This is a genomic window from Kitasatospora sp. NPDC008050 (assembly GCF_042957465.1).
GTDB lineage: Bacteria > Actinomycetota > Actinomycetes > Streptomycetales > Streptomycetaceae > Kitasatospora.
The window spans coordinates 57,672-115,342 of sequence record NZ_JBIBIJ010000014.1; the positions used below are offsets into that span (position 1 = coordinate 57,672).

The following is a 57,671-nucleotide window of genomic DNA, read 5'->3' on the forward strand; positions in this document are numbered from 1 at the left end:
CAGTCGGCGCGGACGGAGCGGACGGGTCACACGGGTCACACGGGTCGGACACGCTCCGCGCCCCGTCGCCCAGCGTGCGCGCCGCGATCTCCACGAAGTCGAGCACCCGGCGCTCGCGCCGGTCCGCCACCGCCACCACGCAGATCTCGGCGGGCAGCGCATCCGCCACCGTGCGGAAGACCAGGTCGGGGCGGAGATAGGACTCCGCCACACTGCGGGGCACCAGGGCGATGCCGTGCCCGGCGGCGATCAGCTCGAACTTCTCCTCGACCGAGGAGGTCCGCCGCGCGTGCGCGTCCAGGACCGCCTCGCCGTCGAGATCCGCGAGCGTCAGCGACCGCCGCCGGGCCAGCGGGTGGGTCACGGGCAGGCAGGCGACCCTCGGCTCGCTGCCGAGAGACACGGTGTGCAGCCCCGTCTCGTCGAACGGACGCCGCAGGCAGCCGACATCGGCTCGGCCGTCCCGCAGCGGCGCCTCCTGCTCCCACCAGTGCAGACGGTGCAGCTCGATCTCGACCTCGGGATGGATCGCGGTGAACGCGCGCACCGCCTCCGAGACACGCAGCCCCGCAGCGAAGGCAACCACGAGCCGCTGCACACCCCGGTCGGCCTCGTGCACCCGCCGCACGGCGGCGTCCACGGTGGCGAACACCCCGCGCGCCTCCTCGTAGAGCTGCTCGCCCGCGGGCGTGAGCTCCACGCTGCGGGTCGTCCGCACCAGCAGCGCGCACCCCAACTCCTGTTCCAGCGCGCGGATCTGCCGGCTGAGGACGGGCTGCGCGATGTAGAGCCGCTCGGCGGCCCGGCCGAAGTGCCGCTGCTCCGCGACCGCGGCGAAGTAGCGCAGCTTACGCAGGTCGAGATCCATGCCCCGAGGGTATCAATCATCGCCGAGAGGTATTGGACGCTCACCCTGAGCCGCCCCCAGCATGGACACATGATCGTCATCACCACGCCCACGGGCGACATCGGCAGCCAGGTCCTCGACACCCTCCTCAAGAACACCTCCGGCGACGGCGAGCACCTGCGCGTCATCGTGCGCGATCCCGCCAAGCTCCCCGACCCGGTCCGCGAACGCGTCGACGTCGTCGCGGGCTCGCACGGCGAGGCGGACGTCGTCGACCGTGCGTTCACCGGCGCGGACGCCGTCTTCTGGCTCGCCCCGCCGAACCCGCGGGCCGCGAGCCTCGAACAGGCCTACGCCGGCTTCACCCGGGCGGCCGCGCGGGCGTTCACGGCGCACGGCGTCCGGCACGTGGTCGGCGTCTCGGCGCTCGGCCGGGGCACCGCCCCCGCCGCCCGGGCCGGGCACGTCACCGCCTCCCTCGCCATGGACGACCTCATCGCGAGCACCGGCGTGGCCTACCGGGCGCTGGCAGCCCCCTCGTTCATGGACAACATGCTGCGCCAGGTGCGCTCGATCCGCGACGAGGGCGTGTTCACCGGCACCGACACCGCCGACCGCAAGGCCCCGACGGCCGCGACCCGCGACATCGCGGCGGCGGCCGCCGGACTGCTCCTCGACCGGTCGTGGACGGGGACCGGGAGCGCGGCGGTGCTCGGCCCCGAGGACCTCGGCCCGGACGACCTGGCCCGCATCATGGCGCAGGTGCTCGGCCTGCCGGTGCGCTACCAGCGGCAGTCCTTCGACGACCTGCGGGCGACGGTCCTCGGCCACGGGGCGAGCGAGGCGATCGCCGACGGCATGGTCGACATGATGCGCGCGAAGGAGGCGGGCCTGGACGACGGCGTGCGGCGCACCCCGCAGACCACGAGCCCCACCACCTTCCGGCAGTGGTGCGAGGAGGTGCTCCGGCCCGCCGTCCTCGCCTGAGCGGCCAGGGCAGGCTCCGGGGGCGGGTTACTGCTCGGCGGCCGGGACCAGCTTGCGCAGCGCGGGGCCGTACTCCGGGTGCGCGAGGCCGAAGGCGAGCTGGGCGCTGATGTAGGCGAGCGGGTTGCCGGTGTCGTACCAGGTCCCGTCGATCACCTGGCCGTACACCGCCCGGCCCGCCGCGTAGCGGTTGATCGCGTCGGTCAGGTAGATCTCGCCCACCGGGTTCTCGTGCCACCGCCGGGTGGCCTCGCGCAGCTCGTCCACGATGCCCGGGGTGATCACATACCCGCCGATCGCGGCGTAGTTCGACGGCGCCTGGTCCGGCTTCGGCTTCTCGACCAGGCCGGTGATGCGCAGCGAGCCCTCGCCGAGGTCCTCCTTCACCACGGGCACGCCGTAGCGGTGGGAGTCGACGGGGTCCATCGGCATCAGCGCCAGCACGGGCGCGTTCGTCTTCTCGTAGGCCGTGATGAGCTGCTGGGCGCGCGGGATGCCGGAGACGAAGACGTCGTCGGGCCAGATCACCAGGGCGGCCTCGTCGAGATGGCGGTAGGCGTTGAGCACCGGGGTGCCGTTGCCGTACGGGCCGTGCTGGTCGAGATAGGTGATGTGCCCGAGCCGGGACAGCTCGCCGATCTCGCGCACCGCGTCCGCGTACCCGTCCTTGCCGTCCGCCCGGAGCTGGGCGACCAGCGCCGGGTTGGGCCGGAAGTGCTCCTGGATCATGCTCTTGCCACCGGAGATGACGATGGTGATGTCCGTGATGCCGGACTCGATCACCTCGCGCACGGTGTGCTCGATCACCGGCCGGTCACCGACGATCAGCATCTCCTTGGGCACGGCCTTGGTGGCCGGCAGGAGCCGGGAGCCGAGGCCGGCGGCGGGGATGATGGCGCGACGGATGGTGCTGGGCATGGGCTGCTCGCTTTCGTCTCACTCCGCGTCTCACGCGCTGGTGCGAGCCCAGGGTGACACGGCGGGCCGCAAAGCCCCCAATGACTGACTTCTCGTCATCAACGGTCCATGTCAGGGCAGTCGGGTGTTGGGACACACCCGCGCGCCCCGAGGGTGATGCTGCTCACACGCACCAGGATGGCGCAGGATGTCACACCTGCGCCAGCTCCCCTGTCCCCCTGGGTGAGGACGGTCCGCGGTGGAGCGCCCCGCGATGGAAGGAACCGACAGCGATGACCACGATTCTGGTGACCGGCGGCACCGGAACGCTCGGGCGGCTCGTCACCGAACGACTGCGGGCGAGCGGGCACGAGGTCCGCGTGCTCAGCCGGCACACCGAGCCCTACGCCGTCGACCTGCGCGAGGGCGGTCCCGGCCTGGAGGCGGCGGTCGCGGGTACGCAGGTGGTCGTCCACTGCGCCTCCACCCCGCGGGGCGGGGACGAGAAGGCCGCCGCGAACCTGATCGCGGCGGCCCGCCGGGCGGGAGTCGCCCATCTGGTCTACATCTCGATCGTCGGCGTCGACCGGGTGCCGTTCGGCTACTACCGGGCGAAGCTCGCGGTCGAGAAGCTGGTGGAGGCCTCGGGGCTGGGCTGGACCGTGCTGCGCACCACCCAGTTCCACGACCTGGTGCTCCAGGTGCTGCAGACCCTGGCGAAGCCGCCGGTGATGCTGCTGCCGGCGGGCATCAGCGACCAGCCCATCGAGGTGGCGGAGGTCGCCGACCAGCTGGCCGAACTGGCGTCGGGCGCCCCCGCCGGACGGGTCGCGGACCTGGGCGGCCCCGAGGTCCGCACCCTGGTGGAGCTGGTGCGCGCCTACCAGCGGGCGAGCGGGCGGCGCCGTCCGCTGCTCAACGTCCCGCTGGCGGGCAAGGCCTACCGCGGGTTCCGGTCCGGCGGACATCTGACGCCGCAACGGGCGGTGGGCACGGGCACCTTCGAGCAGTTCCTCGCGGAACGCTTCCCGGCCCGCGGCTGACCACGCCAGGGGCCGGGGGGCCGAGCGGCCGGCCGGCCCGATGGCTGCGCCGGTCCCGCGACTCGCGAGACCGGCGCACCCGTTGCTCTGCTGACCGTCCTACTGCTGGACGAAGACCGCCACCGTCCGCGCCGGCACGGTGAAGGTGCCCGTGGCGGCGTCGAAGGCCGAGGTCTTCACCACCGGGTCCGCACCCCCGGCCTGGGCCGGGTGCAGCTGCTGGGCCGTGCCCGCCAGGGTGGGCAGGGTCTGGCGCTGGGCGGTCGGGGTGGCGTTGAAGACCACGGTGACGGAGCGGTAGGTGTGCAGCCCGGTGCCGTCGAGGTGGAGGGTGAGCACGCCCGGGGTCTCCCCGGAGGTGCCGGAGAGCGGGTAGCTCAGCCGCTGCTGGACGTCGGCTGCCGTGGGCAGCGAGAAGAGCGGGGTGGACTGCTTGATCCGCAGGAACTGCTGGTACTGCTGCGAGGCCGCGTTCTCGGCCGAACAGCCGGGCACCAGCGCGGGGTTGGCGAGCAGCGGCTGGGCGTAGGGCCAGAAGGGCCCGTTGCCGGCGGCCGGTGGCAGGCCGCGGCCGAAGCCGTTGCCCTGCGCGCAGTTCCACTGGATCGCGTTGAACCAGTCGCCGCTGTCGTAGGAGTTGGCGTCCAGCGACTTGGAGCGCAGCTGGTCGCTGCCCGCGACCGCGAAGCCGGGGCCCTGGGAGAGCGCGGTGGTGGCCAGGGCCAGGGACTGCATCCGGGCCCGGTCGGCCGCCGAGGTGCCGGTGGGCAGTTTGTAGGCGAGCGCGTCGTAGAGGGTGAGGTTGTCGTGCGCGTCCACGTAGGTGACCGCCTCACCGGGGTTCGCCGTGTAGCCGGCCGGGGAGCCGTTGTAGTCGACTTCCGAGCCGGTGACGGCCTTTCCGGCGCTGTCGGTGAAGGAGTAGGCGGCCAGGTTGCCGGTCAGGCCCACCTCGAGCTGGTCCATCGCGTGCAGCAGGGCGGCCTTCTGCTGGTCCGGACTTCCGTTGGCCGCATCGCCGTTGGGGTCGGTGTAGAGCCCGGAGGCAAAGCCCTGCAGGCGCGGGTCGGTGTCGAACGGGCCGCCGCCGCGCACGGCATCGCGCTGGCGGTCGTTGAAGGTGGCGATGCCGGTGCCGGCCATGTTGGCCTGGGTGGCCTGGGTGAAGCGGGCGTTGTCGGCGACCACGCCGAAGTTCCAGCCCTCGCCGTAGAGGAACTCGCTGCGGCCGGTCTGCTGGAGGGAGGACCGCACGTCGAGCATGGTCTGCTTGGGGTCCAGGCCCATCAGGTCGAACCGGAAGCCGTCCACGTGGTACTGGGTGGCCCAGGTCCGGGTGGAGTCCACCACGAGCTTGTTCATCATGGTGTGCTCGGGCGCGGTGTCGGCGCAGCAGCTGTCGGTGGTGACCGCGCCGGTGGCGGAGAGCCGTTGGTAGTAGCCGGGCACGATCCGGTCAAGGACCGAGTGCGGGTCCTGGCCGGAGGCGGCGGTGTGGTTGTAGACCACGTCCATCACCACCCGCAGGCCCACCTTGTGCAGGGCGGCGACCATCTGGCGGAACTGCTCGGTGCGGGCGGTGCCGTCCGGGTCGGTCGCGTAGGAGCCCTCGGGGACGGTGTAGTGGTAGGGGTCGTAGCCCCAGTTGTAGGCGTCGGTGGCGGCCGTCTTGGCCACGCAGGCCTGCTGCTGCGAGGAGTCGGCCGGGTAGGAGGCCAGGTCGCAGGGCGGGGTGGACTGCTCGGACTTCGCCTCGGGGACGGAACTGAAGTCGAAGGTGGGCAGCAGGTGGACGGTGGTGACGCCTGCCTTGGCGAGGGCCGTCAGGTGTTTCATGCCGTCGGAGTTCAGGTCGGTGAAGGCCAGGTAGCTGCCGCGGTCGGCGGCGGGCACGGTGGTGTCGGCGACCGAGAAGTCGCGGACGTGGAGTTCCTGGACCTCCTGCCGGCCCGCGGTGATGGCCGGCGGCGACTTCTCGCTCCCCCAGCCGGCGGGCGCGGTGGCGGGGTCGTCGAGGTCGACGATCTCGCTGCGCTCGGAGTCGGTGGACAGCGCCAGTGAGTAGGGGTCGGTGACGTGGTTGGTGACGACCTGCTGCACCGACGGCGCCCAGACGGTGACCCGGTAGAGGTAGTACTTGCCCTTCCAGGAGCCGTTGCCGCTCGCCGACCAGACGCCGGTGGCGTCGTCGCGCTTCATCGCGACCAGGTGCGGGGTGGTGGCGGTGGAGCTGTCATAGAGCTCCAGGCTGACGCCGGCGGCGGTCGGGGCCCAGACGGACAGGCGCACCGAGTTGCCGCCGGCCACCGGGCCGAGCTGGGCCTTGCTCGCCTTCGCTCCGTAGACCGCGTCGAGTACGCCGGGGGTCTGCACGCCGGTGGCGGCGAGCAGCGCACCGTTCGCCTCGCGTTGCGTCATGATCAGCTGGCCGCGCAGCGCGGTGGCCGTCCGCTGGGTGTCCCGGGGGTCGACGGTGAAGGCGGTCCAGCCCTTCAGCTCGGGGTGGGCGGCGAGTTGGGCCGACGTCAGGCCGCCCGCCCGGGGCAGCAGGCGCAGCCAGTAGCCGGGGTCGGTGAGGTCGCCGTCCTTGACGGTCAGCGCGCCGGTGGGCGAGTAGACGAGTTCGGCCGAGGCGCCGGCGGCCAGGTTCTGGCCGAAGCCCCAGCCGGCCGGGACGGCGACCGTGGTGGCGTCGATCCACTGGGCCTTGGCCTGGGTGAGGTCGAGGTCGGCGGCGGAGGCGGTGGGCTGCGGCAGGATGTAGCCGGGTGTGCCGTCGGTGATCCAGACCTCGCGGCCGTTGACGGCGAAGTTCAGCTCCTGGTTGTCCGGCAGGTCCTTGGTGTCACCGTTGTGCAGGATGTAGTCGAGCACGGTGGCCCCGGGCGCGAGCGGCACGGTGAAGACGTCCCCGAACGCGTCGGTGCCCGAGGGCGGCAGCGGGCTGGTCCAGCTGGTGGGGCCGGCCGCGCCGGTCCAGTCGTGCAGGCCCCAGCCGGCGTAGTTCCCGTCGGCGCGGTGGTAGTGCAGGATCGCGGTGTTCGCCGGGAGGGGCGGCGTGCTGCCGGGGTTGCTGGTGTAGGTGGTCGGGTCACCGGAGTTCACCCAGACCTCGCCGGTGGCGGACAGGTCGATGGACCGGTCCGCGGCGCCGTCCTTGGTGCCGTTGTTCTCCACGATGAAGCCGACGTTGGACGCGCCGGGCTTGACCTTCACATAGGCGAAGGCGCCGTAGGCGTCGCGGCCGATGAAGGGGTGGCCGGCCGGCCAGCTGGTGCTCTGGCCGTCGGCGAGGTCGCCCCAGGCGTAGAGGTTCCAGTTGGTGTAGTCGCCGTCGGCGCGGTGGTAGTGGACGACCGCGTAACTGCGGTTCGCGGCGCTGGGCTTGGTGACCGGCGCGGGCGTTCCGACGGTGCTGCTCGCGGTGGCGTCGGCCGGCCGGCCGGCGCTGTCCTGGACAACCGCCTTGTAGCGCACGGTCGTTCCTGGGGCCACGCCCGCGAGGTTCTGGGTCACCTGGTAGGGCGCGTGGTCAGCGGTGCCCAGGGTCTGCCACGGGCCGTTTCCGACGGCGGCGGCGAAAGTGACCCGGTCGAAGCCGCCGCCGGGGACGGTCGCGGCCACGGTGGCGGTGCCGGTGGCGCCGGTGGCGGGTGCGGTGAGGGTCAGGGCGGGGCCTGCCGCGGGCTTGGCGAGCTTGCCGGCCGCCTTGTAGACGACGGCGGACTGCGCGGGAACGGTGACCGCGAGCTTGCTGTCCGCGCCCGTGGTGACGGCCCCGGCCGGGGCGCCGTAGAGGGGGTCGAACCTCATGCCCGCCGAGTAGGTGGGGACGCTGACGCTCTGCGCGCTCGTCGCGTTGTTCACCGCGACCAGGTACTCGACCTGCTGCTTCTCGTCGATCCGGGAGAAGGCGTACACCCCGGGTCCGCCTGCCGCGTAGCGCTCGATCTGCGCGCCGTCCGCAAGGGAGGGGTTGGCCTTGCGCAGCTGGGCGAGGGCGGCGATGGTCGTGTAGAGCGGGGTGTCGGTGCCGTAGCGGTCGGCGGAGCCGGTGGCGCCGCCGATGACGGTGTCGGTGTTGTACTCGCCCACCTGCGAGGCGAACATGTCCTGCCGCGCCGACTTGTCGCCGCCGGTGCCGGTGAAGCCCTGCTCGTCGCCGTAGTAGACCACCGGCTGGCCACGGGTCAGGAACTGGAGCTGCTGGGCGAGTTGGTCCTTCTTCAGCAGCTCGGCGCTGCTCTCGCCCGGGTTGGCGGACTGCAGGAAGTAGCCGATCCGGCCCATGTCGTGGTTGCCGAGGAAGGTCGGCAGCTCATAGGCGTTGGTGTCGGCACTGGTGTACTTGTAGTCGTTGGCGTACAGGGAGGACAGCGCCTGGGCGGAGCCGCCGTTCGCGACGTAGCTCTGCGCCGCCGACTGGAACGGGAAGTCCAGCGTGGCCTGCAGCTTGCCCTGGGTGACGTAGGAGGAGGTGGTGGAGGTGTCGCTGTCGTACACCTCGCCGAACATGAAGAAGTTGCGGTTGCCGTGGTCGGCCGCGAACTTCTTGAGTGCCGGCGCCCACTGCTGCCAGAAGGCCATGTCGACGTTCTTCACGGTGTCGATCCGGAAGCCGTCGACGCCGGTGTTCCTGACCCAGTCCTCGTAGACCTTCTCGAACCCCTGGACGACACGCGGATCCTGGGTGTCCAGGTCGTCCAGGCCGGAGAAGTCCCCCTCGGTGCCGGACTCACCGGTGAAGGTGGAGTTGCCCCGGTTGTGGTAGAGCGTCGGGTCGTTGAGCCAGGAAGGGCTCTTCGCGGTGGCGTCGCCCGGCTTGTCGAAGACCGGTGTGTAGGGGAAGGAACTCGTGTTCAGCTTCGGGTAGTTCGACGTTCCGTTGGCCGCGTTGGCATTGGCTGTGGCAGTGGTGTCGACCGGCCGCCCGTCGGCGTCCAGGGTCGGATACGCGCCGGTGGAGCGGTAGTCCTCGCTCCCCTGCGCGTAGTCGATGACGTCGGCGGTGTGGTTGGTGATGACGTCGAAGAAGACCTTCATGCCCATCGTGTGGGCCTTGTCGATCAGCTGCTTGAGCTCGGCGTTGGTGCCGAAGTGCGGGTCGACCTGGGTGAAGTCGGTGATCCAGTACCCGTGGTAGCCCGCTGACGCGGCGTCTCCGGTGCCCTGCACCGGCTTGTTCTTGAAGATCGGCGCCATCCAGATCGCGGTGGTGCCGAGCTTCTTGATGTAGTCCAGCTTGCCGATCAGGCCCTTCAGGTCCCCACCGTGGTAGAAGCCCTTGTCGGTGGGGTCGAAGCCGTTGTCCATCCGGCCGCCGGTGATCCCGCCGGTGTCGTTGCCGGTGTCGCCGTTGGCGAAGCGGTCCGGCAGCACGAAGTAGTACTGCTCGCGGGTCAGATCGTGCCGGTCCGGGGTGGCCGCGAGCGCCCGGTCGGACGGCGCGGCGGGCAGCGCGGCCGCGGCGGCCGGCGTCACCGCGGCGAGGGCCGAGGCCGGCGCGGCCACCGGCGCGAGGAGCGCGGCCGAGACGATCAGGCTGCGGAATCTGGCTCTTCTGACCACGCGGGCTCTCCCTTGAGACGGCGTCAGCGATGCGGAAAGTCAGGGAGAACGTACTGTTCGCAAGATATTTCAGCAAGATGCGGAAAGAGTTTCCATCAGATGACCCCCGGCACGCGGAGGCATGCCGGGGGCCATGGAAGCCGCCGCCAGCGGCCGCCGGTTCAGACCGGTCTGTTCAGGCCGGTCCGTTCAGGCCGGTCGGTTCGGACCGGTCGGTCTCAGCTGACGCACTGCTCCCAGTCGAGGTGGTAGATGGTGGTGAGGCTGCCGTCGGTGGAGTCCATCGTCACGAAGCTGGTGGTGCTCGGATCCGACGAGCCGGCGCTCACCCGCAGTTGGGTGTTGATGTTCAGATCCCGGGTCGCCCCACAGGGCGCCCAGATGAGCGAGGCGATGGTGGTGGTGTCGGTGGCCTGCCAGTTGCCGTCCATCGGCCCGGTGAAGTTGTGGGTCGCCGTGGCGGTCTGCGACTGCCCCTGGAAGTAGTAGTTCGCCCCCTCCTGCGCGCCGGCCCCGCCGGCCAGGTAGGCGTAGCCGCGGTAGTCCGCCTCGGCGACGGCGTAGGTGAAGCCCTGCGGGGCGTTCACCTGGACGGTCAGCTGACAGTTCTTCCGGAAGTCGATGGGGCCGGCGCCCGCGCCGACCTGGGCGAGGTAGTTGCTGTAGGTCACCGTGAAGGCCGTGTCGTCGGGCGAGGTGGCGACCGCCGCGGTCCCGGCCGGGCAGCCGGAGCCGTTGACGCTGACGAGCCCGATGGTGAATCCCGGTGGTGTGACATCGACGGACCGGGCATGCGCGGCGGTGCCGCACAGCAGGGACGTGGCAAGCAGCGTGACGGCCGTGCCGCCCGTCGCGAGTGCTCGAAGCATGGGGCGATTCCCTTCGATCGATCCCGTGGTTCGGACTGCGGCGAACATTACGTGTCCACGACAGGAAACTCCATGGGCCGGACGACACAATGTCACCGGGCGATCACGATGAGGTACGTCCGGCCACCCGGCGAGCGAGGGTCGGCGGACACCACACGCGCGGCCCGCGAGCGGAGGTTCGACACCGCACCCGCTGCGCACCTGCCGCCGCCCATCCCCTTCGTGCGCTGGTCAGACTGTCGGGTCGTAAGATACGCGTCGATCAGCGCGGGCCACCGGGCCCCGGCTCACGAGGGGGATCGTGTTCGGAATCATCAGGCCCTGCCGCCACCATCTGTCCGAGCGGCTACGGACCTCCTGGATGGCCCACCTGTGCGGCCTGTGCCTCGCCCTGCGCGACGACCACGGACAACTGGCACGCACCGCCACCAACTACGACGGCCTGATCATCTCGGTGCTGGTCGAGGCACAGCGGTCCGGCGCCGACCCGTCGGGGCGCCGGACCGCCGGACCGTGCCCGCTGCGCGGGATGCGCACGGCCGAGGTGGCGCAGGGCGAGGGCGCCCGGCTCGCGGCCTCGGTGTCACTGGCACTCGCCTCGGTGAAGATGCGCGACCACGTCGCGGACCGCGACGGCCTGTTCGCCCGTCAGCCGGTGGCACTCGGCGCCCGCGCGGTGGCGCGCCGCTGGGACAGGCAGAGCGCGGGCAGCGGCTCGACCCTCGGCTTCGACACCGGCGTCCTGCTCACCGCCGCCGCCCGCCAGGTCGAACTGGAGCGCGACGCGGCGCCGGGCAGCCCCGTCCTGCTCGTCACCGAGCCGACCGAGAGCGCGACGTCGGCCGCCTTCGCGCACACCGCCGTGCTGGCCGGACGCCCGCACAACGCGGACGCCCTCGCCGAGGCCGGCCGCCTGTTCGGCCGGCTGGCCCACCTGCTGGACGCCGCCGAGGACCAGACGGAGGACGCCGCCACCGGCGCCTGGAACCCGCTCACCGCGACCGGCACCGACCGTGCCGAGGCCGAGCGCCTCTGCCGGGACGCGGTGCACGGCATCCGACTGGCCCTGCGCGAGGTCGAGTTCACGGACCGCGCGCTGGTCCACGTGCTGCTGGCACACGAGACCGGGCGCGCGGTGGACCGGGTCTTCCGCGCACCCGCACTGCAGACGCCGTACGGCCCGGGCCCCTACCAGGACCAGCCGCCGTACCCGCAGTACCCGAACGTGCCGCAGCAGCCGAACCCGTACCAGCAGAACCCGAACCCGTACCAGCAGAACCCCTACCAGGGGCAGCCGCCCGGCTACGGCGTCCAGCCGCCCTACGGCCCGGGCGGTCCGGGCGGTCCGGGCGGTCCGGGCGGGTTCGGCGGAGCCGGCGGTCCGGGCGGTCCGGGTGGCCTGCCGTTCGGCCCGGGCGACGGCGGTGGCGGCAAGCGCCCGCCGCGGCGTTCCACCCTGGCCGGCTGCGCGATGTGGACCCTGATGGCCTGCACCTGCCAGCTGATCTGCTGCGACCACAACGACCCGTGGAGCCGCGAGCGCACCAAGGGCTGGTGCGAGCGCCACCCGGGCTGCGGCGACGGCTGCGAGGGCGGGCTCGAGTGCTGCAACGGCTGCTGCCAGGGCATCGAATGCTGCGACTGCTGCTGCAGTTGCGGCGACTGCAACTGACAGCCGCCGACCGCACCGCCCCGAGACCCGGCCCTGTAGCCGCGGCCGGCCCCCTCAGGGCAGCATCTTCAGCAGCTCCGCCGCCGCCGGGGCCGCCGAGGCGGGGTTCTGACCGGTGACCAGGTTGCGGTCGACGACCACGTGCGGCGCCCAGGGCTCGCCCTCCTGGAAGTCGGCGCCGAGCTGCACGAGGCGGTCCTGCAACAGCCACTTCGCCCGGTCGGCGAAGCCCACCTGCGCCTCCTCGACGTTGGTGAAGCCGGTCAGCCGGTAGCCCGCGAACGGCGAGTCGCCGCCGTCCCCGGTCGCCAGCAGCGCGGCCGGGGCGTGGCAGACCACGCCGAGCGGCTTGCCCGACCGCAGCGTGAGGGTGAGCAGCGCGCCGGAGTCACTGTCGACGGCCAGGTCCTCCATCGGACCGTGGCCGCCGGGGTAGAAGACGGCGTCGTACCCGCCCGGCACCACGTCCTCCAGCTTGATCGGATGCTGGAGCTCGGTCATCGACGCGAGGGCGGCGGCGACCTTCGCCGCGCCCTCCTCGCCACCGTTGAACTCGGGCGCGAGACTGCCCTGGTCCAGCGGCGGCTGCACACCGTCCGGTGTGGCGACGACGATCTCGTGACCGGCCGCTCTGAACGCCCGGTAGGGCGCGACAGCCTCCTCCGCCCAGAAGCCGGTGGGGTGCTTGGTACCGTCCGCCAGTGTCCAGTGGTCGGCACCGGTCAGCACGAAAAGGATCCTTGCCATGGTCTGATTCACTCCGAGGGTGGTGGCCATGTGGTCCGCCCCCTGGTGCTCCGCACTCGCAGGCCAGGGGGCTGCTGCCCTCGACGGTAGACCTGACCCGGCGTCAGCAACCAATGCAAACGCCGATACCGGGCGTCGGCATCCGGGTGTCGACATTTTGGCACCTCGGTCGATCACCCCTCGGCCGCCTCCTGGGCAATCCGGTCGAACTGCGCGCCCATCGCCTCGGCCAGCGCCATGGCGGCGGACAGCGGGCGGACCATGACGGTGAACTCGTCGATCTTCCCGTCCTCGTCGAAGTGCAGGATGTCGCACCCCTGGACCTGCTTGCCGGACACCGTCGCGGCGAACACGAGGACGTGGTCGCGGCCGTCCAGGTCGGCGATCTCACGCACGTAGTGGAAGTCCTCGAAGACGCGCAGCACACCGCGCAGGATCGCCGCGGTGATCGCCTTGCCGGGGTAGGGCTTGAAGGCGACGGGGCTGGTGAAGACGACGTCCTCGGCCAGCAGCGCCGCCACGGCGTCCTCGTCGCGGTCCTCGACGGCCTTGCGGAAGGGGTGCATCGGCGATCCCTCATATCCAACTAAGTTCATAGGTGTGTTGGTGATTATGAGGGCCACCGGGCCTCCGGTCCAGGGCTGCTAGGTTGGCGCGATGGCATTGCGCAACGCGGTGATGGCCGCCCTGCTGGAGGGCGAGGCATCCGGATACGACCTCGCCAAGGGCTTCGACGCCTCGGTCGCCAACTTCTGGATGGCCACACCTCAGCAGCTCTACCGCGAACTGGAGCGGATGGAGGGCGAAGGGCTCATCACCGCCCGCGTCGTCGAGCAGGAGAAGCGACCCAACAAGCGGGTCTTCTCCCTCACCGAGGCCGGCCTGGCAGCCGTCCACGCCTACACCACGCAGCCCGCCGGACGCCCCACCACGATCCGCGACGACCTGCTGGTCAAGGTCCAGTGCGCCGACGCCGGCGACAGCGCGGCGGTGCGGGCAGCCATCCTCGAACGCATCGCCTGGGCCAACGCCAAGCTCGCCCGCTACGAACGGCTGCGCACCCGTCTGCTGAACGGCCACACCGAGGAGGACCACCTCGCCACCGCCGAACGCGTCGGCCCCTACCTCACCCTGCTCCGCGGCATCGCCTTCGAACAGGAGAACATCCGCTGGGGCGAACTCGCCGCCCACGTCCTCGACCGGCGCTCGCCGGCACCCGCCGGGAGCCCCCCGCCCGACCCGACATAACGGCACCATCACCACCTGGAAAACTCGTCGAAAGAGTGTGCCGGGCGCGGCCGAGGACGGTCCTTTCCTGGCCCCGGAGGGGTGCCCGGGCGAATGCGGGGCCGGGGCCTGGAGTGGGTCCCTTCCCTGACTCTTCCGGGGCCCGCCGCAGCCCGCTCCAGCTGTCGCCCTATGCCGCCTGACCTGGTCTTTCGTCCCCACGGCTCCTGCCGGAGTCGACGTCCGCTTCCTGTGCCGGCGAGAAGGGAATGGGGTCGGAGCTCACCGACGCGGACCTCTACCGTGAACGCGAGTTGCGGGGCGGCCTCGCTTACACGCCCGAGTCTCTGCGCTGGATCTTCTCCGACCTGGTAGAGGTCGAACTGCGCCGCATGCGGGAGGAACCCCCCGAGTCAGCGCTCTTCGGCGTGCCCTTCCTGTGGACCGCGCTGTTCCGTCGGGGTGCGGCTGCCTCGGGCGACGTCCGCGCAGCTCCGTGAACCGGGCCTCGATGCGGTTCAGCCATGAGGTCGCCGCGGGGCAGAAGAGCCGCGGGTATAAGAGCCGCGGGTATAAGAAAGGAGGCGTTACCCACTCCTTGCCACTCCTAACGTATAGCGCACCCGGGGGCTTGCGGCAAGGCCCCGGTGGTGCCGCAGAATTGCCGGCCGAGGCCAGGACCTGCGGAAATGCAAGGGGAAATGTGATGATCGACGTGATTGTGGTCGGTGCCGGACCGACCGGCCTGATGCTGGCCTGCGAGCTACGGCTGCACGGGGTGCGCACGGTCGTCCTGGAGAAGCTGGCCGAGCCGACCCAGCAGTCCCGCGGGCGCGGTCTGCACGCGCGCAGCGTCGAGGTGATGGACCAGCGCGGCCTGCTGGAGCGGTTCCTCGCGGTCAGTGAGAAGTTCCAGGTCGGCGGCTTCTTCGGCGGCATCCACAAGCCGTGGCCGGACCAGTTGGACACGGCCCACCCGTACGGCCTCACCGTCTCGCAGCAGGTCACCACCCGGCTGCTCACCGAGCGTGCCCTCGAACTCGGTGCCGAGATCCGGCGCGGCTGCAGCGTCCTCGGCCTGAGCCAGGACGAGGACGGGGTGACCGTCGAGCTGGCGGACGGCACGCGGCTGCGCTCGCGCTATGCCGTCGGCTGCGACGGCGGCCGCAGCATGGTGCGCAAGTGGATCGGCGTCGGGTTCCCCGGCGAGCCCGCCAAGGTCGAGACGCTGCTGGGCGACATGGAGGCGACCGAGGATCCGGCGACGATCGCCGCCGTGGTCGCGGAGGTCCGCAAGACCCAGCTGCGGTTCGGCGCCGTTCCCGATGTGGACGGGAACGCGGGGGTGTACCGCTTCGTCGTGCCCGCCGACGGCGTGGCCGAGGACCGTACCAGCGCGCCGACCCTCCAGGAGTTCGCGAAGCAGCTGCGGGCCGTCGCGGGTACCGACTTCGGGGTGCACTCGCCGCGCTGGCTGTCCCGGTTCGGCGACGCCACCCGGCAGGCGGAGCGCTACCGGGTCGGCCGGGTGCTGCTGGCCGGGGACGCGGCGCACATCCACCCGCCGACCGGCGGGCAGGGCCTCAACCTCGGTGTGCAGGACGCGTTCAACCTCGGCTGGAAGCTGGCCGCCGAGGTCGACGGCTGGGCGCCGGAGGGCCTGCTGGACAGCTACCACGGCGAACGCCACCCGGTGGGCGCCGCCGTGCTGGACAACACCCGCGCGCAGATCACGCTGCTGGGGACCGACCCGGGTGCGGCCGCGCTGCGGGAGCTGTTCTCGAAGCTGATGGACTTCGAGGAGGTGAACCGGTACGTGACCGGGATGATCACGGCGGTCGGGGTCCGCTACGACCTCGGCGAGGGCCACGAACTGCTCGGCCGGCGGATGCGGGACGTGCAGCTGAAGCAGGGGCGCCTCTACGGGCTGATGCACGACGGCCGCGGCCTGCTGCTCGACCGGACCGGCCGGCTCTCGGTGGCGGGCTGGGCGGACCGGGTCGACCACATCGTGGACGGCAGCGAGGAACTGGACGTGCCCGCGGTGCTGCTGCGGCCCGACGGCCACGTGGCGTGGGTCGGCGAGGACCAGCGGGAGCTGCTCGACCGGCTGTCCCAGTGGTTCGGCGCCGCCACCGGCTGAGCTCCGACCGGCACCGCGCCCGCAGCGGCTCAGCGCGCCGGCCGCCCCCGCTCCCCCAGCCGCTCGGTGGCCTCCCGCCAGGCGGCGGCCACCGCCTGATGGGCCGTCACGCTCGCCTGCCCGGGCTCGCCCGTCAGCCGCACCGGCGCGCCCACGTGGACATGGAGAGCGGGGCGGCGCAGCGGGGCGGTGAGGACGCCGGCGAGTTGCTTGGCGGAGTTCCCGGAGCTGAGGCGCCGGGCGCCGGCCTGGCCGAGCGGCACCACCGGGGCGCCCGTGGCCTGCGCGAGCCGCGCCAGTCCGGTGCGGAACGCACCGGGTGCGGCCTCGCCGGGGTCGCGACGGCGCGGCAGCCCGCCTTCGCCGTAGATGAGGACGAGTCGCCCCTGCGCCAGCGCCTCGGCTGCCGCGTCCAGCGCCTCGGCCGCCCGCCGGCTGCCGCGGTGGACGGGGATGTGCCCCTCGCGCTCCAGCGCCCGGCCGAGCACGGGTATCCGCCACAGGCCGGCCGTGGCGAGCACGACCGGCCGTGCGCCCAGCCGGTGCAGCGCGGCCAGCACGACGGCCGGGTCCGCCGGCGAGGTGTGGTTGGCCGCGACGATGCTGCCGGGGGCGAGCTCGGCCCGGGCGTCGGTGCTGATCGTCAGCACCCCGCAGAGCGGCACGACGGTGGTGGCGATGCGACCGAGCATGACGGTTCCTTCGACCTCGGCGGGCGGTGGCGCGCGCTGCGCGATGCCCGCCATCCTGCCGCTCGCGCGCCCGGTGCACCTGAGCACCCGTACTCAGGGCGGTCGACCGGAATCCGCACTGCGTACAGAAGGACTCCATGAGAAGGACTCCATGAGAAGGACTCCATCCGGACCCGGGCGTGCTCAGCCCCCACCGACTTCTTTCGCCCGTAGCCGAAACCGTGCTGCGGGCGAGGCCCGTGGATACCTTGGTGACACACCATCACCCGCCGAAGTCACGCCCGGGGAGCAGCAGATGAGCGAGCGGCCCACCGAACCGATCACCGAACCGATCACCGGAACGGCCGCCGGAGTGCCGTTCACCGCGCTGCCGCCGGCCGGCTCCCGCCATCGGCCCGCACCGCTGATCGTCACCTGGCACATGATGGACGCGCCCTGCACGGACGCCGCGTTCGCCGCGGCCCTGCCGATGGCCGGTGTGCCGGCCTGGCGGGTGCACCTGGGGATGCCGCTGTGCGGGCGCCGGATGCTGGCGGGCGGGATGGCGGCGGTGCTCGCGCTCTCCCGGCAGGACACGATGCTGGCGTACCTGGAGCCGATGGTGCGGCAGGCCGCCGGGGAGCTCCCGGCGGCGCTGGCCGAGCTGCGCGAGCGGCTGGCGCCGGCGCCGGGGCCGATCGGGGTCGTGGGCGGCTCGCTGGGCGGGGCCGTGGCGCTGCGCGTGCTGGCGCGGCAGGAGGTTCCGGTGGCGGCGGCCGCGTTGGTCAATCCGGCGATCCGGGCGCGATCGGTGGTCGAGCTGGTGGAGCAGGCGAGCGGTCGGCCCTATCAGTGGACAGCCCAGTCCCGTGCCGCGGCGGAGCACCTCGACTTCGTGGCCCGGGCCGGTGACCTCGCCACCCGCACCCCGCAGTCACCGCTGCTGGTGGTCAGTGGTGAGCTGGACTTCCCGGGCCTGCGGACGGATGCCGCCGAGCTGGTCGCAGCGCTGCGCGAGCGGTACGCCGAACCGGAGCTGGTCCAGCCGGCGACCGTGGCCGGCCTCGCCCACCCGCTGGCCGAGTACCCCGGCCTGGAGCCGGCGCCACAGCTCCCGGTGGCCAAGGCGGTGGACGAGGCGCTGAGCGCGTGGTTCCTGCGGCATCTCACCCGGGGCCTGTGACCCAGAGCTCTTTCGGGGCATGATCACGACTACCCGGAGTAACAGTAACGGGGCATGCAGCAACTGGGCACGGTGAGGGTACTCACACGGTTGGAGCCCCTACGACGATGCGTAGGAGACGAGCCCGGCCAGCGCGACCGCGGACAAGCCCGCGGACACCACCCATCGACCTACGACGCACCGTCGTAGGTCACACGTCTTGGCCACCGGTCAGCTGCCCGCTAACAATGGCTCAGTCGTCAGTCGAGCCGGCTTCCCGCCCAGCCGGCTCTGCTTGCTGCCGCGTCCCGCGCGTCTCCTGTGGCCCTGCCCGGCCTGTGGTGTCAGACGCGCGGGGCGCGGCCCAACCCCGGATGAGGTCTTTTACCCCATGCCCAATTTCAAGCTTCGTATGCGCACTTCCGCCGCGGTTCTTGCCGGCGCCGCCGGTCTGACCGCGCTGGCCACCGGCCTGATGCCGGCCACCGCCTCCGCGGCGACCCTGTCCCCGCAGGCGATCGCGGCCCAGGTCGTGCCCGCCAACCAGCTGGCCTCCTTCAGCCAGATCATCTCCCACGAGTCCAGCTGGAACGTGAGCGCCACCAACGCCTCCTCCGGCGCCTACGGCCTGGGCCAGGCCCTGCCGGCCTCCAAGATGGCCTCGGCCGGCGCCGACTGGCGGACCAACCCGAAGACCCAGATCGTCTGGGCCTACGACTACATGAACAGCCGCTACGGCAGCCCGAACGCCGCGTGGTCGTTCTGGCAGAGCCACCACTGGTACTAAGCCGGCCCACTGCCGGGTGCCACTGGTCACCGAAGACATTCCCTGCGGACGAGTCCCCGCGCCCCTGCTCCCCCGGAGCCGGGGGCGCCGGCCGGGCTCGTCCGCAGTGCGTTGTCCGGGCCTCCCCCGGTAGCACCGGCTACTCCGGATACTCCAGCACCTGCTCCGCCCAGATCACCTTCCCGTTCGCGGTGTGCCGCGTCCCCCACCGCACGGCGAACTGGGCGACGAGGAAGAGGCCGCGCCCGCCCTCGTCCATGCTGGCCGCGTAGCGCAGGTGCGGGGAGGTGCTGCTGCTGTCCGAGACCTCGCAGATCAGCGTGCGGTCGCGCAGCAGCCGCACCTGGATCGGCTCGGTGGCGTAGCGGATCGCGTTGGTGACCAGTTCGCTGAGGATCAGCTCGGTCACGAAGGCCATCTCCGCAAGGCCCCACTCGGTCAGCTGCCGGCTGACCGCCGCACGGACCTCACCCACGGCCGCGGAGTCGGACGGCACGTCCCAGTGCGCCACCTGGTCCTCCCCCAGGACCCGGGTGCGGGCCACCAGCAGCGCGATGTCGTCGGTGGGGCGCGCGGGCAGCAGGGCGTCGAACACCGCGTCGCAGATCTCCTCCGGAGCCCGGCCCGGCTGCCGCAGGGCGCGGCCCAGCAGTGCCAGGCCCTCGTCGATGTCCCGTTCCCGGTCCTCCACCAGGCCGTCGGTGTAGAGCACCAGGGTGCTGTCCTCGGGCAGCAGCAGCTCGGCCGCCGAGAACGGCAGACCGCCCAGGCCCAGCGGCGGCCCGGCGGGCACGTCGGGGAACTCCACCGTGCCGTCGGGGTGGACCAGGGCGGGCGGCGGGTGGCCGGCCCTGGCCACGGTGCACAGCCGCGAGACCGGGTCGTAGATCGCGTAGAGGCAGCTGGCCCCGGTGACGGCGTCGCCGTTGGCGCTGGCCGTCTGGTCCTGGTCGAGGCGGCTGACCAGCTCGTCGAGGTGGCCCAGCAGCTCGTCCGGCGGCAGGTCCAGGGTGGCGAAGTTGAGCACCGCGGTGCGCAGCCGGCCCATGGTGGCCGCGGCGTGCAGGCCGTGGCCGACCACGTCGCCCACCACGAGCGCGACCCGGGCGCCCGGCAGCGGGATCACGTCGAACCAGTCACCGCTCACGTCCGCCTGCGCGGGCAGGTAGCGGGAGGCGACCTCCAGGGCGCTCTGCTCGGGCAGTCCGTGCGGCAGCAGGCTGCGCTGCAGGGTGACGGCCATGGCGTGCTCGCGGGTGTAGCGGCGCGCGTTGTCGATGCTCAGCGCCGCCCGGGCGGCGACCTCCTCGCCGATCGACAGGTCGTCCTCGTCGAAGCGCACCGAGGGGTCGGCCCGCCAGAACCTGACCATGCCCAGCAGGACACCGCGGGCCCGCAGCGGCACCCGGACCACCGAGTGGACGCCGTACGCCAGCACCTGGCCGGCCCGTTCGGGGTCCTGGGCCAGCCAGCCGGTGGAGGAGCGCAGATCGGGGTCGAGCATCGCGTGCCCGGTGTCCAGGCTCCAGGCCAGCGGGGTGGCGGGCGTGATGGTGATCTCCTCGCCCACCGGGTAGAACGGTGCGTCCTGGCGCACGCCGCTGACCGCCGCCCGCTGCATCGGCCCGCCCTCGCCCGGCGGTGGTTCCTCCCCGCGCAGCACGGCGGGTGCCAGGTCGACGGTGACGTAGTCGGCGAAGCGCGGCACGGCGAAGGAGGCGAGCTCCTCGGCGGTGCGCATCACGTCGAAGGTGGTGCCGATGGCCACGGTCGCGTCGTAGAGCAGCTTCAGGCGCTTGCGCGCCGCCTGCGCCTTGTCCGAGACGGCGTGCAGTTCGGTGGAGTCGCGCAGCGTGGCCACGATGCCGTCCGGGCCGCCGTCACGGTCGGTGGGCCGGGTGTTCACCACCAGCAGCCGCTCGCCGGTCAGCAGCACCTCGTCGTTGATCACCTCGCCGGAGGCCAGCTGGTCGGCCGCCTCGCGGTCCAGGCCGAGTTCGGTGACCGGGCGGCCCTCGGCGTCGGCCGGCAGGTCGAGCAGCCGGCGCGCCTCGTCGTTGGCCAGCAGCAGGCGTCCGTTGCCGCCGATGATCAGCACGCCCTCGCGGACCGCGTGCAGCACCGCGTCATGGTGCTCGTACATCCGGGTCATCTCGGCCGGGCCCAGCCCGTGCGTCTGGTGCAGCAGCCGCCGGCTGGCCAGCGCGGTGCCGACGGTGGCCAGGGCCAGCGCGACGGCCGCAGCGCCGAAGACCAGCGGCAGCTGGTGGTCGACGACCCCGCTGACCTTGCTGATGGTGATCCCCGCCGAGACCAGGCCGACCACCTTGCCGTTGGTGTCGTAGACCGGGACCACGGCCTGCACCAGCGGTCCGATGGTGCCGGTGAGCTGCTGGGTGACCACCTCGCCGTGCAGGGCCGGCTCGAAGGTACCGACGAACTTCTGCCCGATCCGGGCCGGGTTGGGGTGGGTGTAGCGGATGCCGTCGGTGTTCAGCACGACGATGAAGTCCACGCCGGAGGCCTGCTGGGCCGCCAGGGCCCGTGGCTGCAGGATCGCGGTCGGGTCGGGCGAGGCGAGCGCGGCCACCATCCCGGGCGAGTTCGCGAAGGTCTGGGCGACGGCGACCGAGCGGTTGCGGGCCTCGCGGGTGCTGTCCCGCTGTCCTTCCAGGACCAGCGCCAGCACCGCCGCGACGACCAGCAGCACGACCACCAGCACCTGGAGCGCGAAGACCTGCCCGGCGACGCTGCGAAAGCCCCGGAACAACCGTGAGCGGGACTTCGAGGGCGTCCGGTCCGCAGGCGGCGGCGCCCGCCGGCTCCGCCGGAACCGGCCGGTGGGCGAGGCGGCCGAGGAACTGACCTTGAACCGGGCCATGCTCTTGGTCTACCCCCGATTCACCTGACCAGGCCACTGGGCGGGAAGGCCGGGGCACGTCGCGGGTAGCGAAAACCCGCCGTATGGGGCGTACCGTCCGTAATGGGCGTCTTCTCGGCTGCCAGGCGCTGACGAGGGTGGTGACCGTGCACAGCTCAGACTCCCAGGTCCCGCGCCGGGAGCCCGGGGCAGGCGAGCCGGGCACCGGCGAGGAGCTGGAGGCGCTGGCCCGGAGCCTGGCCGCCGGGGTCGGCGAACTGGGTGCGCACGTGGGCGGGCTCTACCTGCTGAACGCCGACGGGGGCGTGCTGGAGCTGGCCCTGCTGATGGGCATGCCGCGCGAGTTCGTCGCGCCGTGGGAGGGGGTGGCGCCCGCGGCGCCGATCCCGGTGGCCGAGGCGGTGCGCGAGGGGCGCCTGGTCTGGGTGGGCGGCGAGGCGCAGATGGCGCGCCGCTACCCGCAGATCGCGCTCGCCATGCCCTACACGTTCTGCCTGGCGGCCATGCCGCTGACCGTGGCCGGGACCGGCTACGGCGCGCTCTTCGTGACCTGGCCGGGCTCGCACCCCGCCGAGCTGTCCGATCAGGAACGGGACGGGCTCGCGGCGCTCGCCGACGGGCTGGCCCGCCTGGTCGCTGCGGCCGCCGCGGCGGGGCGGCCGGTGCGGGCCGGCTCCCGGCCGGTGACGATCTCCGCGCGGCGCGATGGCGGCGGCCTCGCCGAGGTCCTGTCCGCGATGGTGGCGCGGCTGCCGGAGGGCGTCTGCGCGCTGGACCAGACCGGTCGGATCAGCTGGGTGACGCCGGCGGCCATCGACCTGCTGGGCGTGCCGGCCGACCGGCTGATCGGTGCCCAGCCGTGGAGCGCGCTGCCGTGGCTGCACGACCCCGTCTACGAGGACCGCTACCGGGCGGCGGTGGTCAGCCAGCTGCCGACCTCGTTCGTGGCGCTGCGCCCGCCGGAGCGGTGGCTCTCCTTCGAGCTGTATCCGGACGCCGGCGGGCTCACCGTGCGGGTCACCGCGGCCGAGGTCGCCCCACAGGACGCAGGGGTGGCGCCGTCGGCCGCCCGACCGGCGCTGCCGGACCGTGCGGTGCTGCCCACCCGCACCGGCGGCATCTACCACATCCTGCACCTGGCCAGCGCGCTGACCGAGGCGGTCGGCGTGCAGGACGTGGTCCGGCTGGTCGCCGAGCAGATCGTGCCCGCCTTCGGCGGCCAGAGCGTGGCGATCCTGGCCGTCGACGGCGGGCGGCTGCGGATCGTGGGCCACCACGGCTACCCGCCCGGGGTGGTGGAGGGGTTCGACGGCACCTCGCTGACCGCGCCGACCCCGGGCGTGCAGGCGCTGATGACCGGGGTGCCCAGCTTCATCGAGTCCCGCGAGGAGCTGGAGCGGCTCTACCCGCAACGGCCGGAGCTGGAGGACTCCATGGCCGCCTGGGCCTACCTGCCGCTGGTCGCCTCCGGACGGCTGGTCGGGACCTGCGTGCTGGCCTTCGCCCAGCCGCACCGCTTCGCCACCGACGACCGCGCCGTGCTCACCTCGGTGGGCGGCCTGATCGCCCAGGCGCTGGACCGCGCACGGCTGTACGACACCAAGCTCGAACTCGCCCGCGGCCTGCAGGAGAGCCTGCTGCCGCACGCGCTGCCACCGGTGCCCGGCCTGGAGACGGCGGCCCGCTACCTGCCCAGCACCGACGGCATGGAGGTGGGCGGCGACTTCTTCGACGTGGTGCGCCTGGACGACGACAGCGCCGGGGCGGTGATCGGCGACGTCCAGGGGCACAACGTGGCGGCGGCCGTCCTGATGGGCCAGGTCCGCACCGCGGTGCGCGCCTACGCGACGGCCGGCAACGACCCGGGCACGATCCTGACCCGGACCAACCGCCTGATGGCCGACCTGGGGTCCGGCCTGCTCACCAGCTGCGCCTATCTGCGCCTGGACCTGCGCGGCCGCCAGGGCTGGCTGGCCAGCGCCGGGCACCCGATGCCGCTGGTGCGCGACCCGGGCGGCCGGGTGCGCGTGGTCGACGCCCCGGCCGGGCTGCTGCTGGGCGTCGAGGCCACCTCGGCGTACACCCTCACCCGCATCGCGCTGCCGGTGGGCAGTGTGGTGGCGCTCTACACCGACGGCCTGATCGAGGCCCCGGGCGTGGACCTGGACGCCGCGGTGGCCGGGATCGGCGACCAGCTCGCCCGCTTCGACGACGGCTCCTTGGAGGAGCTGGCCGATGCGCTGATCCTGCACGCCGAACGCGCCAAGCGCCGCACCGACGACATCGCCCTCCTGCTGCTGCGCAGCACACCCACCGCCATGCCGTGACCCACCCCTGACCGCGTCACTCCTGCGGCACCGCCACGATCACTGGCGTTCTTCGACGCGGTGCACGAGACGTTCCGCCGACCGGATCGTGGCGGACGACGCCCACTACGCGAGGTTCCGGCGCTCGTTCAACGAGCGGATCGAGCAGTACGTCGCCCTCACTCCGGCTCAACTGGAGCAGGAGGTCCGGGAGTTGCGGGAGGGGCTCGGCGGCGAACCGGTCGCCTCGGTGCCGGCCGGGATCCTGCCGGCCGACCCTTCACCGGCCGGACCCTGAGGTCGGCCGGCGAAGGGCAAGCGGGAGAGACCTCCGCCTCACTGCGGCTGACCGCTGTCCGGGTCCTCAGGAGCCAGCTGCTCATCGGCCTTGCGTTGAACCGCGTCGGTCTGGCTCTGGTACTTGTCGCCGGTCTTCGCGTCGAACGCGTCGCCGGCCTTCTCGACCCCCTGCCGCGCCGTGTCCTCATGGCCCTTGAGCAGGCCCTTGAGCTTGTCGAGCATCGACATGTGAGTGGCTCCCTTCGAGTGCCGCTCCACCCATGGTCGCCGAGCCTGCCCGAGTTCACATCTCCAGCGAGCGCGACTGCCCGGTCGAGGGCCCGTCCGGGGCCGACCCACCGGCCGGGCAGCCGGATCCGGTCCGCGCCGTAGGGAAGCCGTTAAAAGCCCTGCTGAGGGGGCCGCCAGCGGATTTCGGGCACCCGGACACCAGTATGGTCGTCGGGGCGCCGCAGCCGTCGCCGCGCCCGTCAACCACCAACTCCCGTCGCCGCAGCGCCGCCTGGCGCCGCGCCGGCCTGTCCTTGGAGGCGAGCAGTGGCAGCAGAGGACCGGGTCCCCGTCCGGGGCGTGCTACGCCGGCCCGGCCTGCGCGCGGTCGACGTCGTGGTGGCGCTGGCCCTGATCGGCCTGCTCTACGGGCTGCTGCGACTGGCCCCCTCGCTGGGCGCGCCGTTCCTGCCCGGCACCGCCCCCGCCCAGGTCTCCACCGATCCGGGCGATCTTCCGTTCTACGCGGTGCGTTCGCTGCTGCGGATGTTCACGGCGCTGGTCGCCTCGGTGCTCTTCACCTTCGTCTACGCCAGCGCCGCCGCCCGGCTGCGGCGCGCGGAGAAGGTGCTGCTGCCGCTGCTGGACATCCTCCAGTCGGTGCCGGTGCTGGCCTTCCTGTCCATCACGGTCACCGCCTTCATCGCGCTCTTCCCCGGCTCCGAGCTCGGCCTGGAGTGCGCCTCGGTGTTCGCCATCTTCACCGCGATGGCCTGGAACATGACCTTCGCCTTCTACTACTCCCTGGTCAGCCAGCCCCGGGACCTCGACGAGGCGTCCCGGATCATGCGGCTGACCAAGTGGCAGCGGTTCTGGAAGATCGACGTGCCCAGCGGCATGATCCCGCTGGTCTGGAACGGCATGATGAGCTTCGGCGGCGCCTGGTTCTTCCTGGCCGCCTCCGAGAGCATCAGCGTGCTCAACCAGCAGTACGCGCTGCCGGGCATCGGCTCCTACGCGGCGGCGGCCGCCGCCAAGGGCGACCTGGGCGGGATCGGCATCGCCACCGGCGTCATGGTGGTCATGGTGATCGGCGTCAACTTCCTGTTCTGGCGCCCGATGACGGCCTGGGCCGAACGGTTCCGGGTGGAGGAGTCGGAGGCGGGCGAGAAGCCGCGCAGTCTGGTCCTCGACGTGCTGCGCCGTTCGGCGGTGCCGGGCCTGCTGGGCCGCGCGCTGCGCCCGCTCGGCCGGGTGCTGGACACCGCGACGCGACCGTTCGGCCTGGCCGAACACCCGCTGGCGTCACCGGTGCTGCGCCGCCGGGCCGGGGACGTGGCGTTCGCCGTGACCGTGGGCGGCGCCGTGCTGTACGGCGCCGGGCAGTCCGTCACCGGGATCCGGCACACGGTCGGACTCGGCGAGTTCGGCCATGCCTTCGAACTGGGCGCGGCCACCTTCGGGCGGGTGCTGGCGCTGCTGCTGGTGGCCACCGTCGTCTGGGTGCCGGTCGGGGTGTGGATCGGGATGAACCCGCGGATCACCCGCTACGCGCAGCCGGTCGTCCAGGTGCTGGCCAGCTTCCCCGCCAACTTCCTGTTCCCGTTCGCCATCGCGGCCTTCCTCGCGCTCGGGATCCCGCTCAGCTGGGGCAGCATGCTGCTGATGGCGCTGGGCGCCCAGTGGTACATCCTGTTCAACGTCATCGCGGGCGCCTCCGCGATACCCGGCGACCTGCGCGAGGCGATGGACGACCTGGGCGTGCGGGGCCTGTTGCGCTGGCGCCGGCTGATCCTGCCGGCCGTCTTCCCCTACTACGTCACCGGCGGCATCACCGCCGCGGGCGGGGCGTGGAACGCCTCCATCGTCGCCGAGGTCGTCGACTACGGACACCAGCACCTGACCGGCTACGGCCTGGGCGCCTACATCGCGCAGGCCACCCGGGTCGGGGACCACCCGCGGATCCTGGTCGGCGTGATCGTGATGATCGTCTACGTGGTCACCCTCAACCGCCTGCTGTGGCGGCGCCTGTACCGCGTCGCCCAGACCCGCTACGCCCTCTGAGCCCGAGGCAGGAGACCCATGAACACCCGCGCGGACCAGCACGGCACCGGCACCACCATCATCACCGCCACGGACGTCACCAAGACCTTCACCACCCCGGACGGCAACGCGCTGCCGGTGCTCGACTCGGTCTGCTTCACCCTGCACGAGGGCGAGATCGTGGCCCTGCTCGGCAAGTCGGGCTCGGGCAAGTCCACCCTGCTGCGCTGCGCCGCCGGGCTGATAGCCCCCTCCGGCGGCAGCGTCAGCTACCGCGGCACACCGCTGAACGGCGCCAACCCAGGCGTGGCGATGGTCTTCCAGTCCTTCGCCCTGCTGCCCTGGCTCACCGTCCTGCAGAACGTCGAACTCGGGCTCCAGGCCCAGGGCGTGGACGAGGCCGAGCGGCGCCGCCGAGCGCTCAAGGCGATCGACCTGATCGGCCTGGACGGCTTCGAGGGCGCCTACCCCAAGGAGCTGTCCGGCGGCATGCGCCAGCGGGTCGGCTTCGCCCGGGCGCTGGTGGTGGAGCCGGACGCGCTCTTCATGGACGAGCCGTTCTCCGCCCTCGACGTGCTGACCGCCGAGAACCTGCGCAACGAACTCGTGGGCCTGTGGGAGGGCAAGGAGGCGCCGGTGAAGTCGGTGCTGATCGTCACCCACAACATCGAGGAGGCCGTGCTGCTCGCGGACCGGATCCTGGTGCTCTCCTCCAACCCCGGCCGGGTCAAGGCCGAACTGCCGGTCGAGCTGCCGCGCCCGCGCGACCGGCGCACCCCGCAGTTCGAGGCACTGGTCGACACCGTCTACGGCATCCTCACCGACCGGGCGCAGAGCGGCGCCGCGACGCCCGCCGCCAGGACCACGCTGCCCGCCACCCCCACCAGCGCGCCGCTGCCGGTGGTCAGCCCCGGCGGGCTCTCCGGGCTGCTGGAGATCCTGGCCGCCCGCGGCGGGGAGGACGGCATGGCCGAACTCGCCGGCGAACTCAGCTTCGAGGTCGACGACCTGCTGCCGCTGGTCGACGCCGCCGTCCTGCTCGACCTGGCCCGCACCGAGGGCCCGCGGATCGCACTGACCGAGGCGGGCCGCGAGTTCGCCGACGCCGACATCCTGACCAGCAAGCAGCTCTTCGCCCGGCACGCCGTGGCCCACGCCCCCTTGGTGCGCGCCATCGTCCAGGCGCTCACCACCGCCACCGACCATGTGCTGCGCGAGGGCCTCTTCCTGGACCTGCTGCGCCGTGCCTTCTCCGACGAGGACGCCCGCCGCCAGCTGGACACCGCGATCGACTGGGGCCGCTACGGGGAGCTCTTCGAGTACGACAAGGCCGAGGGCCGCCTGGAGCTGGAGCCGGAGACGGTCGCGGTGTTGTAGTGCTGCTGTGGTGGTGTCGCAGCGGTGCTCCGGTCAGCGGGGAGTCGGTCGCATCGCCGGGGTGAGCAGATGCGAGGATGGTCCGTACTGTGACGATCCGGCAGATTCGCATGCTCCGCGCCGTGGTCTTCGCCACCCTGTGCGTGGCGTTGGCCGCCACCGCGCACGTCAGCATGGCCGAGGCCGTGCTGCCGGGGTCGGTGCTGGCCGGAGCGTTCGCCGGGACGGTGGGCAGCACCTGGCTGCTGGCCGGCCGCCGACGCGGGCCGGTCGCGATCAGCGGGTGGATGGTCGCCGTCCAGGCCGTGCTGCACACGCTCTTCGAGGCCACCGCGACGGCGCACGCCACACCCCTGCGGGCCGGGCACGGTGCACCCGACTGGGTGAACCTGCTGCTGTGCACGCCCGGCGGGACGAACCCGAGCGGGCTGACTCCCGAGGGGCTGGCCGCGCTGGCGGGCCTGGCTCCCGGCACACCGGTCGGGCCGAACTCGGCTGCCATGCCTGCCATGCCCGGGATGAACGGCATGAGCGGGATGAGCGGCTTGCCCGGGATGAACGGCATGCCTGGCATGAGCGGCATGGGGACGCCTCTGGTGGACGGCCTGTCCGCCGGCATGGTGGCCGCCCACCTGCTGGCCGCGCTCGCCTGTGCGTTGCTGCTCTGGCGGGGCGAGCAGGCGATCGTCGGTCTGTTCGAGACACTGCGCGTGCTGGCCGGAGTCTTCCTGCCGGTGCTGGCGCTGCTCACCGTCGCCTTCACCCCGCGCGGCGCGGAAGCCCCCGCACCGCCGCGCCGCAGGCCCGCGCGCACCCGGCTGCCGCGCCTGGTGGCGCTCTCGCACGCCGTGGTCCGACGCGGGCCGCCCGCTGCTGTCCTGGCCTTCTGAGCGCCCGTCACACCTGAGGCTTGTCGGACAAGCCCTGGACCCGCCTGCCGCGCCCCTTGGGCGCCCGAACGGCGCCGTCCGGTGTGCTCACGGGCAGGTCACCCCTGCGCCTCCCCCGGCACCCTCGCCGGCCGGACACCGCACGGGGTCCGGCCGCCACACCCTCCTGCACGCGCCACGATGCGTCCCGATGCGTTCTGACACGCCCTGACGCGCCCTGTTCCTGGGCCGCGTCGCGCTGCGCGCTGCCTCCTCGGGCCTGAGCGGGTGTGGTGGGCCGTCTGTCGATCGACGGTTCCGCTGGTGCGGTGCCGTCCTCGTTCCTGCTGTCAGGACCCTTCATGAGCAACAGAAGTACCGTCGCCCTCAGCCCGTCCACCGGCGCCGACCTCATCGAACACAACCTCATCGAGCGCAGCCGCATCGCGCACGGCGGCATCGAGCACGGCGGCGATGAGCCGCTGCGACCGCTGCGCGGACGGCCCGGCGGCGGCACGGGTCAGCTCGCGCAGCCGACGGGCGCCGGCGAGCCACTGGGCGCAGTCGGCGCACGCCTGCGCATGAGCGGCGCACGGCGGGGCGTCGGGCGCGGCGGGTTCACCATCGAGCCGGGCGGATGTCGCCAGGCGGTAGTCGGCACAGGTCATGGGCTCATGCTCCCCCACCGGGCGGTCCGGGCGGTAGCGCCCGGCCTGGGTGCCCGCGCCCGGATGCCGGAGGCGGACCGTGGATGACCAGCAGGTGACCGCGCTGGCCCTGGCGGCGCGGGAGGGCCGTCCGCTGGACGTCGAGGCGTTCGTCCGGGCCACCCAACGGGACGTGTGGCGGTTCGTCGCGCACCTCACGGATGTCGAGTCCGCCGACGACCTCGCCCAGGAGACCTTCCTGCGGGCGCTGCGGGGCCTGCCGTCCTTCGCCGGCCGCTCCTCGGCACGCACCTGGCTGCTCTCCATAGCCCGGCGCACGGTCGTGGACCGCTACCGCAGCGCGGCGGCCCGGCCGCGCTGCTCGGCCCTGCCCGACGGCGAGGAGGCCGCACACCTACAGCCGGGGCCGGTCGTGCGGTTCGAGGACCAGGTGGTGCTGGCCGACCTGTTGAGCTGCCTGCCCGCCGAGCGGCGGGAGGCGTTCGTGCTGACCCAGGTGGTCGGGCTGAGCTACGCGGAGGTGGCCGCCGTGTCCGGCTGCGCGGTGGGCACGGTGCGCTCGCGGGTCGCCCGGGCGCGGGACCAGCTCGTCGCCCTGCTCCGCTCGGCCGAGGGCGCAGGCACGGGCACGGGCACGGGCACGGGCACGTCCGGGGACGAGTCCGTGCCCAAGTCCGAGCGCGGGGGCGCCAGTCGCCCGGCGCGCGGCGCGGGCCGGGTGGCCCGGGCGGATCTGGCGGCCTGACCGGCCCCGGCTGCCCGCAATCCCTGACCGACCCGAACGACATCCGACACCTGTCCGCGGCGCACTGCCGGCGGACCCCGATCTGGAGATCGCTTTGCCTTCGTTGAACACAGCTGTGCCCGGCGGGCGCGCCGCGGCGCGGCCCGGCCGGGTCCTGCTCGGCTTCGCACTGCTGCTCGCGCTGCTCTTCGCCGCCTCGTTCGCGGTGGGCCGGTGGGTGGGACCGCCCTCCTCCGGGCCCACCGGGCCCGTCCACGGGCCGATGGGCGACGACATGTCCGGCATGCGGATGGCCGGGCTGTCCGCGCCGGGCACCACGCCGAACACCGCGCCGAACACCGTGGCGGTGCCGCGATGAGCGCGGCTGCCGCGGACCCCGCCCCGGCGACGAGCGCGCCGGGCCTGGTCACGACCGATCTGGCCGTGGGCGGGATGACCTGCGCCGCCTGCGTCTCGCGGGTGGAGAAGAAGCTGGCCCGCCTGGACGGGGTCAGCGCCGGGGTGAACCTGGCCACCGGGCGGGCCCGGGTGCTGCACCCCGCCGACGTCCCGGTCGACGAACTGGTGGCGGCGGTGGAGCGGGCGGGCTGCACCGCCGAGCCGGTGACCGAGCGGGCCACCGTGGCCGCGGCTCCCGAGGACTCCGACGAGCGGCTGCGGCTGCTCCTGGTCGCGCTGTTCGCGGTGCCGGTGATCGTGGTGTCGATGGTGCCCGCGCTGCAACTGCGCGGCTGGCAGTGGGCCTGCTTCAGCTCGGCCGCCTTCGTGGTGACGATCGGTTCCTCGGTCTTCCACGCGCGGGCCTGGCGCGCGCTGCGGCACGCCACCGCGACCATGGACACCCTGGTCAGCCTCGGCGTCCTCGCCTCCTTCGGCTGGTCGGCGTACGCGCTGCTGTTCGGTGGCGCCGGCGCGCTGGGCATGCGGATGCCGTTCTCGCTGGGCGCCGACCCGGGCGGCGGCTCGCACATCTATCTGGAGGCGGCGGTCGGGGTGCCGCTGTTCGTGCTCTGCGGCAGGCTCCTGGAGGGCCGGGCGCGGGCCCGCACCGGCTCGGCGCTGCGCTCGCTGGCCGAGCTCGGCGCCAAGGAGGTCTGCCTGCGCGAGGACGGCGCCGAGCGGCTGGCGCCGATCGAACAGCTGCTGCCGGGGCGGCAGTTCGTGGTCCGGCCAGGCGAGCGGGTGGCCACCGACGGGGTGGTGGTCGAGGGCGGCTCGGCGCTCGATCTGAGTCTGCTGACCGGCGAGAGCGTCCCGGTGGAGGTCGGCCCCGGGGCGCAGGTGACCGGTGGCACGCTCAACGTCGGCGGCACGCTGCTGGTGCGGGCCACCGCGGTGGGCGCCGACACCCAGCTCGCCCGGATCACCGCGCTGGTGACGGACGCCCAGGCCGGCAAGGCCCGCGCGCAGCGACTGGCCGACACGGTGGCCGGGGTCTTCGTCCCCGTCGTGCTCGGCATCGCAGTCTGCGTGCTCGGGTTCTGGCTGGGCACCGGGGTCGGCTGGTCCCGGTCCCTGACGGCCGCCGTCGCGGTCCTGGTGGTCGCCTGCCCGTGCGCGCTCGGGCTGGCGACGCCCACCGCGCTGCTCGCCGCCACCGGGCGCGGCGCGGAGCTGGGCGTCCTGGTGCGCGGGCCGGAGGTGCTGGAGAGTCTGCGCCGGATCGACACCGTGGTGCTGGACAAGACGGGCACCCTGACGGCCGGTCGGATGGCCCTGGTGACCAGCGCGGCGGCGGACGGGTTCGAGATCGGCGCGGTGCTGCGCCTGGTCGGCGCGGTCGAGCAGCGCTCCGAGCATCCGCTGGCGCGGGCGCTGACCGCCGCCGCGCCGCAGCCGCTGCCCGCGGTGACGGAGTTCCTGGCGACGCCGGGGCTGGGGGTGGCGGGCACGGTCGAGGGCGTGCGGGTCCGGGTGGTGCGGCCCGAGGACGCCGACCTGACGCCGGCCCTGCGCGCGGCGCTGGTGGGCGCCGAGGCGGCCGGGCTGACGGTGGTCGTCGCCGAGCTGGACGGGCGGGCGGCCGCGGTCCTCGCGGTCGGCGACACCCTGCGGCCGGGCAGCTACCGTGCCGTGCACCGGCTGCGCGGCATGGGCCTGACGACCGTGCTGGCCACCGGTGACCGGCCGGGGCCGGCCCGTGCGGTGGCCGAGGAGCTGGGGATCAGCGAGGTGCACGCGGGCGCCTCGCCCGAACGCAAGGCCGAGCTGGTCACCGAGCTGCGCGCGGCCGGGCGCAGCGTGGCGGTGGTGGGGGACGGGGTCAACGACACCGTCGCGCTCGCCTGCGCCGACCTCGGCATCGCGCTGGGCTCGGGCACGGACGCCGCGATCGGAGCCGCCGGGCTGACGCTGGTGCGCGGCGACATCGAGTCGCTGGTGACGGCGGTCGAGCTGGCCCGGCGCACCCTGGCCACCATCCGGGCCAACCTGGTCTGGGCGTTCGGCTACAACGCCGTGCTGGTTCCACTGGCGGCGGCAGGGCTGCTCAACCCGATGATCGCCGCGCTCGCCATGTCGGCCAGCTCCCTGCTGGTGGTGGCCAACAGCCTGCGGCTGCGCACCTGGCAACCCGCCCGGCGCGGGCAGGGCCGCGCCCGGCTCGCCGGCTGAGGCACCCGGTCCGGGGGCCGTCCGGAAGATCCGTCGAGCTCTTCGGACTTCCGTCGGCCGCTTCGGAGTTCCGTCGGCTGTTCGAAAACCCCTCGGCCGTCCGGAACTTCCGGTGGCCGGTGACCGACTGCTGTCACGGGCGCCGTCACCCGACGGTGCCCGTGACAGTGAAGGGGCATCCATCGATGTGCGGAATCACCGGCTGGGCCTCGTTCCACCATGACGCCCGCCCCCAGCGGCCGGTCATTGAGGCGATGACCGCCACCCTGGCCCGGCGCGGCCCCGACGCCGGCGGTGTCTGGCTCGGCTGCGGCGCCGCGCTGGGCCACCGCCGGCTGGCCGTGCTGGATCCGGTCGGCGGCGCCCAGCCGATGACCGACCGCGCCGCGGACCCGGCGGTCGTGCTCAGCTACAGCGGCGAGGTCTACAACCACCACCAGCTGCGCGCCGAACTGCGCGGCCTCGGCCACGAGTTCGAGACTCGCAGCGACACCGAGACGGTGCTGCGCGGCTACCAGCAGTGGGGCGAGGGGGTGGTCGACCGGCTGGAGGGCATGTACGCCTTCGCGATCTGGGACGAGCGGCGCGAACGGCTGCTCCTGGTGCGCGACCGGCTCGGCGTCAAACCGCTCCACTGGGCCAGGATCGAGGGCGGCCTCGCGTTCGGCTCCGAGCCCAAGGCCCTGTTCGCCCACCCGGAGATCAGGCCCCGGGTGGACGCGGCCGGGCTGCGCGAGGCGTACAGCCTGCTCTTCGGCACCGGCCCGACCCTGTGGGCCGGCGTCCAGGAGGTGCAGCCCGGCGGCCTGTTGACCTTCGACCGCTCCGGGCTGCGCGAGCACCGCTACTGGCAGCTGGCCGCGCGCCCGCACCGCGACGACCTGGCCGGCACCGTGGAACACGTCCGCGCCCTGGTCGACCGGGCGGCCCGCACCCGGCTGGAGGCGGACGTCCCGCTGTGCAGCCTGCTCTCCGGCGGCCTGGACTCCACCGTCATCACCGCCCTGGTCGCCGACGAACTGCGCCACCGCGACGGCCCGGCAGGCCGGTTGCGCTCCTTCGCCGTCGACTACAGCGACCAGGCCGAGAAGTTCACCGGCGACGTGCTGCGCACCGGGCACGACACCCCCTTCGCCGCCGAGGCCGGTGCGTTCATCGGCACCGACCACGCCACCGTCGTGCTGGATCCGCGCGCGCTGCTCGACCCCGAGCACCGCCGGGCCGTGGTCGCCGCCCGCGACTCCCCCATCGGCGTGGGCGACATGGACACCTCCCTCTATCTGCTCTTCGGCGAGATCCGCGCGCATGCCACCGTCGCGCTCTCCGGTGAGGCCGCCGACGAGGTCTTCGGCGGCTACCCGTGGTTCCACCGCGTCGAGGCCCTGGCCGCCGACACCTTCCCCTGGCTGCTGGTCACCGGCGACGAGGCCGCGATGCCGCTGCACCCCGAGCTCGCCGCGACCCTGCGCATCGGCGAGTTCCGCGCCGACACCTACCGCGACGCGCTCGCGGAGGTCCCCCACCTGGCGGACGAGACCCCGGTCGAGCACCGGCAGCGCGAGATGCAGCACCTGTCGCTGACCCGCTGGCTGCGCCAGCTGCTGCACCGCAAGGACCGGCTCTCGATGGCTCAGGGGCTGGAGGTCCGGGTTCCCTACTGCGACCACCGGCTAGTCGAGTACGCCTTCAACGCCCCCTGGGCGATGAAGAGTTACGACGGCCGGGAGAAGAGCCTGCTGCGCGCGGCCGGACAGGGCCTGGCCCCCGGATCGGTGCTGCGGCGGCCCAAGAACCACTACCCCGCCACCCACCACCCCGACTACGACCACGGGTTGCGGCAACTCGCGCGCCAGGCACTCGACCTGCCGCAGGTGCGCGACATCGCCGACGAGCGCGCCGTCCGGGCCACCCTCGACTCGCCCGAGGACCGGCTCCCGTGGGGCCAACGGCTGCGGCTGGAGAGGGTCGTGGACCTCGCGCTGTGGCTCGACCAGTACCGCCCGACCATCTCGCTCTGAACTCCGCCGAAGGAAACCCGTCATGACCCGACCCGCGCACGACCCGGCCGCCACGCCCCGCTGTCCCGTCACCGGCGCCACCCCGCCGGAGCCGATCCCGCTGCTCGGCGCCGCCTACAAGCGCGACCCCTACGAGCTCTACCGCACCATGCGCGAGGCCGGCCCCGTCCACCGGGTCCGCTTCCCCAGCGGCATCGCCGCCTGGCTGGTCACCGGCTACGAGGCCGCCCAGCAGACGCTCGGCGATCCGCGCCTGGGCAAGAACCACGCCCTGGGCAACGACTACTGGCGCTCGCTGGCCTCGATCATGCCCGAGCCCCAGCACTCCCAGCTCCAGGTCCACCTGCTGCACCAGGACCCGCCCAGGCACACCGCGATGCGCCGCCTGGTCCTGGACGCCTTCGCGCCCCGCCGCGTCGACGAACTCCGGCCACGCTTCCAGGAGTTGGCCGATGCCCTGGTGGACGCGCTGCCGAGCGCGGGCGGCGCCGACCTGGTCGCGGGTTTCGCCGCGCACTATCCCTTCCAGGTGCTGGCCGAGGTGATCGGTCTGCCGACCGAGTCGGCGGCGCGCTTCGACCGGGACTGGGGCAAGGTCGTCCAGCCCGTCGGCCCCCAGGACCCCGGCCGCCCCGCCTACGAGGGGCGGCTGCGCGGGCTGCAGACCTACATCGCCGACGTCGTCGCCGACAAGCGCGAGCACCGGTCGGACGACCTGCTCGGCCGCCTGGTGGCCGCCCAGGAACAGGGGGAGCTGACCAAGGAGGAACTGGATTCGATGATCTTCCAACTCCTGGTCGCCGGCCAGGAACCGGTCACCAACCAGATCACCACCATGCTGGTCACCCTGCTGCGCCACCCCGACCAGCTGGTCCGGCTGCGCGAGGAGCCCGCGCTGCTGCCCCGTGCGATCGAGGAACTCCTGCGCTACGACAGCGCGTTCGAGCTCACCACCTGGCGCTTCTTCGCCGCCGACAGCGACCTGCACGGCACCCGGGTGCCGGCCGGCGACTCCGTCATCGTCTCGCTCTGCGCCGCCAACCGCGACCCCGAGCGGTTCCCCGACGCCGACACCCTCGACCTGGCCCGCACCCCCAACTCCCATCTCGCCTTCGGCCACGGCATCCACTTCTGCCCCGGCGCCGCCCTGGCCCGCGCCGAACTCCAGATCGCCCTGGGCACCTTGCTCACCCGGCTGCCCGGCCTGCGCCCCGCCGGCGACCTCGACGACCTCGCCTGGATCCCCGCCGTCCTGGCCCGCGGCGTCAACCGGCTGCCGGTCGCCTACGACCAGCGCCTCCTCGCCGGCCCCACCCCCTGATCGCCGACCGACCCTCGCCCCGGCGCCACCGCAGCGCCGGGGCTCCATCCCGTCATGCCCTCGTGGAGTACCGCATGCCGCCCCTCGCCACCCGCCCGGCAGCCGCCCCGGCCGTCGCCCGCACCTGCGCCGCCGTCCTGGCCCTGCTGCTGCCGCACCGCCGCGCCGCCGCACCGCACGCCCCGGCACCGGTCGAGGCCTTCCCCCGGCAACTCGACCAGCTCGCCGGCTTCGTGGCCCACAGCGACCCGATCGTCTTCACCCTGCCCGGTTTCCCCTGCAAGTCCCCCAGCCCCGCCAAGGTCCTCGGCCACCTCCCGGACGAGGGCGAACGCCTCTCGCTCGGCTTCCTCGACGAGCTGTGCGCGGCCGTCCAGCGGGTGTACCCGCCCGGCGCCCGGACGGTGATCTGCTCGGACGGGCACATCTTCGGCGACCTGATCCAGGTCCCCGACCGGCACATCGACGCCTACGCCGACGAGCTGGCCGCCATGATCCGGCGCGAACGGCTGCGCCACCTCTCGGTGTTCGACCTGCGCGACGTCCTCGGCGACCTCCCCCACGACGAGAAGCGCGCCCGGGTCCACGCCCGGTACGCGCCCACCGTCGAGGAGTTGCGCGCCGAGATGCGCACGGACGAGGCCACCCTCGCCCTCTACCGGGGCATCACCCGATTCCTGACCGAGGACACCGTGGGGTTCGAGGGCACCAGGTCGGCGCTGCAACGCGACTGCCGCACGCGCGCCTACGGCGTGCTGCAGCGCAGCCGGGCCTGGGGCGGCCTGATCGCCGAGCAGCACCCGCGCGCGGTGCGGCTGTCCATCCACCCGCAGCCGCCCGGCGCCGCCAAGTTCGGCCTGCGGCTGCTCGATGCCCCGGACACCTGGACGACCCCGTGGCATGCCGCCGCCGTCCACCGCGCGGGCGGCCGGTGGGAGTTGATGCGGCGCGGCGACGCCGAGCGGCTCGGCCGCCTGGTGCTGCGCGACGGCCGGCCCAGCCACTTCGAGGCCGCGTAGGGCGTGCCCGGTCGCAGGAGGGGCCCGGTGGCCGCCAGGAGGCGGCCACCGGGCCCTCGTTGTGCGGCTCAGGCCTGCAAGTGGTCCGCGACGGCTGCGTGGTGGTCCGCGACGGCCGCGTGGTGGTCGAAGGCGATCAGCGGGTCCCCGGTGAGCGGATGCGGCACCACCGCCGCGCGCACCCCGAACACCTCGGCCAGCAGGGCCGGGGTGAGCACCTCGCGCGGCGGGCCGGAGGCCACCACCGCGCCCTCGGACAGGACGTGCAGCCGGTCGCAGAGCGAAGCGGCGGCGTTCAGGTCGTGCAGCGAGATCAGCGTGGTGCGGCGCCGGGCCCGCAGCAGCGCGAGCAGCTCCACCTGGTGGCGCACGTCGAGGTGGTTGGTCGGCTCGTCCAGCACCAGCACGTCCGGCTGCTGGGTGAACGCCCGTGCCAGCAGGACACGTTGGCGCTCACCGCCGGAGAGCGCGGCGAACCGGCGGTCCCCGTGACCGGCCAGCCCCACCTCGTCGAGGGCCGCGGCCACGATCGCGCGGTCGCCGGCATCCTCGCCCGCGAAGGCCCGCTGGTACGGTGCGCGCCCCATCGCGACGATCTCCCGGACGGTGAACTCGAAGTCACCGCCACGCTCCTGGGGCAGCGCGGCGATGTGCCGCGCGCGCTCGGCCGGCGTCAACGAGCGCAGGTCCCGGCCGGCCAGCAGCACCCGGCCCGCCGACGGGCTCAGGTGCCGGTAGACGGTCCTCAGCAGGGTCGACTTGCCGCTGCCGTTGGGGCCGACCAGTCCCGCGATCTCGCCCTCGCCGGCCAGCAGGTGCACCCCGGAGAGCACGGTGCGCCCGGCCAGCGTGACACCCAGGTCCTCGACGGAGAGTCTCACCGGTGCTCCAGACGTCGGTCCAGCAGGAAGAGCAGCACGGGCGCCCCGATCAGCGCGGTCACCACACCGATCGGCACCTCCTGGGTGGACAGCGCGGTGCGCGCCAGCGTGTCCACCGTGACCAGCAGGACCGCCCCGGCCAGCGCCGACAGCGGCAGCAGCCGGCGGTGGTCCCCGCCGATCAGCAGACGGCAGACGTGCGGCACCAGCAGACCGACGAAGCCGATCGCCCCGGAGACGGCCACCAGCACGCCGGTGAGCAGACTGGTCACCGCGAACAGCTCGCGCCGCAGCCGCGCGACGTCCACGCCGAGGCCGGCGGCCGTCTCATCGCCCATCAGCAGCGCGTTGAGGCCGCGGGCCCGGGCCTGGAGCAGCAGCAGGCCGAGGGCCACGGCTGCGGCCGGGAGCGGCAGTTGACTCCAGGTGGCGCCGCTGAGACTGCCCATCAGCCAGAACAGCACGCCCCGGGTCTGCTGGTCATCACCCACCTGCAGGACCAGGAAGCTGGTGAACCCCGACAGGAACTGCCCGATCCCCACCCCCGCCAGCACCAGACGCATCGCCGCGAAGGCGCCACCGCGCCGGGCGAGCAGCCAGACCAGCGCGAAGGCGCCGAGCGCCCCGGCGAAGGCGGCCGCCGAGACACCGAACCCGACGGCCGAGCCCGCCCCCGCGCCGAGCACGATCACCGCGACCGCGCCCAGCGAGGCGCCCGAGGAGATGCCCAGCAGGTAGGGGTCGGCCAGCGGGTTGCGCACCAGGGCCTGGACGGCGGTACCCACCAGGCCGAGCCCGGCCCCCACCACCGCCGCCACCAGTGCCCGTGGAGCGCGCAGTTGCCAGACGATCAGGTCCCGGGTGCCCGGCTGCGGGGTGTTGCCGGCCAGGCGGCGGCCGACCACCGTCCACACCTCACCGACCGGGATGTCGACCGCGCCCAGCGAGACGGCGGCGGTGAGCGAGGCGAGCAGGGCGAGGGCCAGCACGGCGGCGACCAGCCCGGCCCGGGCGGTGCGCGCGGGCCGGCGGGCGAGCGCGGCCTCCCCGGTCACGACTTCACCAGGTCCGGGTGGACGAGGTGGGCGATCTGCTGGACGGTGTCGGCGTTGCGGACACCGGCGATGGTGGTGACCTCCGAGCCGATCCGCACGAAGTGGCCTTCCTGCACGGCCTTGAGTCCCTTGGTGGCCGGGAAGCTCCGCAGGAACTGCTCGGCCGCGTCGAAGGCCTTCTGGTTCGCCGCGTCGCTGCCCTGGTTGCGCACCCCGAGCTGGATCCAGTCGGGGTTCTTGGCGACCACGTCCTCCCAGGAGACCGCCTTGAAGTCCCCGTCGCAGCCGTCGAACACGTTGCGCGCCCCGGCCAGGGAGATCACCGCGTTGGCGACCTGCTTGTCACAGACCGCCATCGGCTGCTTCGTCCCGGCGTCGAAGTCGAAGAAGAAGTACGTCGGCTCCTGCTCCGCCCGCAAGCCGGCCAGGGCCTTGCGCACCCCCTGGACCTTCTGCTCCATCCCGGCCACCAGCTCCTCGGCCCTGGCCGCGGTGCCGGTGACCGCGCCCAGGCTCCTGATGTCCTGCTCGACCTGGGACAGGTCCTGCTGCGGGCCCTTGAGCATCGCGGCGCAGGCCGTGGAGTGCAGGTAGAGGTGCTTGATGCCGGCGGCCGCGAACTCCTGCCCGGTGGGCGCGGTCCCCATGCCGCCGCCCATCGCGCCCATGTCGGCGAAGGTGTCGACGTACAGGTCCGCGCCGGAGCCGAGCAGTTTCTCCTTCGGGATCACCGTCTGCCCCAGCACCGGCACCTTGGCGGCCTGGTCGGCGAGCTGAGCCGGCATGGTGCCCGCGCCGGGCGGGAACCCCGTCCCGATCACCTTGTCCCCCGCGCCGAGCCACAGCAGCATCTCCAGGCTGGAGGCGTTGCTGGTGACGATCCGCTGCGGCGCGGCGGTGAACGTGGTCTCGGCCCCCGCGCAGTCGCTCTCCTTGACGGGGTAGGCCGCCGCGGCGCTGCCCGTCCGGTCCGGGGCCGGGGCGCCGACCTGCTCGGCACCGCTGCCGCAGCCCGTGACGAGCAGGGCGACCGCGGCCGCCACGCCGCACAGCACACGAGAACGCATGGAACTCTCCTGGTGATCCGGAATCATCGGGGCCGCCGATGCGGGCCCGCCCAGGTAGTCGGCCGCGAGGCCCGGTGAGTTCCGGGTGCTGCCAGACTTGTCCCATGGCCACCATCAACGGAGTACCGGCGTCCCCGGACGCGCTGCAGAGCCTGGCCCTGACGAACTACGGCCACTTCACCACCATGCGGGTGGCCGACGGCGCGGTCCGCGGCCTCGCCCTGCACCTGGACCGGTTGGTCGACGACTGCCGGGCGGTGTTCGGCACCGACCTCGACCCGGCCAGGGTGCGCGCCTGCGTGCGGCAGGAGGTCGGCACCCGGAGCACACCGGTCACCGTGCGGGTGACCGTCTTCGACCCGGCGCTCGACCTGGCCCACCCGGGGGTGGGCGCCGAACCGGCGGTCCTGGTGACGACCAGGGCCGCCGGCGACTCGGTCCCGCCGCCGCTGCGGGCCAAGCGGTTCACCGTGGCCCGGGAGGCGGCAGCGGTCAAGCACGTCGGCCTGTTCAACCAGCTCAGGCTCCGCCGCCAGGCCCAACTGGCGGGATTCGACGACGCGTTGTTCGTCGAAGCCGACGGCCGGATCGCCGAGGGCGGCACCTGGAACATCGGCTTCGTGGACGCGAGGGGCACCGTGGTGTGGCCGCAGGCCGAGGTGCTGCCCGGAGTCACCATGCGGCTCCTCCAGGCGGCCCACCACCCCACCGTGATCACCCCGGTCCCGGCCACGGCGCTGCCCTCGATGCGCGCCGCCTTCGCGACCAACGCCGCGATCGGCGTACGCACCGTCAGCGCGATCGACGACCAGCTGTTCGCCACCGCCGACCCGGTCCTCGACCAACTCCGCCGGACCTACGCCGAGCTCCCCGGCGAGCCGCTCTGAGAGGGTCCGCCAGTAGGGGGCCGGTGTCGCGACGCCCCCTACTGGCGGACCCTCTAGGGCCTCCAACAGCAGAAGGGGCCTGCTGGTGCAGGCCCCTCCACATGCAGGACGATCAGGAGACGCGCTTCAACTGCCAGGCGTTGTTGTTGAAGCTGGGGTTCGACCAGGCGACGCAGCTGCTGCTGTAGTACGAGCCGGTCTGGACCCAGCCCGCCGGCTGGTAGGTGGTTCCGCAGGCCTGGACCACGGTGCCGACGGGCAGCCCGGTGAGCTGCTTGATCTGCTTGACGTTCGGGCTGAAGCTCTGGGTGCCGCAGCTGCTGCTGTAGCCCCAGCTGACGTCGACGTAGCCGGTCGGGGTGAGGACGCTCCCGCAGACGGTGGTGACGTCACCGGGGGCGGCCTGGGCGGGCGCAGCGGCCAGGGCGAACATCGCTGCGGCGCCGGCGAGAGTCATACAGGTGGTACGGAGGCGGGTCATCGGTACTGGCTCCTCGTGATCGCGGACAGCCGGTCAGGCCGAGAGACCATTCCTACGCGGTGAGAAGCAGTTCGGACAGAGAATTTCGCGCACAAAGATCCTCTGGGCCGTCAGGAGTTCGTACGTTCCGTCAGACGGTTGATGTCCTTGGTGCGCAGGATCCGCTCCGTCGCCTCGAACCCGGGCATGGCGACCGCGATCATCGCGCGGCCCATCTGCTCGCTGGTGGTGACGAGGTTCGGCGCGACCTTGCGCAGCAGCGGGATGAGCGGTCCGAGCGCCGTGTACAGGACGCGGTAGAGGCGGGTCTTGGAGACGACGCCGTGCTGCGGCAGCACGATGCCGGGGCGGAACACGTAGGCCCGGAACGGCAGCCGCAGCAGCTCGTTCTCGGTGCCGCCCCGCACCCGGGCCCACATGGTCCGGCCCTTCTCGGTGCTGTCCGCCCCCTCCCCGGAGAGGTAGACGAAGGTCAGCTCGGGATTGGCGTCGGCGAGCGGGCGGGCCACGGCGAGGGTCAGGTCGTGGGTGATGCGCCGGTACTCCGCCTCCTTCATCCCGACGGCGGAGACGCCCAGGCAGAAGAAGCAGGCGTCGTAGTCGGCGAGATCGATGTCCAGCGCGGCCAGGTCGGAGGAATCGGGCTGGAGCATCTCGACCAGCTTGGGGTGCTCCTGACGCACCGGACTGCGGCCGATCACCAGCACCCGTTCGATCGAGTCGTCGCGCAGACACTCGCGCAGCACGCCCTGGCCGATCATGCCGGTCGCCCCGAAGAGAATGACGTTCACCCGCCCACCATAGGCGCCCGGGGAACGGATTGCGTGGAGCTGCACCCGGGCAGCCGTCAGCCGTCAGCCGTCAGGTGACTATCCGTCAGTCCTTCCCGCCGACACGGGAATCCCGTTGCACTGCGGCTCCAACGGCTCCGGCGACGCCAGCCGCTATGATCACGCCGCCCGAGTTCACAGCGCCGTCGCCACCCGAGGAGAGCAGTGATGAGCTTGTCCACCATGAAGGCCGTGCAGGTGACCGAGGCAGGGAAACCGTTCACGGTGACCGAGCTCCCGGTCCCCGAACCGGGCCCCGGCCAGGTCCGCCTGCGGGTGCGCGCCTGCGGGGTGTGCGGCGGTGAGAACATCGCGCGGCTCGGCCTGCTCGGGGTGCGGCTGCCGCGGGTGCCCGGCCACGAGATCGCGGGCGAGGTCGACGCGGTCGGTGCCGGGGTCACCGCCTGGCAGACCGGCGACCGGGCCGGCGTCGGCTGGCACGGCGGCAGCTGCTTCACCTGCGACCCGTGCCGCCGGGGTGACTTCGCCAACTGCGCGGCGGGCCGGATCGTCGGCGTGACCTTCGACGGCGGCTACGCCGAGTACCTGGTCGCGCCGCAGGACGCCCTCGCCCGGATCCCCGACGTGCTCTCCTTCGAGGAGGCCGGCCCGCTGATGTGCGCGGGCATCACCACCTTCAACTCGCTGCGCAACAGCGGCGCCCGGCCCGGCGACACCGTCGCCGTCCAGGGCATCGGTGGCCTGGGCCACCTGGCCGTGCAGTTCGCCGACAAGATGGGCTTCCGCACGGTGGCGATCAACCGCGGCCGGGGCAAGGAGGCGGTCTCCCGCCGCCTGGGTGCCGACGAGTACCTCGACAGCGAGGACGGCAGCACGGGCGAGGCCCTGGCCGAGCTGGGCGGCGCCACCGCCGTCATCTCCACCGTCGGGAGCAGCCCCGCCCAGGCCGACCTGATCCAGGGCCTGGCCCCCAACGGCCGCCTGATCGTGATCGCCAGCGACCACGAGCCGATCCCGGTCAACCCCGACCTGCTCGTCTTCGGCCGCCGCGGCGTGACCGGCTGGTACAGCGGCCACGCCAAGGACAGCGAGGACGCGATGGCGTTCGCAGCACTGAAGGGCGTGCGGCCCATGGTGGAGACGCACCCGCTGGAGACGGCGGAGAACACCTTCCAGAACATGAGCAAGGCCAAGTACCGGGCGGTGCTGATCCCGTAGGCCGGGGCCGGGACCGGAGCGCGGGCTAGCGGTGGGCGATCTTGAACCTGGAAGCGCTGTCATAGCCTCGATAGAAGGCCGCGGGACCCTTGACGCCGGCGTTGTCGGTGTGGTTGTCCTTACCTGAGCCGTTGAGGAACTTCCCGTTCGCGATCGTCACTTCGCCGGCGGACAGCACCTTGTCCGACTTCACCGTCAGACCGCCGTTGGCCGTGGCCAGGCCCGTACTGGTCAGCGCACCGCCGACGGTAAGATCGCAACCGGCGTCGAGCACTGTGCTGTTGGAGATCTGGAGCGGGACCGTCCCATTGCCCCGCAACTGCCGGATCCGCACGGACTTGCCGCTCGCGGTCGCGGTGACGTCACCGTCGAAGGTCGCATCGCCGCCTGCCGTCAGCGTGTTGACCACGACGTTGGGGTTGTTGACGGTCAGCGAGGTGGTCAGGAAGTAGTCCTGCCCGTCGAGAGTCGCCTTGAGCGTGAAGTTGGCGTTGTCGTTCAGCGCCGGCGACTTCCAGACCTGGTTCGCGAAGTTGGCCTGGACGCTGTCGCTCGTCTCGGTCCCGTCCGCCTTCCGGTAGTACATCGTGTACACGATGCGGGTGTCGGCGGGCGCGTCCCACAACAACTCGTCCATCGTGCTCACCCGCAACGGCGACGGCACCGTCCCCCGAGCCGGCTTGAGCAGATTCGCCTCCGCAGTGGGTTCAGCGGCACTCACGGGTGTCCTCTCCGACGCAGCGGCACTGTGGCACGGTCATACTGATCAACGCTTCTGGATGGTCAGGTTGTTGTCCCCGTCGGTGGTGTTTCCCCAATAGGCGGTTGCCTTCCAACCTGCGGGATTGCCCACGTTGTTCTTCGTGGTGGCGTTCAGCCTGGCGCCCTTGTTCACGCTGTTGATGAAGATGGGAGAACCCGAAACAATGACGTTGCCTTCAGTGGCGACGCCAGTCGGGCCGACCTCGACCTTGGGGTATGTCCAGCCCGAGTTATGGGACTTCGCGACGAACGCGTCGGCCACCACAAGCTGGCCACCCCCCGCGGGGATGGTGATGTTCTTGCCCGCGCCCATGGTCAGGTTCCCGTTGGCCACGAGGGGCCCGTTCGCAGTCAGCGTCTTGTCCGCCGCGACCGTCACACCACCATTGGCCGACACCAGCCCACTGGCCGACACCGTCGTCGTCGACACCCCACCGCTCGCCGACACCGACCCACTCACCGACACGGTCGTCGCCGACACCCCACCATTGGCCGTCACCGACTTCCCCGCCGGCACCGTCACCCCGCCATTGGCCGACACCAATTCGCTGGCCGACACCGTCGTCGCCGACACCCCACCGTTCGCCGTCACCGTCCTACTGGCGGTCACGGCACCGACGGTCAGCGTCTTGTCGGCGGAGACCGTGACATTGCCGTTGGCGTTGAGGACGCCGTAGAGATTGACGGTCGCCTCCGCCGTGGTGTCGAAACGGCCCGACTTGAGCCAGATGTAGCCATTGGCTCCGGGGTCCACCGTGACGTTGCTCTTGGCGCTCAGCGTGTTGACCACGATGTTGGGATCGTTGACCGTCAGGTACGTGGTCAGGTAGTAGTCCTGCTCGTCGACCGTCGCCTTGAGCGTGAAGTTGGCGTTGTCGTTCAGCACCGGCGACTTCCACAGCCGGTTCGCGAACTTGGCCTGGTTGTTGTCGGACGTCTCCTCCCCGTCGGCACCCCGGTAGTACATCGTGTACTGAATCCGGTTGTCGGCAGGCGCGTCCCACAACAGGTCGACGGTCACGCCCCGCCCGATGACGGTCGTCCGAGGGCGCAGGCTGCGGAAGAAGAACTCGTCATTCCCCTTCTGCACCTTCACCTGCCCGCTGCGCTTCTGGTAACTGCCGTCCACCCCCGTCGTGGACGTCGTCTCCTCGATGTCGAGCTCCACCGTCCCGATCGACGGATTCACCTCGATCCCCGACAGCGTGAGACTGACCGCCCAACCCCCATCGAACACCGCCGTCGTGTCCGGCACGAACGAGAACACCGCCTCGTTCGGATCGGTCGTGTCCCGATCGACCCACCACTCCGTCCCCTGCGCCTCGCCGTCCACTTTGCTCACCGCTGTGGTGATCAGCGACGGCTCGATCGTCAGATCCGCCCCCGACCGACCCGTCGGAACCTTGACCGTGATCCCCCGGCAGTACACCTTCGACGTCCCCGACGGCAGGTCACGACCGAACCGCAACACCACCGTCCCGTACTCCAACTCGTGCATCGTGCTCACCCGCAACGGAGACGGCACCGTCCCCCGCGCCGGCTTGACCAGATTCGTGTCCGCAGTGGGCATGTTGGCTGTCATGACTGTCCTTCCGAATGGAGAGGGGCGTAGCGGTCACAGGGAGATGCTGCCTGCTCCGAACGGGATCCAGAAGAACCACGCCGACTTGTGGTCCCTGCCGCTGTCACCGCCTGAGTCGCCGAACCAGACAGTGCACGACTTGCCCTTCCGGATACCGAGCATGGTCGTCCCGCGCCCGTTGCGCACCGGGGAGTTGAACTTCAGGGCGGATGCCCGCACGGTCCTGGACTCGGAGCTGATCGTCACCATCGGATTGCGGTCGCCACCATCACTGTGCACAAGCGCGATCGCGAGACCCGAGGTCGGAGCAGTGAAAGTCTTGGAGCTGTTCCACGCCAACGACCAGCTCTGCGGGGTACCGAGCAGCTCGGTCGCTCCCTTCGCCGCGAGCGTGCCGTTGACGGTGAGACTTCCGTTCGCATTGACCGTGAGGCTTCCGGTAGTGATGCCACCCGACGTCTGATTGATGCTGTTCTGAAGCTCGATCGCACTGTTCACCGGGGACTTGACCTTGCTGACGCTCAGGAACTTTCCGTTCGCGATCGTTACCTCACCGGCGGACAGCGTCTTGTCGGACTTCACCGTCAGACCGTCGTTCGCCGTCACCCGGCCGCTGGCAGTCACGGCACCTGTCGTCACGGCGCCCGCGCTCAGCGGGCCCACGGTCAGCTTCTTGTCGGCGGAGACTGTCAGGTTCCCCCGAACGGTGACTGTGCCGTTGGCGGCCGTCGGATCCACCGAGGTGACCTTGAGCGCCTTGTCCGACTTGATGGTGACGTCACCGTTGGCCTGGACAGGACCGTGCGTCGTGAGCGTGCCGACCGCCGCCACGCTGACATCGCTGTTGGCGCTCAACGTATTGACCACGATGTCGGGGTTGTTGACGGTCAGGTAGGTGGTCAGGTAGTAGTCCTGCCCGTCCAGGGTCGCCTTGAGGGTGAAGTTGGCGTTGTCGTTCAGCACCGGCGACTTCCACACCCGGTTCGCGAACTTGGTCTGGTTGTTGTCGGACGTCTCCTGCCCATTGGCGCCCCGGTAGTACATCGTGTACTGAATCCGGTTGTCGGCAGGCGCGTCCCACAGCAGGTCGACGGTCACGCCCCGCCCGATGACGGTCGTCCGAGGGCGCAGGCTGCGGAGGAAGAACTCGTCATTCCCCTTCTTCACCTCCACCTGGCCGGCGCGCTTCTGGTAGCTGCCCTCCGCCCCCGTCGTGGACGTCGTCTCCTCGATATCCAGTTTCACCGTCCCGATCGACGGATTCACCTCGATCCCCGACAGCGTGAAACTGACCGCCCACGTTCCGTCGAACACCGCCGTCGTGTCCGGCACGAACGAGAACACCGCCTCGTTCGGATCGGTCGTGTCCCGATCGACCCACCACTCCGTCCCCTGTGACTCCCCCTCCACCTTGCTCACCGCCGTCGTGATCAACGACGGCTCGATCGTCAGGTCCGCCCCCGACCGACCCGTCGGAACCTTGACCGTGATCCCCCGGCAGTACACCTTCGACGTCCCCGACGGAAGGTCCCGCCCGAAACGCAACACCACCGTCCCGTACTCCAGCTCGTCCATCGTGCTCACCCGCAACGGGGACGGCACCGTCCCCCGAGCCGGCTTCAGCAGGTTCGTCTCCGCAGTGATTTCGGCAGCGCTCACAACTGCCCCTCCGATCCACCGACCGGAAGCACGCTCGCGACCACACGGCTGCTGCGCCTGCTGACCGGGCCGCTGTCGGCCGCGGTCTCCTCGGTGATCTCGACGTCCGTGCTCTCGAACCCGGGATCCAGCTCGATCAGGAAGGAGATGGCCCAGGTCCCGTCGAACTGGGCGGGCTGATCCGGCACGCACGCGAAGACGGTGACGGCCGGGTCGGTGGTGTCCGGCACGATCCACCACTCCTGCCCCTGCGCACTGCTGCGCACCGAGGGCACCGTGGTGGAGATGGCCAGCGGCTGGCGCGCGAGGCGCGGGTCACTGGTCGCGGCGGGTACCCGCACCGCGATCCGGGTGCAGCGCACCGGCTGCTCGGCGCTGGTCCGGCCCTCCTCGCCGACCGTCAACCGGAGTTGGTGGTAGCGCGGCTGGGCGCCGTCTGTGGTGGCCGGTCCAGGGGTGATGTCCACGCGGTAGGGCAGCAGCAGGGTCATCGGGTCTCTCCTTCGCCACCCGCACCCGGGTGCAGTTGCAGGTAGCCGGCCCGGGCGGCCGGGACCGGGTCGTCGGGGTGTGACAGGTCGTCAGCCGGCAGGATCGGCAGGTCGGTCCAGAGCGGCGGCCCGTCGCCCGAGACCAGCGGCTCGGCCCAACTCCAGGCGCCGTGCAGCGCGCTGGGGCGCGGCATGAAGATGCCGTGGTCCGCAGGCTCGGGCTCGTCCGACCTCCGCGTCACCTCCCCCGAACGGACCGGTGCCAGCAGCGGGTTGAGGCGGAACGAGGCGCGGATCGCGGCGAGCGCCCGGTGGGTGACGTCGGCGTCCACGATGAGCGAGGTGACGGGGAGGATGTCGGTGGTGGCGTGCACGGCCGTGTGCGGGCAGGCGAGCATGGTCAGGTACCGGGTGAGGGGACGGTCGACGGGGCGGGCCGGCATCGCGATCCCGGCGCCGGTACCGATCAGCGAGAAGTACCGGTCGTCGTTCGCTGAGGAGGTGCCCGACGCGTAGGCCACCGCATCCCGCCCCTGGACCGGAATGTACAGCCGCCGGTACGAGGTCTCCGCGCCGGGCTCGGAGGTGTAGTAGCCGATCAGCCCGTCCGCCAGCTGCTCGTACTCCCCCAGCCGCACCGCCCACCGGTAGTCCGGGTACTCCTGCGGGTTCGGCTTCAGGGCCTCGTCCCAGGCCGGATCGGTCAGCGGCGGGCCCAGCAGCTCCAGGCCGAGCCTGGCCCGGATCAGCGCGACCGGCCGCCCGATCAGCCGGGCGGGGGCGCGGTCCTCCTCCGGTGCCGTGTCGGTGATCCGGCTCAGCGCCCGGTCGATCGTGGTCATCAGCAGGCCGAAGGTGTCGGCGTCGCGGCCCACGAGTTCGTCGGCGAAGCCGGCCACGTGCGGGTAGACGCCCACGAAGTCGGCGGGCTCGTCGTAGCGGGCGTGCGGCAGCGAGTTCCAGGCGATCTCCCGCTCAGCCTCCGCAGTGTGGATCACCCGCAGCTCGCCCAGCGGGCTGCCGTCGGGAGCGTAGACCAGCAGGGTCTGGTCGAGGTGGTTGACCAGCAGCCAGCCCGCCACCGGGGTGTCGCCGACCGGGTCGGGCGCACTGCTCACCGCCGCGAGCGGGCGGTCGTCGCTGTGGTGCACCGGTTCGAGCCGGATCCTGCTCTCCTGGAGCAGTCGGGGCGGCAGCTGGATGAAACGCTCCGACCTGGGCGGCGGCTGGAAGAGCGGCAGGTCGGGGTTGGGGGTGACGCTGGCCGCGCGGACCGGGTCGAACTGGCCGGGCTGCCCCTGCTGGGTGGTGACCAGCCGCAGGGCCTGGCCGAAGCGGTCGATGATGTGCAGCTCGGTGAAGTAGAACTGCCCGGCCCGCACCGGCTGGAACCGCTGCTCGCGACGGTCCCCGGCCCCGTCCGGCACGTGGTTGCTCTGCCCGGCCAGGTCCAGGATGCGCTGGTCGGTGGTGACCTGGGCCGCGCCGTCCTGCTGGACGAGCCAGTCGTTGAAGCCGTCCAGGGTCTGGGAGAGGATGTCGAGCTTTTCGAAGTCGTCCTGCAGATCGCTCAGTTGAGCCAACAGCTCGTCCGGCGCCCCGGCCAGCTTGCGCTTGGTCTGCTCGCGCAGCACGTACGACAGGGCGGGAGTGAGGAACGAGCGCCCGGCGAAGTTCGTCCAGCGGACGCCGCCCTCGCCGTCGCCCTCGGGCACGTTGGTGCCGTTCCAGCGGTAGTCGTTGCCGTCGAAGGTCCAGTTGTCGCTGCCGCCCGCGCCGGTTCCGCCGCCGCGGAACGGGGTCGCGCAGTACTTGACCCGCCACTGCAGGTACATCGGCAGCCAGGGCTGGCGCCAGACCCGGCTGTACTCGGGGAACGGGCCGTCGGTCAGCTCCGTCGGTCGCTCGACGATGTCCTTGAGCGCGCTTCCAGTGCGGGCAGCGCGGTCCAGCATCGCCAGTTCCGCGACCAGCGGCCGGCACAGGGCGGGCAGGCCGGTCAGGTCGGGGGCCGGCGGGTTCGGGGCCGGGGTGACGTCCTCGGTGCCGATCCGCACCCGGGTCAGCAGCCGCGAGGGCAGCCGGCAGGGCAGCGGCTGGTCATCGGGGCGGCCCAGCGGCTGGGTGGTCCCGGTGCCCTCCATCACCACCACCGGGTCGGCGGGCCGGTAGAAGGACGGTTGCGGGGAGCGCTTGAGCTCCTGGGTCTCGGGCAGTTCCCGGTCGGCGGCGAACTCCTCGATCTTCGCCGGCAGGGCGTCGGGGTCCTCGGCACAGGGGATCTCGGTGCGCAGCTCATCGAGAGCGCGCTGGAGGGCGCTGACCTGGCCGCTGAGCTTGTTGATCTCGGCGTTCCAGGCCGTCACATCGAACTCGAACGGCTTGGGCCGCCGCTTCTCGGGCAGTTCGCGCAGCCACCAGAGCGACCACAACCGCCACTGGAGGCGGGCGAGTTCGGCCATGCCCTGGTCGTACTCGGTCTGCTTGGTGTTGAGTTCGTCCAGCCAGGCGGGCTGCGGGAGTTCGGGAGCCGGTTCGTCCGTGCCCTGCTCGGCGGGCCGGTTGACAACCCGCCAGAGGTAGCCGCCCTCGCTGCCGCTGAACCAGGAGCGGCGCATCACCTCGTCCAGCTCGATCGGTCCGTCGGCGCTGTCCATCGCCGCGATTTCGCCGTGGAACAGCGCCTTGATCAGGTCGCCGTCACGGGCCGAGCTCGTCTGCCGGGCCACCAGCGCGGCGGCGGCGTCCGCGGTGCTGTGACCGAGGGCGACCTTGGTCGACGTCCCGTCGGGCCGGTCGGAGTCGGGGACGATGCCTTCGCGCCGCCAGTCGACGCCCAGCGCGGTGCCGGCGTAGCGGGTGCGCACAATGGATTCTGACATACCGTCAGGCACCGCCCAGCCCAGGGCTTCCAGCACGTCGACCAGGTTGCCGGGATCGGCACCGGGCGGCAGTAGACCGGGGATCCCGGCGGCGGTGCGCAGGATGTCGGCGTCGTCCTTGGAGTACCAGCCGACGACCGCGTAGCTGAGCTCCGCGTCCGGCGGGTAGTTGTCGCCGTACTGCGGGTCGCGCAGGTCCCGGAGGGTGTCCTGGAAGAGGAAGACGTTGTGGTGGTAGGGCGCGAACGCGGCGAAGGCCGGCAGCCCGGATCCGATCGCGGTCAGGAAGAGCCGCCGCTGTGCGGGCTCGCGCCACGGGCCGGTGGCCAGGTCGTGGGCGCGGCCGATCCGGTCGGTGGTGACGGTGGCGGCATCCGGGTTCAGGTAGGAGTTGCTGCCGTCCCAGATCGGGTTGGCGTCCGGGCGCTCCGAGGAGAGGTAGTCGCTGTGCACCACCCAGCCGGCCACCGTGGTCTTACCGCGCACCGTGGCGTAGCGGACCACCAGCCAGCGGTTCGGCACCAGCGGGAACTTGCTCTCGCCGCTGTCGGGGTCGATGTAGCCGGTGGTCAGCGACTCGGGGAGCTGCCACTGCAGGTGGACGCCTTCGAAGTCGGTGCCGGTCCAGTAGTCCTGCATGTTCTCGTACGGCTCGGGTTCGCCGCTGGTCTTGAACTCCTCGTTGAGCATCATGGTGAACATCGGCGACCAGCGCTTGAACCGGTCCTTGTCGGCGCGGACCGCGCGGTTGGCCACCAGTGCGTGCAGCTCGACGGGCACGATCAGGTCGGTGTCGGTCATCAGCGCTCTTCCCCGGAGTTCAGTGTCGGCTGCGTGACGGTGATGCTGAGGTGGGGCTGGTTGGTGGCGGCTTCCCGGGAGGTGATCCGGGCGATGCCGTTGCCGCCTTGGTCCTTGTCGAGCGCCACCGAGAGCTCGTCGCCGCTGTGTTGGCGCAGGTGCGCGGTGATGTCGAACTCCAGCCAGGCCCAGGCGTCGACGGCGCCGACGCGCGCGGTGGCGATCGGACCGGCCGACAGGGCCGGCTTGTTGGCCCAGGCGAGGGTGGACTCGTCCCAGTCGTTGTCGGTGGCGTAGGCCTTGAGATCGAAGCCGCCCGCGTCCTGGGCGGCGGCGTACACCCGCAGCAGCACCTTGCCGAGCTGGTCGGGCGGCGGGAGCTGGGTGGTGTCGAAGCGCAGGTAGGCGATCCGGGTCACGCTGTTGCTCGGGCCCTCGTTCTTGACCATCAACGGGTCCGCCGCGCCGAACTCCGCCCCCTGGCCGTACTGCGCGATGGTGTCGGCCACGCAGTCGCGACGCACCGTGGGCGGCAGCAGCAGCTGCTCCAGCGGCGCGTTGACCAGCTCCAGCGCGAACTGACCGGGCGACAGCTCACCGCTCGGCAGGCAGGCGGCGGACAGCGCCCGAAGCAGTCCGCCGGCGCCGCCCAGGTCCAGCACGTCCGGCAGGGCGCCGCCCTGACCCGGGCGCAGGTAGTCGAAGACGGTGCCGGAGCCCGGGGCGCCCGGGTCGGGGAACTCGGTGTCGGTCGGGTAGCCGACCCGGCTGCCCGTCAGGTGGCGCAGGCTGATCCGCTCCTCGGAGTTGATGCCGAAGTGGATGCCCTGGCCCGGCTCGCGGATGGCGATCTGGTCCGGGACGGCGTCCCAGAGCACCAGCAGCACGTCCGGCGCGAGGTGGTCGCGGCGCAGCTCGCCCACCGGCTCGCCGTCGGCCGTGGTGGCGAGGATCTCGAAGACGGGCCAGGCGCGCACGAGTTCGGAGTTCATCAGCAGGCCCGCCACCGGCAGCGTGGTGCCGGCCCGGCTCAGGCGCTCGGTGAGCACCGGGTGGAGGTCGTGGTCGAGCGAGGTGTGGGCGGCGACGTCGGCGGCGCCGGCGACCAGCGCGTGGATCCAGGCCTGGTCGATCCGGAAGGCGCGCATACTCTCGGGCGGCAGCATCCGCGGGTCGGGCACCAGGTGGGCGAACGGCACGCCGTTGAGCAGGCCCAGGCGTTCCAGCCAGTCGGGCATGGTCGGGGTCGTGTCCTCGGCCACCGTCAACAGCGACTGCTGGTAGCGCGGTTCGGCGAGCAGGGCGGTCGGTTCGAGCCGGGCCCGGAGCACCGCCGGCGCCGGGGGCTGGCCTTGGACCGCCGGGGCCCGCAGGGCTTCGACCAGGCCGCGGCCGAAGCCGGGCGCGGCCAGCTCTCGAAGGGCCGCGGCACCGGCCGGCTCGTCCGGGTCGGTCATGGCGCGGGCCGGGTCGGTGGCCAGGGCCAGCAGGGTGGCGGCGCGATTGGCCAACTCCCTTCGCGCCTCAACGACTTCGCTGCTGTAGTCGGGGTCGGCGAGCGCGGTGGCGCGGCCCAGCGTCCAGGCGGCGGCGTAGCTGACGTCGAAGAGGCCGTACTCGCGGTCGTAGATCAGCGCGTGGTCGGCGGTGGTGTGCGGGCCCTCGATGGCCTCGACGGGCAGATCAGGGGTGGTCAGCGGGGTGAGCGGGCCGCGGTACCAGGCGTAGGTGTCCTCACCCGCCAGCGTGCGGTAGGCCACGGCGGTGTAGCCGCGCTGCAGCCGGGTCCGCGCATGCTCCCTCTCGGGGCTCGCGGACGGCTCGCCGGTGGGTGCCAGCCGCAGCGCGAGGTGCTCCGGGTCGGTGTGCCCGGGGGCGACCAGGTTGCGCAGCAGGCCGGCCGGGTCGAGCGAGCCCTCGGGGTCGTTGGTGAAGTGCCAGGACCACAGGCTGCACAGCCGCACCTTCTCGGTGGCGGGCAGGCTGTCGGGCGCCAGCCGGCCGAGCCAGCCCTCCAGCGAGACCAGGTGCACCGCGTAGTTGCCGGGGCTGCGCGGGAACCGGTTGGCGGCCAGCACCGCGTACTCGCCCTCGGTCAGGATCTCGCCGTTGTCAAGACGCTGTGGGGCGAGCTTCACATCGCGCATGTGGACCAGGTGAAAGAGCTCGTCCTGGCGCGCCACGACCGCGTGGAAGACGCCGACCGGCAGGTCGATGGTCCGGCACGGGTTGCTGTCGTCGATCGGGCCGGTCAACCGCGGGCCGTTGATGCCCTCACCGGGCTCGCGCAGCTCGCTGATCGGCCGGGTGGTGAACTCCCCCTGCGCGTCCGGGTCGTCGTCGAGTTCGCCGGCGGCGAAGACCAGCAGCGCCAGCCACGGCTCCTTGGCCGCCGCCAGGCCCCGCAGCTGCCGCTCCCAGGGCAGGATGGCGCGGCTCAGGGTGAGGTGCGGCAGCACGTGGGTGTACCGGCCGACCGCGCCGGTCGGCGGGAAGGTGGCGTGCACCGAGGAGGGGTCCAGCACGAACTGCGCGGCGCGGATCTCGTAGCTGTCCGAAACTGTGGGCAGTTCGGCGTCGGCGTCGACCCGCTCGCCGTTCTTGGTCAGCTCGTGCCGGACGGTGATGGTGTAGACGCCGGCGGTGGCCTTGGGGTCGAGGTGGTCGTAGAACGAGACGTTGAGGTCGGGTCGGGTGGGCATCGCGGTCACCTCGCGGCTGCGGTCAGGAGCGGGGGGTCGGTCAGGGTCCTGCCGGCCTTCTTCTCGGACTGGATCAGCGAACCGTCGCTGCCCGGCGCGACGCCGAGCCCGGCCAGCGCCTCGTGCAACCGGGTGCGCTTGGCGGCGGTGGCCACCAGGGTGCTGGTGATCACGCCGACGCTGCCCTCGTCGAAGACCGGGGACTCACCGGCGACGTCGCGCTCGCGCAGCGGCATCCGGCTGGACGGCAGGCCCTCCACGTCCAGGGCCTTCGAGGGGACGTTGCCGACGCCGAGCTGCTTCGTCGGCCCGGGGACCACGATGGTCAGCCCGGTCAGGCAGTCGTCCACCATCCCGGGCTGTTTGAGGGCCTGGTCGGGGTTGGCCAGCGGCGCGCCCCACAGGGCCTGCGGCATGCCCTCGATGATGGGGGTGACCGTCCACTCCTCCGCCCGCCAGTCGTACATGTCACCCCACTGGTCGAGGATCTCGACGATCTGCTCGCAGATCACGCCGGTCAGCCGCATCGGACGGATGTCGATCGTGGCGTCCTTGCTGCCCTCGAACAGCACGTCGTTGAGGGTGATCATCGAGGCGGGCAGCGCCGACTCCACGGACACCGTGAAACCGTCGATCCGCACCAGCTCCGGCAGATCGGCCTCGCTGCGCGCCTCGGACTCGTCCTTGGTGACGTCAGGCAGCTCGCAGCCCTGCTTCAGCGCGGTGCGCGAAGGCGCGGGCAGCTGGAGCTGGAAGTCCTCCCAGGGCACCGGCGGCGCGCCCTTGCGGTCGGCACCGAAACCGATGGTGAAGGAGATGAACCAGACCTTGATCTTGGCCCGTCCGCCGATCGGCGGCAGCCACAGCTGCAGGCCGACACTGACCTCCAGCGAGACCCGCACCCGCACGAAGAGCACCTTGACCGTGGCGGCGACGCCGATGCTCAGGCCGAAGGCGATGTCGGCGTAGAACGGCTTCCACTGCACCAGCGCGTCGACGTGAGCGGTGAACCAGGCCCGCAGGTTGATGCCGTGGCCGTTGTCGTAGACGGCGGCCAGCGCCCCGCCGATCATGAACGCGCCGTCGGTCAGCGCCGCGTAGGCCTGGCCCTTGATGCTCACCGGGCCGCGCTCCCAGAGCCAGCCGATCCGCGGCGGCTTCGGGTAGTGCGCGGGGGGCTTGAACTGCGGGTGGTAGCCGCCCGCGGAGAGCACGAAGCCCTTCTTGATCCCGCCCGGCAGGTCCTTGCCCCAGACGTAGAGCGAGATTCCGCCGGTCAGCTGCGCTTCCGGGTCGAGGATGTAGGAACCCTTGGCGATCACGGTGTCCATCGAGAAGCGGCCGAGGGCGGAGTCGTAGACGTAGACGAAGTCCACGATCACCTTGCCGAGGCAGAGCATGTTGGCGGCCAGTGGCGCCCCCGCGAGGGCGTCGCTGGAGGTCGGGAGCTTTGGCGGCAGCAGCAGCGTGGTGCTGCCCGCCAGCATCACCTTCCAGCCCGCCTCGCCCCACTCGACCAGGGCGAGCGCCCGGGCCTGGATGAAGCGGTAGACGGTGAACTGCATGCCGCCGGCCACCCAGTACTGGCCCCGCGCCGGCGTCACCCAACCGCCGGCGCCCACCAGTTCGTTCAGCGCCTGCGCCGGGGTCTTCTTCGTCCCGCCGTCCTCCCCCAGGCGCTTGATCAGCGGGAAGCTGCCGAGCTCACCGGTGGTGGGGATGCGCACGGTACTGTTGATGCCGAAGCCGAGCACGATGCCGGTGAAGACGACCGGGCCGATACTGAACAGGCCGTTGATCAGGTGTTTCCCGGACACGTACTCGGCGTAGGCGAAGATCGAGTCCCAGCCGTCCTTGTGCTTGGCCCAGCTGCCGGTCAGCTGCAGCACGGCGAGGTCCATCAGCTCGATCCGGCCCGCGGCACCGAACGCCAGCTCGTAGTCCGGGCCCAGATCCAGCTCGGTGAACGCGCCGGAGATCACCGTCTTGGGCGGGCCCGGGCGCTCCAGCGCCAGGCTGGCGCCGCGCAGCACCGGCCTGACCGTCCAGTCCTTGTCCACCCCGAGGCCCAGGCCCAGCAGCTCGATGGTCAGCGGGCCGACCGCCATGGTGGCGTCGAAGGCGATGAACAGCAGCCCGTGCGCGTAGCCGAGGGCGGCGTGGCTGAACCGCACCGGGCCGAGCGCGTACCCGTCGAAGCGCCGCGCCTCCTCCTCGGCCCGTTCGCGGCCCAGCACCACGGATCCGCTCTGGCCGAGCGTGGCGAACTCCCGGTCGGCGGGGTAGACCAGCTCCAGTTTGCCGCCCTCGAATCCGAGCTTCGCCCACATCACGGTCGTCCCGGGCTCGAAGTCACCGGGGAGCAGGACGGGCAGCAGGCCGGAGGCCAACGGGTCCGCGCCGGCGACAGCCGGGTCGGTGGCGAACTCGGCCAGCAGCTTGTTCAGTTCGAGCACTTCGGCGGCCGTCCACTTGCGCGGGGGCGCGCCCTTGGTCATGCCCGCCCAGGCGAACTGGATGTCGCTCACGGTGACATCGCGGTCCGGGTCGGTCGTGTCGACGATCGGCAGGTCGGATGCCTTCGCCTGCACCGTGCCGCGCACCGCGACCAGGTGGCGGCGGCGCTGGGGTTCGTTGGCGGGCTGGACGGCCAGCATCCAGCCGAAGAACGACGAGGTCGCGGCGACCACGATCTCGAAGGTCCGGAAGTCGAAGCGCAGGGCCGCCGAGTAGAGGCGCGGCATCAGCTGGTCGGGGAGCACCGCGCTCACCAGCTCCGCGCCCAGACCGAGCATGAGGTCGGAGGCCGGGACGCCCTTGTCGTCGCGCCACCGGGCGGTCAGCGCGATCGGCTGCCCCGGGCCGGTCGGCATCGGGATGGTGAACTCCATCTCGAAGTCGCCGGGCAGGGTCAACGACAGGCGGGGGAAGCGGGGGTGCACCTTGAACTGCTTGAGGTCGATGTCGAACCCGAGGCCGGGCAGGCCCAGCGAGATCCCGCCGCCGAGCGTCAGCCTGACGTCGAAGGCGATGCGCAGCACCCAGTCGCTGCCGAAGTTCCAGTCCGGCTCGTCCACGGCCGGCCAGGTCAGGCCGATCCCCGAGAGCTCCAGCGGCCCGATCGTGAGCTCCGGGAACTCCACCCAGGACAGGTCGGGGGGCGTGAGCGCCGACGGCGGCCAGGGCATCCCCCATGCCACGGCAGGACGGCCGGGGAGCCGCCAGTTCACGTCCAGCGACCAGCCCTGGCGGCCCGCGCCGCCGCCGGAGGATTCCCAGTTCAGGGTGGGCCACCAGCCGTCCAGTCCACCGGGGAAGGTCCCGATCCAGCCGTTCAGCAGGTCCAGCTGCGGTCGGCTGAGGCCGGATCCGAGCGCGGCCAGACTGATCCCGTTCAGCAGGAAGTCAGGCAGATCCGGAAT

At 72.2% G+C, this 57,671-nt stretch carries 42 protein-coding genes and 1 pseudogene (2 of these 43 cut by a window edge); 21 read left to right on the forward strand and 22 right to left on the reverse strand.

Annotated features, from left to right (window positions below):
- A protein-coding gene (locus tag ACFZB9_RS25155) for a LysR family transcriptional regulator (protein ID WP_391450657.1) crosses the window boundary here: on the reverse strand, nucleotides 1-868 show its 5' portion. The gene continues 53 nt to the left of window position 1, outside the view; the window shows 868 of its 921 coding nt (coding positions 1-868); its start codon is at nucleotides 866-868; its stop codon lies off the left edge, out of view.
- A gap of 69 nt (nucleotides 869-937) precedes the next feature.
- Between ACFZB9_RS25155 and ACFZB9_RS25160 the strand changes: the two genes are divergently transcribed.
- A complete protein-coding gene (locus ACFZB9_RS25160) occupies nucleotides 938-1,834 on the forward strand; it encodes an NAD(P)H-binding protein (protein ID WP_391450659.1) in 897 nt (298 codons plus the stop codon).
- 27 nt (nucleotides 1,835-1,861) lie between these two features.
- Here ACFZB9_RS25160 and ACFZB9_RS25165 read toward each other — a convergent pair whose 3' ends face one another.
- Nucleotides 1,862-2,752, reverse strand: coding sequence for a UTP--glucose-1-phosphate uridylyltransferase (locus tag ACFZB9_RS25165; protein ID WP_391450661.1), 891 nt, complete (start codon nucleotides 2,750-2,752; stop codon nucleotides 1,862-1,864).
- 272 nt (nucleotides 2,753-3,024) lie between these two features.
- On the opposite strand from ACFZB9_RS25165, the gene ACFZB9_RS25170 reads away from it, so the two are divergent.
- Nucleotides 3,025-3,774 carry an SDR family oxidoreductase gene (locus tag ACFZB9_RS25170; protein ID WP_391450663.1) on the forward strand — a complete coding sequence of 250 codons (750 nt, stop codon included), beginning with the start codon at nucleotides 3,025-3,027 and terminating at the stop codon, nucleotides 3,772-3,774.
- A gap of 99 nt (nucleotides 3,775-3,873) precedes the next feature.
- Here the strand turns inward: ACFZB9_RS25170 and pulA are convergent, their stop codons facing one another.
- Nucleotides 3,874-9,342: a pullulanase-type alpha-1,6-glucosidase gene (gene pulA, locus ACFZB9_RS25175; protein WP_391450665.1), complete on the reverse strand. Its 5,469-nt coding sequence runs from the start codon at nucleotides 9,340-9,342 to the stop codon at nucleotides 3,874-3,876.
- 218 nt (nucleotides 9,343-9,560) lie between these two features.
- Entirely contained in the window at nucleotides 9,561-10,211 is a 651-nt protein-coding gene (locus ACFZB9_RS25180; protein WP_391450667.1) for a DUF4360 domain-containing protein, read from the reverse strand.
- Between the two features lie 301 nt (nucleotides 10,212-10,512).
- Here ACFZB9_RS25180 and ACFZB9_RS25185 point away from each other — a divergent pair, with 301 nt between their 5' ends.
- The gene (locus ACFZB9_RS25185; RefSeq protein ID WP_391450669.1) at nucleotides 10,513-11,883 is read left to right on the forward strand and encodes a DUF5685 family protein; all 1,371 of its coding nucleotides are present in this window, start codon (nucleotides 10,513-10,515) and stop codon (nucleotides 11,881-11,883) included.
- Between the two features lie 54 nt (nucleotides 11,884-11,937).
- Here the strand turns inward: ACFZB9_RS25185 and ACFZB9_RS25190 are convergent, their stop codons facing one another.
- Nucleotides 11,938-12,630, reverse strand: a complete 693-nt coding sequence (locus tag ACFZB9_RS25190) for a type 1 glutamine amidotransferase domain-containing protein (protein WP_391450670.1) — start codon at nucleotides 12,628-12,630, stop codon at nucleotides 11,938-11,940.
- Nucleotides 12,631-12,803: 173 nt separating this feature from the next.
- A complete protein-coding gene (locus ACFZB9_RS25195) occupies nucleotides 12,804-13,196 on the reverse strand; it encodes a nuclear transport factor 2 family protein (protein ID WP_391450672.1) in 393 nt (130 codons plus the stop codon).
- 91 nt (nucleotides 13,197-13,287) lie between these two features.
- Here ACFZB9_RS25195 and ACFZB9_RS25200 point away from each other — a divergent pair, with 91 nt between their 5' ends.
- From ACFZB9_RS25200 to rox, 3 genes and pseudogenes are all read left to right on the forward strand, one after another.
- Complete coding sequence (locus tag ACFZB9_RS25200; protein WP_391450674.1) at nucleotides 13,288-13,878, forward strand: PadR family transcriptional regulator; 591 nt, start codon at nucleotides 13,288-13,290, stop codon at nucleotides 13,876-13,878.
- 233 nt (nucleotides 13,879-14,111) lie between these two features.
- Nucleotides 14,112-14,357: pseudogene (locus ACFZB9_RS25205) on the forward strand (class I SAM-dependent methyltransferase); the annotation flags it as partial.
- A 206-nt stretch (nucleotides 14,358-14,563) separates the two neighbouring features.
- Complete coding sequence (gene rox / locus ACFZB9_RS25210) at nucleotides 14,564-16,000, forward strand: rifampin monooxygenase (RefSeq protein WP_391450676.1); 1,437 nt, start codon at nucleotides 14,564-14,566, stop codon at nucleotides 15,998-16,000.
- 29 nt (nucleotides 16,001-16,029) lie between these two features.
- On the opposite strand, the gene ACFZB9_RS25215 is transcribed toward rox, so the two are convergent.
- Nucleotides 16,030-16,692 (reverse strand): lysophospholipid acyltransferase family protein, encoded by a 663-nt coding sequence (locus tag ACFZB9_RS25215; RefSeq protein ID WP_391450678.1) that lies wholly within the window; start codon nucleotides 16,690-16,692, stop codon nucleotides 16,030-16,032.
- Nucleotides 16,693-16,987: 295 nt separating this feature from the next.
- Between ACFZB9_RS25215 and ACFZB9_RS25220 the strand changes: the two genes are divergently transcribed.
- Entirely contained in the window at nucleotides 16,988-17,854 is an 867-nt protein-coding gene (locus ACFZB9_RS25220) for an alpha/beta hydrolase family protein (RefSeq protein WP_391450680.1), read from the forward strand.
- A gap of 391 nt (nucleotides 17,855-18,245) precedes the next feature.
- Entirely contained in the window at nucleotides 18,246-18,620 is a 375-nt protein-coding gene (locus tag ACFZB9_RS25225) for a transglycosylase SLT domain-containing protein (protein ID WP_391450682.1), read from the forward strand.
- 139 nt (nucleotides 18,621-18,759) lie between these two features.
- On the opposite strand, the gene ACFZB9_RS25230 is transcribed toward ACFZB9_RS25225, so the two are convergent.
- Nucleotides 18,760-21,501, reverse strand: coding sequence for a SpoIIE family protein phosphatase (locus tag ACFZB9_RS25230; protein WP_391450684.1), 2,742 nt, complete (start codon nucleotides 21,499-21,501; stop codon nucleotides 18,760-18,762).
- A 146-nt stretch (nucleotides 21,502-21,647) separates the two neighbouring features.
- Here ACFZB9_RS25230 and ACFZB9_RS25235 point away from each other — a divergent pair, with 146 nt between their 5' ends.
- Nucleotides 21,648-23,828, forward strand: a complete 2,181-nt coding sequence (locus ACFZB9_RS25235) for a SpoIIE family protein phosphatase (RefSeq protein ID WP_391450686.1) — start codon at nucleotides 21,648-21,650, stop codon at nucleotides 23,826-23,828.
- Between the two features lie 88 nt (nucleotides 23,829-23,916).
- The gene (locus ACFZB9_RS25240) at nucleotides 23,917-24,105 is read left to right on the forward strand and encodes a hypothetical protein (RefSeq protein ID WP_391450688.1); all 189 of its coding nucleotides are present in this window, start codon (nucleotides 23,917-23,919) and stop codon (nucleotides 24,103-24,105) included.
- A gap of 38 nt (nucleotides 24,106-24,143) precedes the next feature.
- On the opposite strand, the gene ACFZB9_RS25245 is transcribed toward ACFZB9_RS25240, so the two are convergent.
- Nucleotides 24,144-24,335 (reverse strand): antitoxin, encoded by a 192-nt coding sequence (locus ACFZB9_RS25245; protein ID WP_391450690.1) that lies wholly within the window; start codon nucleotides 24,333-24,335, stop codon nucleotides 24,144-24,146.
- Nucleotides 24,336-24,644: 309 nt separating this feature from the next.
- Here ACFZB9_RS25245 and ACFZB9_RS25250 point away from each other — a divergent pair, with 309 nt between their 5' ends.
- The 3 genes from ACFZB9_RS25250 (at nucleotide 24,645) to ACFZB9_RS25260 (ending at nucleotide 28,627) form a co-directional block, all read left to right on the forward strand.
- Complete coding sequence (locus ACFZB9_RS25250; RefSeq protein WP_391450692.1) at nucleotides 24,645-26,381, forward strand: ABC transporter permease; 1,737 nt, start codon at nucleotides 24,645-24,647, stop codon at nucleotides 26,379-26,381.
- An 18-nt stretch (nucleotides 26,382-26,399) separates the two neighbouring features.
- Entirely contained in the window at nucleotides 26,400-27,737 is a 1,338-nt protein-coding gene (locus ACFZB9_RS25255; RefSeq protein ID WP_391450694.1) for a nitrate/sulfonate/bicarbonate ABC transporter ATP-binding protein, read from the forward strand.
- 89 nt (nucleotides 27,738-27,826) lie between these two features.
- The gene (locus ACFZB9_RS25260) at nucleotides 27,827-28,627 is read left to right on the forward strand and encodes a PE-PGRS family protein (RefSeq protein ID WP_391450696.1); all 801 of its coding nucleotides are present in this window, start codon (nucleotides 27,827-27,829) and stop codon (nucleotides 28,625-28,627) included.
- A gap of 329 nt (nucleotides 28,628-28,956) precedes the next feature.
- Here the strand turns inward: ACFZB9_RS25260 and ACFZB9_RS25265 are convergent, their stop codons facing one another.
- Complete coding sequence (locus ACFZB9_RS25265) at nucleotides 28,957-29,274, reverse strand: hypothetical protein (protein WP_391450698.1); 318 nt, start codon at nucleotides 29,272-29,274, stop codon at nucleotides 28,957-28,959.
- Nucleotides 29,275-29,353: 79 nt separating this feature from the next.
- Between ACFZB9_RS25265 and ACFZB9_RS25270 the strand changes: the two genes are divergently transcribed.
- The 6 genes from ACFZB9_RS25270 to ACFZB9_RS25295 all read left to right on the forward strand — a co-directional run bounded on the left by ACFZB9_RS25270 (nucleotide 29,354) and on the right by ACFZB9_RS25295 (nucleotide 36,990).
- A complete protein-coding gene (locus ACFZB9_RS25270) occupies nucleotides 29,354-30,019 on the forward strand; it encodes a sigma-70 family RNA polymerase sigma factor (RefSeq protein ID WP_391450700.1) in 666 nt (221 codons plus the stop codon).
- Between the two features lie 94 nt (nucleotides 30,020-30,113).
- A complete protein-coding gene (locus ACFZB9_RS25275; protein ID WP_391450702.1) occupies nucleotides 30,114-30,377 on the forward strand; it encodes a hypothetical protein in 264 nt (87 codons plus the stop codon).
- Nucleotides 30,374-32,632: a heavy metal translocating P-type ATPase gene (locus tag ACFZB9_RS25280; RefSeq protein WP_391450703.1), complete on the forward strand. Its 2,259-nt coding sequence runs from the start codon at nucleotides 30,374-30,376 to the stop codon at nucleotides 32,630-32,632. The genes ACFZB9_RS25275 and ACFZB9_RS25280 overlap by 4 nt, the downstream gene beginning before the upstream one ends.
- A 185-nt stretch (nucleotides 32,633-32,817) precedes the next feature.
- The gene (asnB, locus tag ACFZB9_RS25285; protein WP_391450705.1) at nucleotides 32,818-34,650 is read left to right on the forward strand and encodes an asparagine synthase (glutamine-hydrolyzing); all 1,833 of its coding nucleotides are present in this window, start codon (nucleotides 32,818-32,820) and stop codon (nucleotides 34,648-34,650) included.
- A 22-nt stretch (nucleotides 34,651-34,672) separates the two neighbouring features.
- A complete protein-coding gene (locus ACFZB9_RS25290) occupies nucleotides 34,673-35,971 on the forward strand; it encodes a cytochrome P450 (RefSeq protein ID WP_391450707.1) in 1,299 nt (432 codons plus the stop codon).
- A gap of 74 nt (nucleotides 35,972-36,045) precedes the next feature.
- Nucleotides 36,046-36,990 carry an L-tyrosine/L-tryptophan isonitrile synthase family protein gene (locus tag ACFZB9_RS25295; protein ID WP_391450709.1) on the forward strand — a complete coding sequence of 315 codons (945 nt, stop codon included), beginning with the start codon at nucleotides 36,046-36,048 and terminating at the stop codon, nucleotides 36,988-36,990.
- Between the two features lie 68 nt (nucleotides 36,991-37,058).
- Here ACFZB9_RS25295 and ACFZB9_RS25300 read toward each other — a convergent pair whose 3' ends face one another.
- From ACFZB9_RS25300 to ACFZB9_RS25310, 3 genes are read right to left on the reverse strand one after another with little or no spacing between them, the layout of a single operon-like run.
- Nucleotides 37,059-37,871 carry an ABC transporter ATP-binding protein gene (locus tag ACFZB9_RS25300; protein WP_391450711.1) on the reverse strand — a complete coding sequence of 271 codons (813 nt, stop codon included), beginning with the start codon at nucleotides 37,869-37,871 and terminating at the stop codon, nucleotides 37,059-37,061.
- A complete protein-coding gene (locus ACFZB9_RS25305; RefSeq protein WP_391450713.1) occupies nucleotides 37,868-38,926 on the reverse strand; it encodes a FecCD family ABC transporter permease in 1,059 nt (352 codons plus the stop codon). Before ACFZB9_RS25305 ends, ACFZB9_RS25300 begins: the two co-directional genes overlap by 4 nt.
- Nucleotides 38,923-39,993 carry an ABC transporter substrate-binding protein gene (locus ACFZB9_RS25310; RefSeq protein ID WP_391450715.1) on the reverse strand — a complete coding sequence of 357 codons (1,071 nt, stop codon included), beginning with the start codon at nucleotides 39,991-39,993 and terminating at the stop codon, nucleotides 38,923-38,925. The genes ACFZB9_RS25305 and ACFZB9_RS25310 overlap by 4 nt, the downstream gene beginning before the upstream one ends.
- 104 nt (nucleotides 39,994-40,097) lie before the next feature.
- Between ACFZB9_RS25310 and ACFZB9_RS25315 the strand changes: the two genes are divergently transcribed.
- On the forward strand, nucleotides 40,098-40,880 hold the full coding sequence (locus tag ACFZB9_RS25315; RefSeq protein ID WP_391450717.1) for an aminotransferase class IV: 783 nt from the start codon (nucleotides 40,098-40,100) through the stop codon (nucleotides 40,878-40,880).
- A gap of 112 nt (nucleotides 40,881-40,992) precedes the next feature.
- Here ACFZB9_RS25315 and ACFZB9_RS25320 read toward each other — a convergent pair whose 3' ends face one another.
- The gene (locus ACFZB9_RS25320; RefSeq protein ID WP_391450720.1) at nucleotides 40,993-41,361 is read right to left on the reverse strand and encodes a hypothetical protein; all 369 of its coding nucleotides are present in this window, start codon (nucleotides 41,359-41,361) and stop codon (nucleotides 40,993-40,995) included.
- 110 nt (nucleotides 41,362-41,471) lie between these two features.
- Nucleotides 41,472-42,152: an epimerase gene (locus ACFZB9_RS25325; protein WP_391450722.1), complete on the reverse strand. Its 681-nt coding sequence runs from the start codon at nucleotides 42,150-42,152 to the stop codon at nucleotides 41,472-41,474.
- Nucleotides 42,153-42,359: 207 nt separating this feature from the next.
- On the opposite strand from ACFZB9_RS25325, the gene ACFZB9_RS25330 reads away from it, so the two are divergent.
- Nucleotides 42,360-43,370, forward strand: coding sequence for an alcohol dehydrogenase catalytic domain-containing protein (locus ACFZB9_RS25330; RefSeq protein WP_391450724.1), 1,011 nt, complete (start codon nucleotides 42,360-42,362; stop codon nucleotides 43,368-43,370).
- A 25-nt stretch (nucleotides 43,371-43,395) separates the two neighbouring features.
- Here ACFZB9_RS25330 and ACFZB9_RS25335 read toward each other — a convergent pair whose 3' ends face one another.
- The 7 genes in view from ACFZB9_RS25335 to ACFZB9_RS25365 are tightly spaced (at most 45 nt apart) and all read right to left on the reverse strand, a layout consistent with a single transcriptional unit that may run on beyond the window.
- A complete protein-coding gene (locus tag ACFZB9_RS25335; RefSeq protein WP_391450726.1) occupies nucleotides 43,396-44,091 on the reverse strand; it encodes a hypothetical protein in 696 nt (231 codons plus the stop codon).
- A gap of 45 nt (nucleotides 44,092-44,136) precedes the next feature.
- The gene (locus ACFZB9_RS25340) at nucleotides 44,137-45,714 is read right to left on the reverse strand and encodes a hypothetical protein (protein ID WP_391450728.1); all 1,578 of its coding nucleotides are present in this window, start codon (nucleotides 45,712-45,714) and stop codon (nucleotides 44,137-44,139) included.
- Nucleotides 45,715-45,747: 33 nt separating this feature from the next.
- Complete coding sequence (locus tag ACFZB9_RS25345; RefSeq protein WP_391450730.1) at nucleotides 45,748-47,373, reverse strand: hypothetical protein; 1,626 nt, start codon at nucleotides 47,371-47,373, stop codon at nucleotides 45,748-45,750.
- Nucleotides 47,370-47,864: a hypothetical protein gene (locus ACFZB9_RS25350; RefSeq protein WP_391450732.1), complete on the reverse strand. Its 495-nt coding sequence runs from the start codon at nucleotides 47,862-47,864 to the stop codon at nucleotides 47,370-47,372. Before ACFZB9_RS25350 ends, ACFZB9_RS25345 begins: the two co-directional genes overlap by 4 nt.
- Nucleotides 47,861-51,547, reverse strand: coding sequence for a hypothetical protein (locus ACFZB9_RS25355; protein ID WP_391450734.1), 3,687 nt, complete (start codon nucleotides 51,545-51,547; stop codon nucleotides 47,861-47,863). Before ACFZB9_RS25355 ends, ACFZB9_RS25350 begins: the two co-directional genes overlap by 4 nt.
- Nucleotides 51,547-54,249: a DNRLRE domain-containing protein gene (locus ACFZB9_RS25360; RefSeq protein ID WP_391450735.1), complete on the reverse strand. Its 2,703-nt coding sequence runs from the start codon at nucleotides 54,247-54,249 to the stop codon at nucleotides 51,547-51,549. The genes ACFZB9_RS25355 and ACFZB9_RS25360 overlap by 1 nt, the downstream gene beginning before the upstream one ends.
- Nucleotides 54,250-54,254: 5 nt before the next feature.
- On the reverse strand, nucleotides 54,255-57,671 hold the 3' portion of the coding sequence (locus tag ACFZB9_RS25365; protein ID WP_391450737.1) for a DUF6603 domain-containing protein. The gene runs 1,404 nt beyond the window's last position; only the last 3,417 of its 4,821 coding nucleotides appear in the window; the start codon falls outside the window, past its right edge; its stop codon occupies nucleotides 54,255-54,257.

Excerpts from the sequence above, each read along its gene's own strand:
- ACFZB9_RS25265 (WP_391450698.1), bottom strand. The coding sequence starts at position 29,274 with ATGACCTGTGCCGACTACCGCCTGGCGACATCCGCCCGGCTCGATGGT.
- ACFZB9_RS25180 (WP_391450667.1), bottom strand. The coding sequence starts at position 10,211 with ATGCTTCGAGCACTCGCGACGGGCGGCACGGCCGTCACGCTGCTTGCC.
- ACFZB9_RS25320 (WP_391450720.1), bottom strand. The coding sequence starts at position 41,361 with ATGACCCGCCTCCGTACCACCTGTATGACTCTCGCCGGCGCCGCAGCG.
- ACFZB9_RS25245 (WP_391450690.1), bottom strand. The coding sequence starts at position 24,335 with ATGTCGATGCTCGACAAGCTCAAGGGCCTGCTCAAGGGCCATGAGGAC.
- ACFZB9_RS25255 (WP_391450694.1), top strand. The coding sequence starts at position 26,400 with ATGAACACCCGCGCGGACCAGCACGGCACCGGCACCACCATCATCACC.
- ACFZB9_RS25195 (WP_391450672.1), bottom strand. The coding sequence starts at position 13,196 with ATGCACCCCTTCCGCAAGGCCGTCGAGGACCGCGACGAGGACGCCGTG.
- ACFZB9_RS25170 (WP_391450663.1), top strand. The coding sequence starts at position 3,025 with ATGACCACGATTCTGGTGACCGGCGGCACCGGAACGCTCGGGCGGCTC.
- ACFZB9_RS25280 (WP_391450703.1), top strand. The coding sequence starts at position 30,374 with ATGAGCGCGGCTGCCGCGGACCCCGCCCCGGCGACGAGCGCGCCGGGC.
- ACFZB9_RS25355 (WP_391450734.1), bottom strand. The coding sequence starts at position 51,547 with ATGACCGACACCGACCTGATCGTGCCCGTCGAGCTGCACGCACTGGTG.
- ACFZB9_RS25315 (WP_391450717.1), top strand. The coding sequence starts at position 40,098 with ATGGCCACCATCAACGGAGTACCGGCGTCCCCGGACGCGCTGCAGAGC.
- ACFZB9_RS25340 (WP_391450728.1), bottom strand. The coding sequence starts at position 45,714 with ATGACAGCCAACATGCCCACTGCGGACACGAATCTGGTCAAGCCGGCG.
- asnB (WP_391450705.1), top strand. The coding sequence starts at position 32,818 with ATGTGCGGAATCACCGGCTGGGCCTCGTTCCACCATGACGCCCGCCCC.
- ACFZB9_RS25230 (WP_391450684.1), bottom strand. The coding sequence starts at position 21,501 with ATGGCCCGGTTCAAGGTCAGTTCCTCGGCCGCCTCGCCCACCGGCCGG.
- ACFZB9_RS25350 (WP_391450732.1), bottom strand. The coding sequence starts at position 47,864 with ATGACCCTGCTGCTGCCCTACCGCGTGGACATCACCCCTGGACCGGCC.
- ACFZB9_RS25200 (WP_391450674.1), top strand. The coding sequence starts at position 13,288 with ATGGCATTGCGCAACGCGGTGATGGCCGCCCTGCTGGAGGGCGAGGCA.
- ACFZB9_RS25225 (WP_391450682.1), top strand. The coding sequence starts at position 18,246 with ATGCGCACTTCCGCCGCGGTTCTTGCCGGCGCCGCCGGTCTGACCGCG.
- ACFZB9_RS25330 (WP_391450724.1), top strand. The coding sequence starts at position 42,360 with ATGAGCTTGTCCACCATGAAGGCCGTGCAGGTGACCGAGGCAGGGAAA.
- ACFZB9_RS25190 (WP_391450670.1), bottom strand. The coding sequence starts at position 12,630 with ATGGCAAGGATCCTTTTCGTGCTGACCGGTGCCGACCACTGGACACTG.
- ACFZB9_RS25215 (WP_391450678.1), bottom strand. The coding sequence starts at position 16,692 with ATGCTCGGTCGCATCGCCACCACCGTCGTGCCGCTCTGCGGGGTGCTG.
- ACFZB9_RS25295 (WP_391450709.1), top strand. The coding sequence starts at position 36,046 with ATGCCGCCCCTCGCCACCCGCCCGGCAGCCGCCCCGGCCGTCGCCCGC.
- ACFZB9_RS25165 (WP_391450661.1), bottom strand. The coding sequence starts at position 2,752 with ATGCCCAGCACCATCCGTCGCGCCATCATCCCCGCCGCCGGCCTCGGC.
- ACFZB9_RS25360 (WP_391450735.1), bottom strand. The coding sequence starts at position 54,249 with ATGCCCACCCGACCCGACCTCAACGTCTCGTTCTACGACCACCTCGAC.
- rox (WP_391450676.1), top strand. The coding sequence starts at position 14,564 with ATGATCGACGTGATTGTGGTCGGTGCCGGACCGACCGGCCTGATGCTG.
- ACFZB9_RS25310 (WP_391450715.1), bottom strand. The coding sequence starts at position 39,993 with ATGCGTTCTCGTGTGCTGTGCGGCGTGGCGGCCGCGGTCGCCCTGCTC.
- ACFZB9_RS25290 (WP_391450707.1), top strand. The coding sequence starts at position 34,673 with ATGACCCGACCCGCGCACGACCCGGCCGCCACGCCCCGCTGTCCCGTC.
- ACFZB9_RS25160 (WP_391450659.1), top strand. The coding sequence starts at position 938 with ATGATCGTCATCACCACGCCCACGGGCGACATCGGCAGCCAGGTCCTC.
- ACFZB9_RS25220 (WP_391450680.1), top strand. The coding sequence starts at position 16,988 with ATGAGCGAGCGGCCCACCGAACCGATCACCGAACCGATCACCGGAACG.